We start from the raw sequence: 57,463 nt of genomic DNA on the forward strand, positions 1-57,463 counted from the left end.
CGTGGGCTGCGTCCACAAACCGCTGGTAGGCAGCCGGCCCGCCATACCCCTCGTGAACGGCGTACCACTGGACACCGTCGTAGCCCCAGTTGTGCGTGCCGTTGAAGCCGTTGACCGGCAGCAACTCCACGAAGTCGACGCCCAGGTCCGCCAGGTAGCCCAGCTTTCCGGCGGCAGCCTCGAGAGTCCCTTCCGGGGTGAACGTGCCCACGTGCAGTTCGTAGATGACCGAGCCCTGCAGGTCCTTACCCTTCCAGCCCGCGTCCTGCCAGCGGTGGGCGGCCGGGTCAAAGGTCCTCGACAGCTCGTGGACACCGGCGGGCAGCCGCCGCGACCGCGGATCCGGCAGCGGGTGGCCGTCCCCGTCCAGCAGGTAGCCGTAGTCCACCTCGCCGTCGCCCGGAGCATCCGGCGCGGTCCACCACCCCTCCGTCCCGGGCGCCGTTTCCTTCTTCAGCATGGGATACTGCCGGCCGTTCGCCTGCAGGATCACCGATTGCGCGTCCGGGGCCCAGACGTCGAAACGCCCGGGCCCGCTGTTGACGAGGGTCATGCCTGTTCTCCATCCACCGGTACCAGCAAAGCCACCGGGTAGGTACCCAGGACCTCCGCCGCCGAAACCGTCCCCGGACCGTAGGCGGTGCCCGTGAGCTGGTCACGCATGGCCGTGGAAAGTTCGACGGCGGTGTCCCGCCACCCGCCGTCGGCCGCCAGTCCGGCGGGCAGCCGGGTGGCCAGCGTCAGGGCCCCGGGAACACCTTCCGTGCCGCGGTGGAACGCGATCAGGTGCCCTGCAGCAGCACCGGACGCGGTCACCGGGGTGTAGCCCTGGAAGAGTTCCGGCCGGTCGCGGCGAAGCCGGAGTGCGCGCGAGGTGACCAGAAGCTTGCTGGCTTCCGTTCCCGCCGCAGGCAACGTCCCGCCGTCGAGCTTTGCCAGCTCCTCCTGGCGCGCCGCGAAATCCACCGGCCGCCGGTTGTCCGGGTCGGTCAGTGACCGTTCCCAGAACTCGCTGCCCTGGTACACGTCCGGGACGCCGGGCATGGTCAGCTGGACCAACTTGGCGGACACGGAGTTGGAAGCCGCATAGGAGTCGATCCGCGCAACGAAGTCCTCCACCACCGTGGTGACCCGGCCGTCGTCGAACACCGCGTCAACAGCGGCCTTGATCTGGGACTCGAACTCCTCGTTGGGGTCCGTCCACTTGGTGGAGTTGCCGGCTTCCCGGGCCGCCTTTTCGGCATAGCCCTGCAGCCGTTCCCTGCTCGCCGGCCAGGCTCCGACGATGGCCTGCCACAGCAGGTTTTCGTACGGGCCGTCCGGAATCGGGGCCAGCTCGCGGAGCGTGTTCAGGGTAGCCGCCCACTCCTGGGGCAGTTCGGCGATGACCGAGATCCGGGCCCTGGCGTCCTCGCTGCGCTTGGTGTCGTGCGTGGACAACGTGGTCATCGACAGGGGAAGCCGCTCCTGCCGGCGCAGCATCCGCTGGTGGAACTCGTCAGGAGAAACCGCAAATTCGGTAGGTTCAGCCCCCACCTCCGTCAGCGTGCCTAGCCGGGTGTAGCGGTAAAAAGCGGTGTCCTCCACGCCTTTCGCCATCACCATGCCGGAGGTTTGCTGGAACCGGACCGCAATCGGATTGGCCGGGTCCAGGAGCAGCGGCAGCAGTGTCCCCACCGCAACCTGCAGCTCAGGCCGGTAGGCAGCGGCGGACTCGCAAGCTTCCTTGAGGACGTCGGCGCCGGTGGGCAGGTACGACCGGTATACCGGGAAAGCGGCGATGATTTCCGCCAGGGCATCGGCAGCCTGTTCTACCGACAGCCCGTGGGAGTCCGGAACCAGGCGGGCCAGGCGAAGCACCTCGGACCGGAGGATGCCGTCCGCAATCATCCGCTTGGTGCCCCGGATCATTTCGGCGTAGTCCGCCGGCGCCGCAGAGTCACGGAGCTTGGCATCAAGATCATTCAACGGCTGCTCGCCGGCCGGATCAACAAACACCCGGTCCACGTCAGCCAGTGCGTCGTACCCGGTGGTCCCTTCGGTGGCAAAATCCCCGGGCAGGGTTTCGCCCGGCTCCAGGATCTTTTCCACCAGGATGTAGGCCCCGCCGCTGATGTCTTTCAGCCAGCGCAGGTACCCGGCGGGATCGGCCAGGCCGTCCGGGTGGTCCACGCGCAGCCCGTCCACCAGCCCCTCGCGGGACCAGCGGCCCACCTCGGCATGGGCTTCCTCGAACACGCGAGGATTCTCCACCCGGATGCCGGCCAGCGTGGTCACGGCGAAGAAGCGCCGGTAGTTCAGCTCGGCGTCCGCCCGGCGCCAGCCGATCAGCTCGTAGTGCTGGCGGCTGTGGACCTCCTGCGGCGAATCACCGTCCGAATACGTACCTTCGGCGATCGGAAAGCGGTGGTCGTAGTAGCGGAGTTCACCATCCTTGATCTCCAGCTTGTCCAGGTCCCCGTCCGAACCCAGCATGGGCAGCCGGATCTTCCCGCCGGCCAGGTCCCACTCGACGTCGAAAGCGTCAGCGTAGGGTGAGCCCTGCCCTTCCTTCAGCAGGGACCACCACCAGGGGTTCTGTGCCGGAGTGGCAACACCCACGTGGTTGGGCACGATGTCCACCAGGACACCCATGCCGTGCTCGCGCGCAGCCCTGGAAAGGGCCAGCAGCCCTTCCGGACCGCCCCGTTCCGGGTCCACGGCGGAGGGGTCGGTCACGTCGTAACCGTGGTCCGAGCCCTGCTCTGCGGTGAGGATGGGCGAGAGGTAGACCCAATCGGCTCCAAGCGATTTCAGGTACGGAACCTGTTCGGCGGCATCAAACAGGGTGAAGCTGCGCCGGATCTGGAGCCGGTAGGTGGAGGCGGGCACCTTCATTTCTTCAGATCCTTCCGCGAGCCCACCTTCGTCGTCTTGCCGGGTTCAGCGACCGGGGGCGTGCTGATGGACTCGGCCTCGCTGCTCGCGGTCTGGGTCAGCGCCGCAAGGGATGCCGCCACGGAGTGGTCCGGCTCAACTTCCGGAACGCTGTGGGCGCGCAGGACCACCAGGGACTTGGCCTCCACCGGCAGCAGCTGCCCCGCGTTGACGGGCTCGGTGTCCGCGTTATGCCCCGCGGTGTCGATCATGACGTCCCAGGCTGGCGCGTACTCGTCTGACGGCAGGGTGAACTTGACCGTATCGTCGTGCGCGTTGAAGTACAGCAGGAAGTTCACGTCGGTGATCCGCCGGCCCCGGCTGTCCTTGCCCTGGATGCCGTCGCCGTTCAGGAACACACCCACCGACCGGCCAAACCCGGCTTCCCAGGCCTCCGGTTTCATGTTTTCGCCCTCAGGGTCCAGCCATACGATGTCCGGCAGCCGCTCGCCCTCGCCCCGCAGGACGGGCCGGCCGTCGAAGAACCGGCTGCGGCGGAACGTCGGGTGCTTGGCGCGCAGCGCGTTCACCGCGGAGGTGAACTCCACCAGCGGCTGGTCGATGGATTCCCAGTTGATCCAGGTCAGCTCGGAGTCCTGGCAGTACCCGTTGTTGTTGCCCTGCTGGGTGCGGCCCATCTCGTCGCCGTGCAGGAGCATGGGCACGCCCTGGGACAGCAGCAGCGAGGCGATGAAGTTCCGCTGCTGGCGGGCCCGCAGCCCCAGGACTTCGGGATCGTCCGTAGGGCCCTCCACGCCGCAGTTCCAGGAGCGGTTGTGGGATTCGCCGTCGTTGTTGTCCTCGCCGTTGGCGTCGTTGTGCTTCTCGTTATAGGACACCAGGTCCGAAAGGGTGAAGCCGTCGTGCGCGGTGACGAAGTTGATGGAGGCCACGGGGCGGCGGCCGGAGTGCTCGTAGAGGTCCGCAGAGCCGGTGATGCGGGACGCGAACTCGCCCAGGGTGGCGGGCTCGCCGCGCCAGAAGTCGCGGACGGTGTCGCGGTACTTGCCGTTCCATTCGGTCCACTGCGGCGGGAAGTTGCCCACCTGGTAGCCGCCGGGCCCAACGTCCCAGGGCTCGGCGATGAGCTTGACCTGGGAGACTACGGGGTCCTGCTGGATGAGTTCGAAGAAGGTGGAGAGCTTGTCCACGTCGTAGAACTCACGGGCCAGCGTGGAGGCGAGGTCAAAGCGGAAGCCGTCCACGTGCATCTCTGAAACCCAGTAGCGCAGCGAGTCCATCAGCAGCTGCAGGGAGTGCGGCTGGCGGACGTTCAGCGAGTTGCCGGTGCCGGTGTAGTCCATGTAGTGCTTCTCGTCGCCCTCCATCAACCGGTAGTAGGCGGCGTTGTCGATGCCCTTGAAGGACAGGGTGGGGCCCAGGTGGTTGCCTTCGGCGGTGTGGTTGTACACCACATCCAGGATGACCTCGATGCCGGCCTTGTGCAGTGAACGGACCATGGCTTTGAAGTCCTGGACCTGCTGTCCGGTGTCGCCGGTGGAGCTGTAGGTGTTCTGCGGGGCGAAGAAGCCAATGGTGTTGTAGCCCCAGTAGTTGTTCAGGCCCTTGTCCTGCAGGGTGCCGTCATTGACGAACTGGTGCACGGGCATGAGCTCGATGGCGGTGACGCCGAGTTTCTGCAGGTGCGAGATGACGGCCGGGTGCGCCACGCCGGCATACGTGCCGCGCTGTTCCTCGGGGATCTCCGGGTGCAGCTGGGTGAGGCCCTTGACGTGGGCTTCGTAGATCACCGACTGGTGGTAGGGAATCCGCAGGTTCTGGTCACCGTCCCAGTCGAAGAACGGGTTGATCACCACGCCCATCATCATGTGGCTGGCCGAGTCGTCGTTGTTGATGGACTCCGGCTCGCCCAGGTTGTACGTGAACAGCGACGGGTCCCAGTCCACCTGGCCGTGGATGGCCTTGGCGTAAGGGTCCAGCAGAAGTTTGTTGGGGTTGAAGCGGTTGCCGGAAGCAGGATCGTAGGGGCCGTGGACCCGGTAGCCGTACTTCTGGCCGGGCTGGATCTGCGGGATGTAGCAGTGCCAGACGTACCCGTCCACTTCGTCCAGCGTGATGCGGGTTTCCTTGCCGTCGTCGTCGAAGAGGCACAGTTCCACTTTTTCTGCTCGTTCGCTGAACAGGGCAAAGTTGGTGCCGGTCCCGTTGTACGTGGCGCCAAGGGGATAAGCCGATCCAGGCCAGACTTCCATAATGCTCCTCTTTGTGATTCGGCAGCAGAAGGGCAAGTGCCCCCTGCTGCCGGTGCGAACTACTGCCTACCGTAGCGGCTGGCTGTGACTATTACGTTTCCGGATCCCACCGTTACTAAGCGTGCTTACTTTACCCCAGACATGGGGTAGGGAGTCTGCAATTCCGCCAGCAGCGATCGGCCCGCCGAGGCAGGCGTCCGACGCCGCCCTCCCGGCTTTGCCGTGCAGTGCGGCTCCCAGCGCGGCCACCGCTGCCCAGCGCGCGCCTGGTTCCACGCCAGCCTTACCGAAGTGTTCGACGTCGGAACCCAGCTGTGCGAGCAGCGCGCCAATGATGCCGGCCAGGACATCGCCGCTGCCGGCGGTGGCGAGCCACGGGGTGCCGTCTGACTGGCCGAACACGCCCCCGGCGGGCGCGGCCACCAGCGTAGTGGCCCCCTTGAGCAGGACGGTGGCGCCGGTCAGTGCGGCTGCCCGGCGGACGGCGGCCAGCGTGCCCGCTTCCACAGCGGCCCGGTCCTCGTCGCCGCCCAGCCTCTGCAGGAGTGCGGCGAGCTCGCCGGCGTGCGGGGTCAGGACCACATGCGGAGCCAGAGCGTCGGGAAGGGCGGGCAGCGCACCGGCGTCGGCTACCACGGGCAGGCCGGACTCGACGGCGTCGCGGGCGCGCTGCAGCTGCTCGTGGTCACCGGGCCCCATTCCCGAACCCACCAGCCAGGCCTGCACCCGGTTGTCGGCCGCGGCGCCGGTACTGCACACAACTTCGGGGCAGGACTCCCGCACCAGGTCAGCGACCTCCGGCGGTCCCAGGTAGCGGACCATGCCGACCCCCGCGGCCAGGGCGCCCCGGCACGCGAGGACGGCCGCGCCGGGATAGTCGGCGGATCCGGCCACCACACCCAGGACTCCACGCGAGTACTTGTGCGCCCGCCGCTCGGGGCGCGGCAGGAGGGCCGCGATGTCGCCGTCGTCCAGCCGGCGCAGGGCGGGACGCTCGAAGTTTTCCTCAATGCCGATGGGCACTACTTCCACCCGGCCGGAGAAGTCGGCGCCGGGATCGGCCAGCAGCCCGGCCTTGGCTGCGCCGAACGTCACCGTCAGGTCGGCAGCAAGTACCGGCTGGGCCACCTCACCCGTATCGGCGTCAACGCCGCTCGGCAGGTCGCATGCCACAACAAATCCCGGGGCGGCGCTCCCGGTCCTGGCCTCAGCAATGGCGGCGATCAACGCGGCGGCACTCCCCCGCAGCCCGCCTTTCGCGCCCGTTCCCAGCACGGCATCAATGACGACGTCGGCGCGCGCCGTATCTGCCGCAAGCCCGCCGGGTGCCGCGTCGCTAAGGTGCCGGACGCGGCCGCCGGCCCGCTCAAAAGCAGCCAAAGCCTGGGGATGGGCGGAGTCTGCGGTGAGTATCGCCGTCGTGCGCATGCCCCGGGCGGCGAGGAAGGCGGCGGCGTAAAGGCCGTCCCCGCCGTTGTTGCCTTTGCCGGTGAGCACCGCAACGGAGGAGCCGTAGACCCGCAGCCCGCGGGCCTTTAGTTCGCGGATGACCGCGACGGCCAGCCCGTGTGCCGCGCGCTGCATGAGGACATCGCCGAGCCCGGCAGCGAGGAGTGGTTCCTCGGCATGCCGGACCTGCGTTCCGGTGTAGGCGCTGATCACGGTGTCAGTGGCGGAGGACGCCGGCTCAGCCTTCGGCCAGGACCGTGGCGGTGGCGATGCCGCCGTCGTGGCTGATGGAGAGGTGCCAGCGTTTGACGCCCTTGGCCTCGGCGACGGCCAGCACAGTGCCCTTGACCTGGACGGTAGGGCCGTTATGGTCCAGCCCGATCCAGCAGTCCTGCCAGTTCATGCCGGCCGGGGCGCCGAGGACCTTGGCCACAGCTTCCTTCGCGGCGAACCGTGCGGCGAGGGAGCGGATGTTCAGCTCGCGCTCGGCGGGAACGAACAAACGGTCCCGGAGGCCGGGGGTGCGCTCAAGCTGGCGGCCGAACCGCTCGATGTCTACAACGTCTACGCCAATGCCAACAATCATGCGGCTTATTCTACGGTGACGCATGTTACTGGCCGGACCACAAAGCAAGCGCAGGAGAGGTTAAATGCTGAAACCCCGGGCGGTTAAACCCGGGGTTTCAGCTGTCGGAGGACAAACCGCTTACTCGACCGTGACGCTCTTGGCGAGGTTGCGGGGCTGGTCCACGTCGTAGCCCTTGGCCGCGGCGAGTTCCGCGGCGAAGATCTGCAGCGGGACGGTGGTCAGCAGCGGCATCAGCAGCACCGGTGTTTCGGGGACGTAGAAGACGTGCTCGGCGTAGGCCTTGACGGCTTCGTCGCCTTCCTCGGCGATGACCAGGGTGCGGGCGCCGCGGGCGCGGACTTCCTGGATGTTGCTGATCACCTTGGCATGCAGCGATTCGCGGCCGCGGGGGGACGGGACCACCACGAACACCGGCTGGCCTTCATCGATCAGGGCGATCGGGCCGTGCTTGAGCTCGCCGGCGGCGAAGCCTTCCGCATGGATGTACGCGATTTCCTTCAGCTTCAACGCACCCTCAAGGGCCACCGGGTAGCCGACGTGGCGGCCCAGGAACAGCACCGACTTCTCGTTGGCCATGCTCCGGGCAAGCTCGCGCAGCGGACCCGCATTGTCCAGGACGGTCTGGATCTTCGCGGGGATCTTGTTCAGGTCCGCGAGGACGTCCTTGATCTGGCCGGAGAAGATGTTTCCGCGCAGCTGGGCCAGGTAGAGGCCCAGCAGGTATGCGGCGGTGATCTGGGCCAGGAACGCCTTGGTGGACGCCACCGCGATTTCCGGACCGGCGTGCGTGTACAGCACGGCGTCGGATTCGCGCGGAATGGTGGAGCCGTTGGTGTTGCAGATGGAGATGGTCTTCGCGCCCTGTTCCCGGGCGTAGCGGACGGCCATCAGGGTGTCCATGGTTTCGCCGGACTGGCTGATGGACACCACCAGGGTGTTCGCGTCCAGGATCGGGTCCCGGTAGCGGAACTCGTGGGCGAGTTCCACCTCGGTGGGGATCCGGCACCAGTTTTCGATGGCGTACTTGGCCACGGTGCCGGCGTAGGCTGCGGTGCCGCAGGCCAGGACGATGATTTTGTTGACCTGCTTCAGCAGTTCGGGGTCGATCCGGACCTCGTCCAGGGTCAGTTTGCCGTTGATGTCCGAACGGCCCAGCAGGGTCTGCGCCACGGCGTCGGGCTGGTCATGGATTTCCTTCTCCATGAACGAGCTGAACCCGCCCTTCTCCGCGGAGGCAGGGTCCCAGTCCACGTGGTATTCCTTGCCCTCAGCCGGCTTGCCGTAGAAGTCGGTGATCTCCACGGTGTCCGCGGTGATGGTGACGATCTGGTCCTGGCCCAGCTCCACGGCCCGGCGGGTGTAGTCGATGAACCCGGACACGTCCGAGCCCAGGAAGTTCTCCCCCTCGCCCAGGCCCACCACCAGGGGTGAGTTGCGGCGGGCGGCGACGACGACGTCGGGCTGGTCAGCGTGGACAGCGAGTAGGGTGAAGGCGCCCTCCAGGCGCTGGCAGGCCAGCTCCATGGCACGGGTCAGGCCACCGTTGGAGACATCACCGCCGAGCTTGTTGCGGAAAATGTCACCCAGCAGCGCAGCGGCCACTTCGGTGTCCGTCTCGGACAGGAACTTCACGCCCTTGTCCAGCAGCTCCAGCTTGAGCTCGGCGAAGTTTTCGATGATCCCGTTGTGGATCACGGCGAGCCTGCCCTCATCGGCCAGGTGCGGGTGGGCGTTCCGGTCCGTCGGCCCGCCATGGGTGGCCCAGCGCGTGTGGCCGATCCCGGTGACGGTCTCCGGCAGCGGGTGTTCTTCCAGCTCGGCAATCAGGTTGCTCAGCTTGCCTGATTTTTTCCGCGATTCAATTAAGCCCTGGGACACAACAGCGACCCCTGCGGAGTCATAGCCCCGGTACTCGAGGCGGCGCAGTCCTTCCAGGACCACGTCCAGCGCACTGTGACTTCCGCCGTTACCAGAACGGCCCACGTATCCTACGATTCCACACATAGGCTCAAGACTATCGGCAGGGGTGCTTGAGATCTAAACCGGGACGTTGTGCACGGGGCCGCTTTTGTTGCATTCCTCCAGCGTGTTCCAGCGCACATGCATTTCGCTCTCAGCCGGGCTAAGGGCAGAATCTCTAGGGTGACTGTGCAACGCAATGACGCGAACGGCGAAGGTGTCTCCCCGTTCGTTGAGCTGGACCGGCAGACCTGGTCCCGGCTCGCAGATGAGATGGAACAGCCTCTTAACGAAGAGGATATCTTCCGTCTCCGCGGCCTTGGCGACCCCCTGGATTTGAAGGAAGTCCGGGAGGTCTACCTTCCGCTTTCCAGGCTCCTGCACCTGTATGTTGAGGCCGCGGGCCAGCTGCATGCCGCCACCACCACGTTCCTGGGCGAACAGACCCAGCGCACCCCGTTTGTGATTGGCGTGGCAGGGTCCGTCGCCGTGGGCAAGTCCACCATTGCCCGTGTGCTCCGCGAAATGCTCCGGCGCTGGCCCGGCACCCCGAATGTGGAACTCATCACCACGGACGGTTTCCTGTATCCGCTCGCGGAGTTGAAGCGCCGGCAGCTGCTGGAGCGCAAGGGCTTCCCGGAGTCCTACGACCGGCGCGCGCTGCTGCGTTTTGTGAGCGAAATCAAGAGCGGCGCCGAGGAAGTGCGGGCGCCCTGGTACTCGCACGTCACGTACGACATCGTTCCGGGGAAGGAAGTGGTGGTCCGCCGCCCTGACGTGCTGATCGTGGAAGGGCTCAACGTCCTGGCCCCGGCCCGGCCCCGGCATGACGGCAAGCAGGGGCTGGCCCTGAGCGATTTCTTCGACTTCTCCATCTATGTGGACGCCAAGACCTCCTTTATTGAAGAGTGGTACGTGGACAGGTTCCGCAAGCTGCGCAGCACGGCCTTCGCCCAGCCGGAGTCCTACTTCCACCGGTATGCGAGCCTGTCCGATGACGAGGCGGAGAGCACCGCGCGCGACATCTGGAAGCGCATCAACGAGCCCAACCTGGAGGAGAACGTCCTCCCCACGCGCGGCCGGGCCCAGCTGGTGCTCACCAAAGACATGGACCATTCCATCCGCCGCATGCTGCTTCGGAAGGTCTAGCACAGGTGTGCTACGACTGCGCTCCTGCCGCCGAACCTGCACTCACGACGACCAGCCGGCGCAGCTTTGCCCGCTTCCTCGCAGCGGGAGCAGGGCTCACTGTCCTGGCTGCCTGCACGCCGGCGGCACCCGAGGCGGCGGCGCCGTCGTCGGCCTCCCCTGCTGCCTCACCGTCGCCTTCCGTCCCGCCGGCAACCACGACGGCGGAGGGCACCACGGCGGCTCCCCCACCTCCTGAGCCGTCCCCCACGCCGTCGCCCTCCTCGGCGCTGCCACGGCAGTTCTCCCTCACTGATCCAGTGAGCCCCTGGCTGGTAGTGAACAAGCACCGGCCACTGGTTCCGGCGGACTATGTGCCGGCTGACCTGGTGCAGCCCGCCGTCACGGCGACTGCGTCCGGCGAGTCCGCGCTGCTGAACAGCACGACGGCGGCAGCGGCCGAGGCGATGTTCGCGGCCGCCGCGCAGGAAGGGGTGGCTATGGTCCTGGCGAGCGGGTACCGTTCCTACGGGACGCAGGTGACGACCTACGGCGGTTATGTTGCCTCGCGCGGCCAGGCCGACGCGGACACGGCCAGCGCGCGTCCCGGCTACTCGGAGCACCAGACGGGCTGGGCGTTCGATATCGCCGACGGCGGGGGCGCGTGCAGCTTCCAGCCGTGCTTCGAGGACCAGCCAGCGGCCGTGTGGGCCAAGGCTAACGGGCACCGGTTCGGGTTCGTGGTGCGGTATCCGTTGATGTTCCATCCCATCACCGGGTACTACTACGAGCCGTGGCACCTGCGATACATCGGGGTGGAGGCAGCCACGGACATGGTGAACCGCGGCATCAACACGCTCGAGGAGTACTTCGCCGTGGAGGCGGCGCCGGGGTATGCGTGAGGCGATGCCGAAGGGCAGGCTCTCCGTCTACCGGGCTCATGACTGAGCACAACGGTGAAGGCATACTGACAGAGCGTGCAGACCGAGCCCCGCGCGACTTCCAGTTGCGCATTGACGACTTCGACCGCGAATAGGCGGAGCGGACAGCGGCCATCCCAGAAGATGACACCGCAGCCATGCAAGACCATGTACTTCGTCTCAAGCCTGGGCGAAGCGCCAGCTCTCAGGGCCTACCTCCCTGCTGGCGTAGCAGATGACGATGGCAGGCAGGGCCGTCGCATCGGAAAACACGAAGAGCGAGGGGCGAGCCCCTTAGTCATCCCGCCCCATAACGCACCACGTGATGGCGGCGCGCGAGGTTCGGTCGTCGCAGCTATCGCTGGTGCGGATCGGCGGCGCCAAGGGTTTCAGTCGATGGCTGCCAGGATCGTATTCAACGCATCCTCTGGCCTGGATCCCGGAACGTTCAGCAACGCGGCGCTGAATCGGTGACCGTCTGTACAAAGCATTGCTTGCTGAGCCCCGTCCTTAGTGGCGGTCCATCCGGACCATCCGCGGGCCAGGACCCATTCCGCCTTGATTGTGACCCCGCCTGGCACGAGCTCGGGGTCGTTGGCGCAGATTCGCTTGACCATGGGCAGCTCATCTCCGTCACCCGCGAGGTCCCCTCCGGCGAGAGTGGCGGCCGGGGCAGCAGATATGTCACCGGTTACCGCGGTGTATACGCACATGCTGGTTGCCGACTCTGAAGTTGAACCGGCTGGCGGCTGTACTCGCGGCAGGGCCGGAAACTTCACGAGGTACTTCTCGCCGGCGTCGCAGAACTGCGCAGACGGCAGCCCCGTTGTTGGTACTCGACTTGTTTCTTCGGAAGAAGGGCTTGCTGCGGCCGTAAGGGGCGACGACGGAGATGTCACTGCTGTGGATTCGGCACTGGGTTCGCTGGGAACAAGGGCGGCAGGTTGTTCGCTTCCGCATCCGTTCAAGGCAAGTGCTGTCAGTACGGCGGTAAGTACCGTGGCGAAGCTTTTGCGCATTGTGTCCCCCAAGTCATTCGCAATGATCCACAGTAACAGCACGGCTTGACCTGAAGCGCTGATTCGGTTATCTCAGGACAGTCTCCGCCAGGGATAACAGCTTCACGTCTTCACTGAGCCCTCCGACCAGTCCTAAGCGCATTTCAAATGGGTTACTTTGGTTCCTATGCTGACTGGATTCAAGAACTTCATCATGAAGGGCAACGTTGTTGACCTTGCCGTCGCCGTCGTCATTGGCACCGCCTTCGGCGCGGTGGTCACCGCGCTGGTGAACAAGGTGCTGATGCCCTTCGTTGCCGCGATTGTGGGCTCCCCTAACTTCGACAGTTTCGCGAAGATTGAGCTAAACGGCAACGCCATCGAGTTCGGCGTCCTCCTGACAGCGATCGTGAATTTCCTCTTGATTTCGGCGGCCATCTACTTTGTAGTGGTGATGCCGATGAACCTTATGATCGAGCGTCGCAACCGCCGCCTCGGCATCAACCAGGACGTGAAGAAGGACTCGGCGGAGGACCCGCAGATCGCGCTGCTAACCGAAATCCGGGATTCATTGCAGAGCCGGAGCCGTTAATCTTTGCCCCTTGCATCCAAAAAGCTGTGGCCCGTCTCCGTTGAAGGCGGGCCACAGTTGCGTTCACTATGTGGTTGGGCGGGCATTCATTGACACACTTACCCAGGACATACAGTGATTGCGCTATGGGGATGCAACGACAGCTCATGTCGTATCAACAGTACGATCCCTCACCGGCCTCGCCATTGCCATTTCCATTGATATAACGGTGATTGCCCGTCTTGCGAATGCTTCGCCTCCTCAGCGGAGGCCGCCACATATTTCTGGTGCTGGGTGTTAATGCAACAGTCGCCCGAATTTCGGCTGCACATTCTGACAACCCCTAATTTCCGTCTGCTCGTATGCCGTTGCTTCCTCAAGTCTTGCGAAGGATTTGCGCACCTACATCGTTATTGATAGCTGCGTCTCATAGATTGACGGCATGGTTATGGATGCCGGAGCCCTTTGGCTCGACCTCGTTGATGACGTTCGCTGGTATCCCTCACCCCATAACTCCCAGCCGATCAAGCTGAGGGCCATCAGTGAGACGGTGGCAGTTGTTTACTACGACCTTGATCTTGGGCTACCTGCCGAATCGTTTGGTATCCCCTTTGGCCATGTCTGCGCAGGTGTCTTCCTGGAGTCCTTATCTGTGGTCGCGGCAGCCCGCGGCTACAGGACAATAGAATTCCTCGAACATTCGGAAATGGATTTCGCTGCCGCAGCCCGCTTGCATCGTATCGGGACAGTGCGATTGGAACCCATCCCCGAGGACGACGACGAGTTACAGTCCGCGGCTCACCGTCGATTGGCTGCATTCCGATCGAGACGAACTTCCCGGCGGCCCTATGACAGCAGGCTTGTTGGCACAGAGTTACTGGCGTCAGCTTCTTCAATCGCCGCCGCGCAAGGATACGAATTCCGCTCGACCACCGACGGCCGCATTGTTTCTTTACTTGTGCAAATCAATCAGAAGACCTTGTTTTCCGACTTGCGCAATGACGCCGTTTACGCCGAGATTATGCATTGGCTGCGGTTTTCGAAGGATGAAGCGGCCGCACTTGCCGATGGTCTTAGCGCAGAAACCATGATCATGCCGGGTCCTGTCCTTCGTTTCGCCATGCGGCACCGCGGCTTGTGGTCCTTCCCCGTAATCGGCGGCTTAATCAGAGCCATCTATTTGCGCACGATGCGTGGGGTACGCCAGCTCGGGTGGCTCGAAGGCCCGTTCGACGAACCCGCGGATTACTTGGAAGCCGGGCGTACCTTCATGCGGGTCTGGCTATTCTTCTCTGAAAAAGGCGTTTGCCTTCATCCCTTCGGCACTGTCATCACCAACCCGGTCTCTCACGCCGAATTCGTTCGGGCGGCGGGAATTAATGAAACCGCGGGCAGAATGGCCTGGATGCTCTTCAGGTTCGGATACAGCGCCACCCCTCCAGCAGCGCACCGCCGCCCGGCCAGCTCGACCCTGCTTAGTCCATTGCCTGAGGACACACCACTACAGGAGCCCCTCCGTGAATAAAGCGTTCGTATTCGCATTCGTTTTTCTGATGGACAGGTTCGTTGGCCTGTTCACCCCAAGGATTTCCACGCACCGGATACTGCTCATGCCTGGGATCGAACCTTTCCGGTGGACCGCCGGGCGGTGGAGGGCGTGGCGGACCTTTGAAATGGCGGCCAAACGAGTGCCTGCCTATCGCGAGTTCCTCGCCGAACATGGGGTACCTGTAAAGCTCTCCCTCAGAGGCAATACCCTTACGCAGGCGTTCGCAGGGCTCCCGGAAATGGATAAGGACAGCTATATCAAGCGCTGGACCATTCCTGCCCGCAGCGTGGGTGGCGTTCTTCCCCGCCACGGTGTCGTAGTGGATGAATCGTCCGGAAGCTCTGGTGTTCCCACCAGCTGGGTGCGTGGCCTGGAGGAACGCCTCGCCACTCGGCAGTTGCTCCAGGTTGGTTTTTCGCGGACTGCTGAGACGCTCAAGAAGCAACCGTTCGTGCTCAACTGCTTCTCCCTTGGCGCATGGGCAACGGGGATGAACGTCAGCACTTCTCTCACGGACGTCACAATGATCAAATCCATCGGGCCGGACCGTGACAAGGTCATCGCCACGATGCTCGAATTCGGGACGGACTACACCTACATCATCCTCAGTTACCCGCCCTTCCTGAAGGCTTTGTTCGAAGATGAACGCATCGATTGGGAAGACTACGACATCGTCGCGGCGTTCGGTGGCGAGGGCATCAGCGAGAACATGCGCGGGCACATCACAAAGTACGCCCACAGCGCTTTCGGCTCCTACGGGGCCTCCGACCTGGAAATCAACATTGCAATAGAGACTGACTACACAGTGGCGCTCCGTCAGGCCATCGCCGCGGATCCGGCGCTGTCGGCGCGGCTCACCAAGCAGGACGAGTACGGTGTGCTCCCGATGATCTTCCAGTTCAACCCCTACGACTACCTCCTTGAAACAAATGCGGATGGCGAACTGATCGTCACGATCGTACGGAAAGAGAACGTCAACCCGCGCATCCGCTACAACATCCATGACCGCGGGCACGTGCTGCGCGTCCGCGACCTCAACGCCGTACTCAAGGAATTCGGACTCGACCACATCATTCGCCAACAGTTCCTCGATTTGCCCTTGCTGTTCCATTACGGCAGGAGCGACCTGTCCGTCGACTTCAACGGCGCGGTTGTTGCACCGGATGCCCTCCGGGACGTCCTCAGCAGCGACCGCAGGCTTCTCGCAGCCGTAGAAAACCACCGACTTGTTAGTTTCGAGGACGAGCAAGGAAACCGGCAGCTGCACATCGCGCTGCAGCTCACCGCAAAAGCCACCCAAGAGCGCACCTTGGACCGGGTCGCGTACAGGAACTACATCCTTGCGCAACTGAGAGAGATGAACGGCGATTTCAACAACGCGATCCTCACATCACCCGAGACAAGCTTGCCCACGGTTGCGTTCTATCCGCTGCGAACCGGCCCGTTCAAGTCTGACGGCGCAAAACTCAAAAACGAGTACGTTTGGCAACTCGGCCCCTCAGCTCCCCAAGACTGGGCCCTGGACCTAACCTTCCGAGCCCAGAAGAATTCCGCAACCGCTCCCTGAAACGTGGGATGACGTTTTGCAACGCCCCCTGCCAGCGTCTGCACCACCAGGCATCAGGCTGTTGGCTTGCCGCTCTTCGGTTACTTAAACCAGCGGGCCGTCTCCTGATGGAGACGGCCCGCTTTGCGTTGGTACTGGTTACTCGCTGACGAGCTCCAGGGCGAGTTCGGAACGGACCACCTGGGCCAAGTGTTCCGCAATGGACTGAGCCGTCTCTTCGTCTGCAGCTTCCACCATAACCCGGACCACGGGTTCGGTGCCGGAGGGGCGGAGGAGAACGCGGCCGGTGTCACCCAGCGCAGCTTCCGCCGCGGCCACGGCCTGGGCCAGGACTTCGTTGCTGCCTGCCTTGGTGCGGTCCACACCTTTGACGTTGATGAGAACCTGGGGAAGCTTGGTCATCACGGTGGCGAGTTCCTTGAGCGGTTTCCCGGTCAGGGCTATCTGGGCAGCAAGCTGCAGGCCGGTGAGGACGCCGTCGCCGGTGGTGGCATGGTCGGCGAAGATCACGTGGCCGGACTGTTCGCCGCCCAGGTTGAAGCCGCCGTCGCGCATTTCCTCGAGAACGTACCGGTCCCCCACGGCGGTTTCGCGGATGCTGATGCCGGCTTCCCGGAGGGCGATCTTCAGGCCGAGGTTGCTCATCACGGTGGCCACGAGGACATCGTCCCTCAGCTTGCCTGATGCTTTGAGGGCGACCGCGAGGATGGCCATAATCTGGTCACCGTCCACCTCAGTCCCCTCATGGTCCACTGCGAGGCAGCGGTCGGCATCGCCGTCGTGGGCGATGCCAAGGTCTGCGCTGTACTTCAAGACCGCTTCCTTGAGGGGCCCCAGGTGGGTTGAGCCGACGCCGTCGTTGATGTTGTGGCCGTCCGGGTCAGCACCGATGACAATGACGTTCGCGCCAGCGTCCTTGAAGACCTGGGGTGAGCAGCCACTGGCGGCACCGTGGGCGCAGTCGAGGACGACGGTGAGGCCGTCCAGGTTGTGCGGCAGCGTCTGGAGGAGGTGGACGATGTAGCGGTCCTCGGCGTCCGAGAAGCGCTGGATGCGGCCTACGTCCGCGCCGACCGGCCGCACTGCTTCCTTGGACATCTGGGCCTCGATGGCGTCCTCCACCTCGTCGGGCAGCTTCTGGCCGCCTCGAGCGAAGAACTTGATGCCGTTGTCCGGTGCGGGGTTGTGCGAGGCGGAGATCATCACCCCAAAATCCGCGTCCAGGTCGGCCACGAGGTAGGCGGCTGCGGGAGTGGGGAGGACGCCGGCGTCGTACACGTCAACGCCCGAGCTGGAGAGCCCGGCCTCCACGGCGGCGGCGATGAACTCGCCGCTGGCGCGCGGGTCGCGGGCCACCACGGCGCGCGGCCGGGAGCCGTTGGAGTTGCGGTCGTGGCCGAGCACGACGGCGGCCGCCTGGGCCAGCTGCATCGCCAGCTCCGCGGTCAACAGACCGTTCGCCAGCCCCCGGACACCATCAGTTCCAAATAATCTAGACACCGGTCAAGTGTATGGGATGCGGCTCTTCTACCCGCGGCCGGGATCAAAAGGTGCCCAAGAATTCGGGCCGACACGAGGACGGTTCATATGTCATTGCGTGAGGATCTCCGGCAACGACTCATTTCGGCACGGCTAGCGTCGTGCCACTGCGGCGGCCTTCGCGGAGCGCATGCGATCCGTGATGATTTGGCCAGCGCCGCCCGCCAACCGCTGGCTCGGCCTTTCCACCAGACGGAAGAAGATCTCGGCTGCCAGCAGCGACAAGGGGAAGGCGATGAGTGCGACGTACAAGGGGTTTGTCGCGTGAAGAAGGAAGGCGACGGACACAACGATCGGTTCATGGACCAAGTAGAGGCTGAATGACCGTATTCCTAGCCAGTGAATCACGGAATTATTGCCTATTGCGATTGTTGGCGACCACGCGATGAATGCAAAGATCAGCAGTGCGCCGCCAATGGAAGCCGTGGCGATGAAAACCGGCAGCTGAGGGAAAAGCCACTGCGAACACAGCAGAACTATGGATGCGACAAGCAGGCCGGCCCATCCGAAGGCTCCTACTTTCCCTCCCCACCGCTCCAAGACATCGCGCCTTGCGGCCATGAGAACACCGACTCCGAACATCGGAAGGTATACCGGAAGCGCCACGTACAGCAGGTTCCCGACCGCGATAAAGAGAAAAAGGCCCACAATGCCGGGAACCCACGTGCGCCGCACGCGAATGGCGACCACGACGTAAAGGGGCAAAAGTAGAGAAAAAAGCATCTCCCACTGGAGCGACCAGAGCGGCGAGTTGAGCGAACCGGCACCTCGTAGCAAGAAGGCATCAACGAGTACATTAGACGCCTCATCATGCAGGTTCACCCACGAGCTGAGTTCTGGGCTCGCCACCCGCGGAACTGTCCAGGCCATCAGTAGCGCGAGAATCAGGGAAGCCCAGACGGGTAAATAGATCCTGACCATACGCTTCGGGAAGTAGGCCCGCCATCGTGGTCGAGAGGCGCCAGTAAAGGGAATAGTCAGGACGAATCCTGACAGGATGAAGAAAACGTAAACTGCTTCTTTGCCGGCCCAGAGCAGGTGAAGCGGTGTGAAAGTTGCCCACCAGACCCACCAGTCCATCGGTGCCACGCCGCCGCTTTCGATAGCTCCAACAAGCTGCGGCGATACGAGGAGGCAGTGGTGTATGAGCACTACCAGCGCGGCAAGGCCCCTCAACCCATTCAAGCGCAGTGTAGCGCGAGTGTACGCGGATGTTTTCGGACTCCCCCATGCGCCAACATTAGGGTCCGGGCGAATTCGTGCACCTCAGTAGTGACTACGTGTATCCCAGCACACCCATAAACGTGGACTACTTGGTTTTTTGAGCGGGTACTTGTCTTTCGTGAAAAGCCTCGCCACCGGTCATGAACCACCCCTACCATTCGATGCATGACACCTAGCTATGGGGGCTTGGCGCTCGAAATTGTGGTACCGGTTTTCAATGAGGAAGCCGTACTCAAAAACAGCATCTCAAGGCTCGCCGAATATCTGACGCTCGAAATGCCGTCGACGTGGAAAATCACTATTGCGGACAATGCAAGCACCGACCGAACCCCGGAGATTGCTGCTCGACTCAGCGAGCAATTGCCCAACGTCGAGTACCGCCGTCTGGAAGTAAAGGGACGAGGGTACGCTCTCCGGGATGCCTGGGGAGCTTCTGAGGCAAAAGTTCTTGCCTACTTGGATGTAGACCTATCGACTGACCTCGCTGCGCTTCCGCCTTTGGTGGCGCCCCTCCTGTCAGGGCACTCCGATATTTCTATAGGCACCCGATTGGGACAGAGCTCTCGGGTCAGCCGCGGTGCTAAGCGGGAATTCATTTCGCGTTCGTACAATTTCCTGCTGCGTCGGACCATGCAGGTGCGCTTTTCGGATGCGCAGTGTGGCTTTAAGGCAATTCGGGCGGATGTGGCAAAACGCTTGCTTCCACATGTTGAGGACAATGGCTGGTTCTTTGATACTGAGCTGCTCATCATTGCGGAACGTTCTGGACTCCGTATCCACGAAATTCCGGTGGACTGGATCGACGATCCCGACAGCCGGGTAGATATCAAGCAGACAGCTTACGACGACCTCCGAGGAATGGTCCGGGTGGCCAGCTCGCTAATAAAAGGGTTAATTCCAGTTCAGGCGATTTACGCCGAGCTCGGCCGGCGCCCCATCGTGCCGCCTGGCCGTCCCAGCTTCTTCGGGCAAGTTATCCGGTTTGGCCTCGTTGGTGTTGTCTCCACGCTCGCTTTCGCACTGCTCTATCTGGTGCTCCAAGGTCCGTTCGGCGCCCAGCAGGCCAACTTTCTAGCCCTGCTCATGACAGCTGTCGGTAACACGGCCGCCAACCGACGATTCACATTTGGCATCAGCGGACCGGCCAAATTGATTACCCAGCAATTCCAGGGTTTGGTCGTATTTTTGATGGCTTGGGGAATTAGTTCATCGTCGCTTCTTGTACTCCATGCAGTCAACGGCGACGCCTCACCTAGCTCGGAGCTGCTAACCCTGACGGCCGCCAACATCTTCGCAACGCTGATGCGGTTCGTTCTACTCCGGATCTGGGTCTTCCGAGTACGACTCAGTGCAGGCCGGTCCGCGGTGCTTGCGCTCCGCCCAGCAGGACAGTCCGTTCGTTGAGCGTCACCGAGGCGAGCCGCACAGCCGCTGCGCTTGCCGTGCGCGCTGCCCACAGGCCACTGCGGTGGGAGCAGTTTGGACTTGCAGTTCTCCTGGTGGCGACGTCCGTGACGTTCCTGTGGGGGTTGGACCGCAATGGCTGGGCGAACCCGTACTACTCCGCGGCGGCCCAAGCAGGTTCCCAGGACTGGAAAGCATTCTTCTTCGGATCCCTCGATGCCGGCAACCTCATTACCATCGACAAACCGCCGCTCAGCATCTGGATCATGTCGCTCTCCGTCCGGCTCTTCGGACTCAACTCCTGGGCTCTTCTAGTCCCCCAAGCCCTCATGGGTATCGCCACAACGTGGCTGATCTACAAAATCATTCGCCGCAGCCACCCCACCGCCCCAGCGTTACTGGGCGGCCTGATCTACGCAAGCACCCCCGTGGTGTTTCTAATGTCACGGTTCAACAACCCTGAGCCATTGATGGGACTCCTGACAGCTGCCGCGGTCTATTTCACACTCAGGGCCATGGATGATAACCACTGGGTCTGGTACCTGCTGGCAGGCGCCGCTCTGGGCCTCGGGTTCATGGCAAAGCAGATCCAGGCATTCCTCGTTATTCCCGCACTAGTACTTACTGTGCTTCTGTTCGGAGCGGGCACCTTGGGCTCCCGATTTGTCCGGCTGTTGGCCGCGCTCACAACATTGATTATCGCCGGCGGTTGGTGGATGGCCGTGGTGGATCTGACTCCGGCCGGGAACCGGCCTTACGTTGGCGGCTCTGCAACGAACAGCATGCTGGAATTGACTCTCGATTACAACGGGCTGGCACGCTTTCTCCGGTTTGGCGCAGACCCTCAGTCCGGAAGACCAGTCCCGCTAGCCTTATCGGAAGCCATTTACGACGGCGGCCCCGGTCGCCTCTTCAATGCGAATTTTGCACCCGAAGGTGCGTGGCTGCTTTTCACTGCGCTGATTTCCGCTCTGGCCCTGATTCTGCTCTGGCGGCAGTCCGGCAACGGCGGTCCAGCAACACGTCTAATGACCGTTGGTGTCGTTTGGCTGGTCTCCGTCTACGTTGTCGTGAGCTACATGGGCACGATGACTCACTCTTACTACATATTTTCAGTCGCGGCTCCGGTGGCGATCGTAGTCCCTCTGGGGCTCAATCTGCTATGGAATCAACGGCAGAGGTTAGTCCCCCGGATGATTGGCGCCGTTCTTGTTGCCGGGACCGGATACATAGGATTCCGGATTTTCCAGTACAGCAACGAGTGGGGGTTCTGGCCGCTCGTTGTAGTTTGTACAACCTGCCTTGCGTCTGCCGCGTGGCTAGCCCCCAAAAAAACGATCCCTCGTACGATGACTTTAGCGCTAGTAACGGTAGCAATAGTAATGTCGCCAGTTTCAACCGACATGATCACGTTGTCGAAACCCCAGTCGGGGACAAATCCCCTATCAGGGCCAACGAGCAACAACGCTAATGCACTTTCTGCTCATCTTGATGCTGCCCGCCTCGGGAATCCACCCTTGGCACGCCACATGGGATTCGGCGTTCAGCCTTCAACGAATGTAACGACGCTACTCAAGGAAGCAGGCAATTCGAAATGGGCGGCCGCAACTTATACGGCGCAAAATGCCGCTCAGTATCAGCTCGCATCGCAAAGACCCGTAGTTGCGCTGGGTGGGTGGCTTGGTCATGATCCAGCACCTACATTTGAACGGTTCAAGATGCTTGTTGAGGAAAGAGAGATCGGTTACTTCATCTGGCAGCAACCGATCGTGGATGGAGTACCGCTTGGAAGGGATGCCGCCGCCATTACTGATTGGGTCCAGGCCAATTTCAAGGCGAAGGATGTTGACGGTGTCAGAATCTACGATCTTAGAAAATAAAGGCCCGGTTAGCGTAGGCGAAGATCCCGGGGGGCTTCGCCGAACTATTTGGGAGGCCGGCACCCTGGTCGTCATCCTGCTCGCAGCCGCCGTCCTTTATGTCTGGGGATTGGCTGGGAACGGCTGGGCTAACGCATATTACTCCGCTGCCGTCCAAGCTGGGCTTCATGACCCCGTCTCGTACTTCTTCGGATCCGCGGACTGGGGAAACTCCGTATCAGTCGATAAGCCGCCTCTGAGTCTGTGGATCGTGGGACTGTCCGTCCGCATCTTTGGGCTGAACACGTGGGCCCTGCTGCTCCCTCAAGCCGCGATGACGATGGGGAGTACCTTTTTGATCTACCGTTTGGCCCGGAGATATTTGCCCGCCCACGCCGCACTCCTTTCTGGCGCCGTTTTTGCCACCACGCCCATCACCGTTCTGCTGGCACGATACAACAACCCCGATCCATTGATGGTGTTGATGATGCTCTCGGCGCTTTATGCAGGGATGCGGGCCACAGAATCGGGACGAGTCCGATGGCTATACGTGGCGGCGGGATTCCTTACCCTCGGATTCCTTACGAAACAACTTCAGGCATTCATGGTGTTGCCAGCTATCGTATTGGTCTACTGCCTCTACATCCGAAAGTCCTGGAAGCAGCGGACCGTCGCACTTGCCATGGCTGGTCTCCTTCTGGCTGCAGGCTCCATGTCTTTGCCGATCGCCGTGGACCTCTCACCTCCTGGCTCGCGCCCATATGTGGGGGGTTCAATGACCAACAGCATGCTTGAACTGACGCTCGGTTACAACGGAATTGACCGCATCATGCAAAAGGATGACGGTCGGTCTGCGGCGCTGACACCTCAAGAATTCCAGGGCGATGCTTCGGACGCGGGCCCGTTTCGCCTATTCAACTCAAACTACGGCCAAGAGTCCGGCTGGCTGTTGCTGCCTGCATTCATGGTCTGCGTCGTTATCGTTGCCCAAGCGCTTCGGCGGCGCAGCACCGTCACCCCGGTCTTCGCCTTGGGCGTAGCGGTCTGGATGCTCACGACATACTTCGTGCTCAGTTTCATGGGTAACAGCATCCATTCGTATTACACGGCTGCGATTGCGGCGCCTCTGGCTCTTTGTATCGGCATAGGCAGCCACATGCTCATTTCATCATCCAGGTCGATGCGGTGGCGCATCGGAAGCGCCGCGGTGGTGGTGTTGAGCGCCATTTTCTCAAACGCAATGTGGCAACTGAGTGATTCCTATCCAGAAGCCGCAGGAAGGGCATTGTTGATGGCCGGTCTGGCCGCCGGTGCAGTGCTCTCCGTTCCAGCCCCTTTCACGTGGGCGAAGCCCGCTGCGGCGTCGCTGGGCATCGCTAGCCTGCTTGTTGGACCCCTCGTGTGTTCATTCCTTACCCTGTCCAATCCGCAGCAGGGCTCGAACCCCCTTTCCGGAGGGCTCACGCGAAGCCCAACCAGCCTCAGCCGCTTCCTAGACGAGGTGAAGAAGAATAATCCCCCGGCTGTTACCGGACTGGCCATCGGCGTTACCCCAAGCGCGGCAGTGGCCGAATATCTCAGGAACGCTCCGCCAGGCTGCACGTGGGTCGCGGCTACATATCCAGGACAGACTGCTGCACGCTTCCAACTGGACTTGGGGCGGCCAGTCATGCCACTCAGCGGATTTGCGGCGATGGACCCCAGCCCAACAATCGGCCAATTCAAGGAGCTGGTCGAAGCCAACCGCCTTTGCTATCTGGTTGTGCAACCCGAGCAGCTCAGGGTGCCTGGGACCAGCGGCGAGCTCTTGGCGATCCATAAGTGGGTCACTGAGAACTTCAAGGCCGAACAGATTGACGGCGTGACCATCTACGACCTCCATGGATAGAAACATCCTATAAACCTGAAGCAGCAGCACCGCCGTGCGCCGGCTCGACGGCCGTTTTCCAAGGTCCATAACAAAAGCCCGCCCCGCCGAATGGCGGGACGGGCTTCTGTGCAAGCGGATTTAGCGCTTGGAGTACTGCTGAGCCTTACGGGCCTTCTTAAGACCGGCCTTCTTACGCTCGATGACGCGGGCGTCACGGGAGAGGTAACCGGCCTTCTTCAGGGTGGCGCGGTTGTTCTCGACGTCGATCTCGTTCAGCGAACGGGCGATGCCGAGGCGCAGGGCACCGGCCTGGCCCGAGATGCCGCCACCGTGGATACGGGCGATGACGTCGTAGGCGCCTTCGAGATCAAGGATCTTGAAGGGCTCGTTGACGTCCTGCTGGTGCAGCTTGTTCGGGAAGTAGTTGTCCAACGCGCGGCCGTTGATGGTCCACTTGCCGGAGCCGGGGACAACGCGGACGCGTGCAACGGCTTCCTTGCGGCGGCCAACAGCTGCGCCGGCAACGGTCAGGGCCGGACGCTCCTTCTTCGGCGCAGCGGCGTCAGCAGCTGAGCTTTCAGAGGTGTAGCTGGTCAGGGTTTCCTCGGCCTCGACGGCCTCGGTGGTCTCTTCGTTCTGAGCCACGGTTCTCCTTGTATAGATAAGTTGTTTGGTGGCCAGGACTACTGGGCGACCTGGGTGATTTCGAAAGTCTTGGGCTGCTGGGCGGCGTGCGGGTGCTCAGCACCGCGGTACACCTTCAGCTTGCCCAGCTGCTGTGCAGCGAGGGAGTTCTTGGGAAGCATGCCCTTGATGGCCTTCTCAACGGCGCGGACCGGGTTGGATTCCAGGAGTTCCGCGTAGTTGACGGAGGTCAGGCCGCCCGGGTAGCCGGAGTGGCGGTATGCGCGCTTCTGCTCCAGCTTGGCGCCGGTGAGGGCTACCTTTTCAGCGTTGATGATGATGACGAAGTCGCCCATGTCCATGTGGGATGCATAGGTGGCCTTGTGCTTGCCGCGCAGCAGGATTGCGGTCTGGCTTGCAAGACGACCAAGGACAACGTCTGTGGCGTCAATGACGTGCCACTGGCGGTTGATATCGCCGGGCTTCGGGGTGTACGTACGCACGGTGTTTGCCTCGTTCTTGTTCTGGCGTTCTTGTTTAGGTGTCACTAGCTCGTGCACCTACTGTCTGCGCGCTACCGGAACAGAGGTGAGGGCTCTATGTAACCAGTCATCCTGAGGTTCCGAATGTGCACGTTGAGTAGTCATCCTGCAACCGGATTCTCAAGCGGGCACGCACCATCGGAATAGGACACGCACAACGACTACCAAGATTAGCGCGTAAGGGGGTTCGGGGTCAAAATGGGGTAGCCGGAGGCGACTCAGCGCCTGCCGGCCTGGCGGACGCAGGGGGTCTCGGTGTTGGGAATGGGAAATGATGGTTCGCCCGAGTGGCTCTGGGTCCTTGGCGCCGGCGTCGCGGGGTTCATCCTCTCCCCCATTACCGAGATCCTTATCGCCAGGTGCATGCCCAGACTGGGCGAACTGCCCATTGTCCCCGTCAGAATCACGACGGCGGCACTTACCGCCCTCGTGTGCGCGGCCTTTGGTATGCGATTTGGAATGAGCTTTGCCCTGCCGGCTTTCATATTCCTGGGCGTGCTAAGCATACAACTCGCCAGGATTGACATTTCACTGCATTTGTTGCCCAATCCCCTTGTATTAGCCCTCCTCGCGGGGGGCTTCGTTTTGTTTCTGATACCGGGGGTATTTGGCAAGCAGGCTGATAACCTGCTGCGCGCGGCGCTCGGAGCCGTCATTTTGTTTCTTGGCTACCTTATTCTGGGACTAATCTCCCCCAGGGGCATCGGAATGGGCGACGTGAAGCTCGCTGCGCCCGTCGGCCTCTTTCTGGGATACCTAGGTTGGAGCCAAGTGCTCTATGGGGGACTCCTCGGATTCGTTCTGAATGGCCTAACTACAGTCGTGATCCTTAGCCGAAGAAGCCAGAATAGAGCGACAGAGGTGGCCCATGGCCCCTCGATGCTGAGCGCTACTGTGGCAACCGCCATCTTCCTCCTATAGCTAGGTCTGGCGGCCTTTCCGGCCTGCCCTTGGTCAGCTACGCCCCTCGATCCAAGTAGTCCGGCTAGTACCCATCTCCCTTTCTGAGTACTGACCCAACCCTTCGAGTACGTACTTCTGGTGCTTCTTGAAAAAGTCGAGTACCACTACGCATTGTTGCCCCTACCCCCCGAATGACAATCTCTTCTTAGCGAAATCCAGCCGCTAAAGATTTATGGGGGCAGCTGGAAATTCGTTGAAATCAATTCAATCCATTTCACCGAATTAAAGGAAAATACAATGACTTCTCTCATGGTCTCAATGACTGCTTTCATCGCCGGCATTAAGGATCGTTTTGAATCCGAAAAGGGTGCGACTGCAACTGAATACTCCCTGCTAATCGCATTCATCGCTTTCCTCATCATCGCCGGCGTCACCCTGTTCGGTAACGCCCTCAGCGACTGGTTCTCAACCCTCGGTTCGACCGTCACGGCTTGGACAGTCTGACCCATTCCAAGGCGTTGTACCGTGGGGGCCGCTTTTCGCCGGTGGCGGAGGCGGCCCCCACCCTCTTACAAGGCAGTACCTAATTCAGGGGGCACGTTGAGGAAGCGCGGAAAACGCAAAACAGAGCATTCGCTCGGCGCGGTCGCTGTCGAGTTTGCACTCGTAGCACCTGTTCTTCTCTTGTTGATCGCCGGCATTGTGGAGTTTGCCCACGGGTACAACATACAGATTTCTGTAACCCAAGCAGCGCGCGAAGCGGCGCGAAACTTTGCCATCACCAGCGATCTGACCGAGGCATCCAAGGCCGGAAGGGATGGTGCACCGGGCCTCACGCCGGCCAAATTTGCCTTCACCCCAAGTCTTTCAGCATGTGAAACAGGAAAGAACGTAACTATGACGGTCACGTACGCAGCAAACTCCATCACGGGATTTGCACTTGTAATGCAGGGTAAGTCCGTGGCGGTTGCGAAGAACTTCACGGTGACCGGAGTAGGAGCAATGGCATGCGGCGGTTAATTCCAGCGCGAAGAGTTGCGACCGGAAGTGACAACGAGCGGGGAGTAGCCGGCGTCCTGGTCGCGCTGATGATGCTCGTTCTTATTGGGGCCGGCGCCATGGCCGTCGACGTAGGACAGATTTACGCCGAAAGGGCGCAATTGCAAAACGGGGCAGACGCCGCTGCCTTGGCAGTTGCGTACAAATGCCATAAGTCCGGTTGTGACCAAGACAGCGCCAACACCATTGCAAAAGAACTTTCGAACGCAAACGCAAACGACGGCGGATCTAAGGTGCTTATCCCTGTTGAACTAGACGTAGAACATCAGGTGACCGTCCGAACATCAACGGCTCAAGGCAAAGACGGACCTGGCTTTCTCAGCAAAATGTTTGCCAGCGCCCTGCCTGCTCCAGCCGTAAACGTTGGAGCACACGCAACGGCGATCGTTGATTTCCCCTCCAGCGGCTCAGGGTTTCCGCTGGCATTGTCGGACAAGTGCTTCAACCTGTCCAAAGGCAGCCAAACCGCTCAAGTGCAAAAGATCTCCTACGCACCCGGTGGAACATGCACTGGCCCTTCTGGGACCCAGATTCCGGGCGGTTGGGGTTGGCTAGATCAAGACTCACCGTGCGTTGCCGATACGACTCTTGGCAGCAACCTCCTCGGCTCGGATCCAGGCAAAGACCCACCATTCGGATGCGCGGCAATTCTTCTGGAATGGAAGGCCACCATCCTTGCGGGCGGGGAAGTCAAGGTCGCCTTCCCTGTCTTCAGCGATGCCAGCAATAAAGGACAAAACGGATATTTCACGATTATTGGTTATGCAACTTTCAAAATATGGGGATGGAAGTTCGGACAGAACAAAGAATTTGAATTTCGGAATACAAAAGATGACCCGGATATGACCAACAGCCTTGCCTGTGACATACCGGCAAATCAGCGATGCATTATCGGCCAATTCGTCAAGTTCGATTCAATCAAATCCAGCGGCGGTGGCGGTAAAGACTTCGGCACCTCCGAGATCCGTCTGATCCACTAGAAGACAAAAGGGGATAAAGTGAAAACTCGCCTACTGGGAGGCATCGCGGCGCTGCTTGTGGCCATAATTGGGACCGTCTTATTGGTCACATATGTCCAGGGTGCAGACAAGCGGGCACTCGCCAACACAGAAACCGAAGACGTTTATGTTGTTCAGAAACCGATCGCGGCGGGAACGCCGGCCACTGAGCTGGGTGATGCAGTTCGCCGGCAGTCCGTCCCAAAGGCGGCGCTTGCGTCCGGAATCGTGACTGACATCGCTAACCTCGGCTCCAGGGTAACGGCCCTCACGCTGGTACCTGGTGAACAGTTATTGGACAGCCGCATGGTTGATCCGGGCTCATTTATGGGACCTGCCCGAGTAGCGGTACCTGACGGTATGCAGGAATTCACCCTTCGCCTACCGATCGAACGTGTCGCCGGTGGCAAGATCACCGCCGGCGATACGGCGGGTATCTTCATATCCCTGGACGAATCCTCCACCGATCCGGCGAACGGCGCAGTGACCACCAAATCCAGTGGGACGCAACTTACGTTCCACAAGGTTCTTGTGACGGCGGCCCAATTCAGCGACGGAGCCGCAGCGCAGCCCGAGTCCACAAACCAGTCCACGGCTTCCGATGGAGCCCTCACCAAAGCATCTGAGACTAAGAGTGACGGGACCTATCTCATTACGCTCGCCAGGAACTCCGTGGACGCTGAGAAGATCATTTACGCCGTCGAATACGGCAAGGTCTATCTCTCCAAGGAGCCCGCTGATGCGGCGGAAGGCAATGCCGGTGTTGTTGACAAGACGAAGGTGTTCCGATGAGCCGTTTTGTAGCCATCACGTCAGATGCTGACTTCGAGAGGCGAGTACGTCTAGCTGCTGCTGGCATGCGCGGGTCACTCCACCACTTCAACGCCGACTATCTTCCGGAGAGCCCCGACGAAGTGCTCCGTCAGTTGGTAGGCGAGCCCCCCGAAATCTTCGTTCTAGGACCCGGCCTTCCAATTGCTGACTCCCTAAAGTTCGCAGCCGTCCTGGACCTCCAGTACCCGGAGATCAGCGTCGTTCTGGTCGCCGACGAGGATCCGGAGGTGGTAATCCAAGCCTTGCGCGCCGGCGTCAGGGACGTGGTGCGCCCGGACTCGGACGTGGACACGCTACGCATCATCATGGAGCGCGCCAGTCTCGCAGCCGCCGGACGCCGTCGAGGTCTCATGCCGAGCAGCTCCGAACATCAGGAACACGATCGCGGCGGCCGCATCGTCGCAGTCATGTCCCCGAAAGGTGGTGTGGGCAAAACAACGATCGCCACAAACCTCGCCGTGGGGCTCGGCAAGACGTACCCGATGGGCGTGGTTATCGTCGATCTGGATCTGCAGTTCGGCGATGTGGCCAGCGGCCTCCTAGTGGAGCCTGAACACACCATTACCGAAGCGGTGGTGGGCGCCGCTAGCCAAGATTCGATGGTCCTCAAAACATACCTGAGCGTTCACCCTGCCGGCATCTATGCTTTGTGCGGACCCCGGAATCCGATTGAGATGGATAAGATCTCAGGCGAGCATGTGTCTCATCTTCTGACGCAACTCCAACAGGAATTTCAGTTCGTCATTGTAGACACCGCGCCGGGACTGGGAGAGCACGTGCTTGCCACCCTCGAGCTGGCCACCGATGCCGTCTGGGTCTGCGGTATGGACATTCCGAGCATTCGTGGATTGAGGACCGGAATCAAGATCCTGTCCGAACTCGATCTGTTGCCTGAACGCAGGCATGTTGTCCTCAACATGGCCGACCGCAGAGCGGGCCTCTCGCTCCAGGATGTGGAGGCCACGATCGGCGCTCCCGTCGACGTTGTCCTGCCCCGGTCACGTAGCCTTCCCTTCTCAACAAACAAGGGGGTCCCCCTTCTCCAGGATGGCACTCGCGACCCCGCCACTAAGGGCTTGCGGCAATTGGTGGATCGGTTCAAACCGGATTGGGAAGCCAGACCACACAAAAAGCTCCACAGAAGGGCGGTAGTACAGTGAACCTCGCACGCCGGCTCGAACAGCTGAGGGGCAGCAACATAGATGCTGCCAATACCGCAATTGCCGAAACGCATTCTGCTGAGAGTGTCTATGCTGCACCGGCCACGTTGGGCAAGATCCATGAAGCTATGGCAGCGGAGACGGCGAGCTCCGTGCAAGTTCTGGAGCTGCCCCAAACTGCGGCCAATGCCAGTGAAGCACTTGGAGCGCTGAAGGAGCGCGCCAGCCAGGCACTTTTCGAACGCCTGGGCTCGCGCATCACCGACTCGTCTTTGGAAGACACGGAACTTCACCAGTACGTGAAAGACGAGCTCAAGATCGTCGTCGACGAGGAGCAGGTCCCCCTCTCGAGCAGTGAGCGGCAGCGGCTCATCCGCGAAATTACGGATGATGTCCTGGGCCATGGACCAATCCAGCGCTTCCTTGACGACCCCTCAGTCACCGAAGTGATGGTGAACCGCTTTGATCAGGTTTACATCGAGCGCGGTGGACAGCTCCATAAGACGGATGTGAAGTTCACTTCAGACGAGGCTCTGCGTCGTGTCATCGAACGCATCGTCTCCAGGATCGGACGGCGCATTGATGAATCCTCGCCGCTAGTCGACGCACGCCTGGCTGACGGCTCTCGTGTCAATGCGATCATTCCGCCGTTGGCCGTCAACGGGCCCGCCCTGACGATTCGAAAATTTGGCGGGGATGCCCTGACTGTTCAAAAGCTGATCTCCTATGGCAGCCTCTCGCCAGAAATGGCTGAACTATTGCAGGCGTGCGTGCTTGCACGGATGAACATTATTGTGTCCGGCGGTACGGGCACCGGCAAGACGACGTTGCTGAATGCACTGTCATCCTTCATTCCGGCTTCGGATCGAATCGTCACCATCGAAGATGCTGTTGAGCTCCAGTTGCAGCAAGACCACGTCATTCGACTTGAAAGCCGGCCTCCGAATATTGAAGGCAAGGGTGAAATCGCTATCCGTGACCTGGTGCGAAACTCCCTTCGGATGAGGCCCGACCGTATTGTGGTGGGCGAAGTCCGGGGTGGTGAGTGCCTGGACATGCTGCAGGCGATGAACACCGGTCACGATGGCTCGCTCTCCACTGTCCACGCTAACTCGCCTCGTGACGCCATCTCCCGCCTCGAGACTCTCGTACTGATGGCCGGAATGGACATCCCGCTTCGCGCCGTGCGGGAGCAGGTATCTTCAGCCGTGAACTTGATTGTTCACATTTCGCGTCTCCGCGACGGGTCGCGTCGAATTACCCATATCACCGAGGTTCAGGGCATGGAAGGAGAGATCGTAACTCTCCAGGACGCCTTCGTCTTCGACTACTCGGCTGGGGTCGACGCGAACGGCAAGTTCCTCGGCAAACCAGTTCCCACCGGCGTTCGGCCACGGTTCACCGATAGGTTCATAGAACTTGGCATTCACATCTCACCGAACGTTTTCGGTGCGGCTGCAGCCAGGGGGCGGTAGCGGTGCTGCCTGAATTACCTTCAGGAATCCTAGTCACTGGACTAGTCCTCGTTTACGTTGCGGCCGGACTCGTATTCACCGTCGTCCTTAAGCCGAAGCAGGGCGTGCCTCTTTCAAGGCGCAGGCCAGACGCCGAGGATAGGCCGTCCGGTCTGACAAGGCTTACGGCTCAGGCAGTGGGCCGCCTGAACAAGCGACTCAGACGGCGTGGAACAGGACGTCTCTCAGTTGAGCGGTTCGAGCAGGCCGGTCTGAAGCGGCAACCTGGCGACTACCTCCTGCTGGCCGGAGCGATCACTTTCACCACCACCGTCATTGGTTTCCTCATGGGCGGACTCTTCATGGCACTGATGTTTTGCTTGGCCACGCCAGCCGGCCTTTACGCGCTATTGAACCTGCTTCGCTCGCGTCGGCGGCGTAAATTCGACGATCAGGTGCCGGACACACTGCAAATGTTCACGGGCGGTCTTCGCGCGGGCCACAGCTTGCTCCGTTCCATCGATGCCGCCGCGCAGGAGAATCAGGCACCGATGTCCGAGGAACTCAGCAGGATAGTGAACGAAACAAGAATCGGTCGAGACCTCGGAGAATCAATTACAGATGTTGCCGAGCGGACTCAGAGCGAAGACTTCCACTGGATCGCCCAAGCTATTGATATCCATCGCGAAGTAGGCGGCGACCTCGCTGAAGTTCTTGATCACCTGGGTGAAACCATTCGTGACCGCAACCAACTTCGGGGGCAAGTTCGAGCACTTAGTGCTGAAGGCCGAATGTCGGCCATAGTCCTCATGGCTCTCCCCATCGTCATGTTTTTTGGACTCCTATTCACGAATGAGCTATTTGCCCATACCTTCACGGCCACCGTGCCGGGATACATCATGATCGCAGCAGTCATCGTCTTGTTGAGCGCTGGCGGGTTCTGGCTCAACCGGCTCATTCAGCCGAAGTTCTAGGAGGAAAAGATGCAGCCGATTGCATATGCGGCGATTCTTGCCATTATCGTCCCTATTTCCCTGATGATGTGGCTAGCCGTCACGGCCGACCGTGCCGGGATTCGAAACATCCAGACCAATCTGGGTCTTGGGCGAAAGATGAATACAGCACGCACTGCTAATGAGCAGTATTCGACGGTGGCCCGCAAGCTCACACCGAAGAGTTATGAGGCTTGGCTGGACCAGCAGCTCGCCGGTGCAGGAAGGCCCAAAGATTGGCCGTTGGCGAGAATTATCATGGTCAAGCCCCTGCTGGCCTTCGCGGGCATGGTCCTTGGATACCTTACCTTCATCGCAGACCCTTCAACTGGTCGGTTCGTTCTTGGCATAGCCATCACGGCGCTTTGCTATTTCCTCCCAGACATATTGATCCGAAATAGAGCGACGAAACGGCGGGCGGCCATTCGGTTAGAGCTCCCGAACGCTCTGGACCAGATGCTGATCTCTGTTCAGGCTGGCCTGGGATTTGAAACCGCAATGGGGCGGGCAGCGGAAAACAGCACCGGCCCGTTTTCAGAGGAGCTGGTAAGGACTCTCCAGGACATCCAGGTGGGGCGTTCCCGAAAGGAAGCCTATTTGGCAATGTCCGATCGAGTTGATGTACCCGACGTACGCAGTTTTGTGCGTGCCGTGGTACAGGCTGACACCTACGGCATTGGAATAGCGGGGGTCCTTAAGGCCCAGGCGAAGGACATGCGGATCAAGCGCAAACAACGTGCCGAAGAGCACGCGATGAAGATGCCCGTCAAGATGCTCTTCCCGTTGATCTTCTTCATCCTCCCCGCACTGTTCATCGTCGTGCTTGGACCGGCTGTACTAAGCATCCTGTCCATGTTCAGCAACCAGTAGCAGCTGGTACGAGCTAGCGATTCTAGGGGGACCAAATGATCGAATTGTTGTCAGGACTGGGCCTGCGTCTCCGCCAGAGGGCACTACGACTCCTTCCTGACGAAGTGGGAGCGACTGCGACAGAGTATGGCATCTTGATGGCTTTCATTGTGGTCATAGCGTTCGCTGGAGTGTCACTCTTTGGGCTTGCATTGAGCGGCTGGTATGACGAGTTAACCGCACACTTGAAAGTTGTTCTAGGTATCCCCTAATTCGGCTCGCTATGCGGCCCTGAAGGCCTCACCCATGGTGCCAGTTGGCGCCCCAAAGACCGGACCCCCTCGGCACCCAGAACCGAGGGGGTCCGTTTGTGTGCCCGAACGTTTCGGATTCCAAGGTCCAGCGCAGTGCTAGCGAAGGAAAAGCGCAGGAACAGGGCTCATTGGGAAGGCTTAGCACAGGATGCTGCAAATTCCGGTCAATGTGCCATCAAGCGTTGCTATGTTTTTTTCAGAGCTGGTGCAGGGCCAGCTTCCCCCACTCGCTCAGGAGTCTCAAATGCTTTCTCTCTACACGAACCTCATGATCCGCCTCCAGACCAACGAAAAGGGCGCCACAGCCGTCGAATACGGCATCATGGTCGCCCTCATCGCCGTGGTCATCATCGTCGCCGTCACTTTTCTCGGCGATACTTTGACCACCCTGTTTGGCCAAGTTTCTTGTGATGTTCAGGGCAAGGGCGCCTACATTCCACCTGCTGGTACAGCAGGGAGCAGCTGCGCCCCCTAGCCATCGCGGGCAGGAAGGGACGGGGTGGTGGTGGGCTCGAAGCCTCCACCACCCCATCTTTTGGGCCATCCATTTTCATGTCCCCAACGCAGTAGGAAAGGTGCCACCATGCCCAGGACATCCGAGCGTGGAGCCGTCGCGGTCGAGTTCGCGATTGTGGCACCCGTTCTCGTCATGCTGCTCCTAGGCATCATGGAGTTCAGCCGCGCCTACAACGCGCAGGCAACGCTATCGGCAGCCGCCCGCGAAGCGGTCCGGGTGATGGCCATCTCCAACAGCCCAACAGATGCTAAAAACGCCGCCAAGGCGGCAGCGGCATCGCTGCGGCCAGGGCTGGAGGACGCAAAGATTGTCTTCACGAATCTCAGCGTCCCCACCTCGGCTACTTGTGCAGCGGGCACTCAGATTGGCGTCACCATCACGTACACCCAGTCCACATTGACAGGGATAGCCGGCGCATTCCCCATGACGGGCAAAGGGGCCATGCTGTGCGGCGGATGACAACAGGACCGCGTAAACACGACAGCGAACGCGGCGCCGTGAGCGTGATCGTAGCCCTGATGCTGGTCGCGCTGCTCGGGTTCGGCGCCATGGCTGTGGACGTCGGCATGATGTACGCCGAACGGACCCAGCTCCGAAACGGGGCCGACGCAGCCGCTTTGGCGATAGCGCAGAAGTGCGCCAGGAGCGCGGCCGATCCGGACTGCATAAAAGCTAAACCACTTGCGACAACATTTGCCAATCAGAATGCCAACGACAGTCTCAGCAACATCAAGTCGTTTGTGCTCGACACGGACAACCGCTCAGTTGCTTTGACGGTGGGAGCTCAGGAGGGCGTCCACACGCCTAACCAGGTTTCGCTCTTCTTCGCCCGTGCCCTGGGAATAAATGCTACGGAAGTCACGGCACCCTCGTCTGCCCGCTGGGGCAGCCCGCTAGAAGGCCCGACCCTTTTCCCCCTTACGTTTTCGCTCTGCCAAGTCAATGGGATGGTTGGGGCGGGCCAACAGCTTCTGGAAAGCCGGGGTTCAACGCTGACGTCAAAGAAGACTAGTAGCTGCGTCGTGGACGGCAAGACCGTACCAGGTGGTTTTGGGTGGCTCAAGCAGATTGACGGTCAATGCGGTGGCTACATCAACCTCAGTCTCGGTGCCAGCGGCAGTGAGACAGGCAACGACGCACCCTCTAATTGTGAACAAACGCTGACGAAGTGGGCCACGACGCTCACGTCTGGCGGCAAGATAACTCTTCTTCTCCCGGTCTACACGTCAGTCACGGGCACCGGAACGTCGGCGGTCTACAGCCTGTCCGCATTCGCTGCATTTGACGTTGTGGGCTGGCGGTTTGCGTCAGGAGATAACGGCACCAACGCCGCCCTGATATTTCACAACAAAGTCGCCGATGTGGGTGCTGGCCTTGCCTGTACCGGCGACTGCCGAGGCATCATTGGGGGCTTCGTCAAGTACGTCTCCCTAGCAGAGGGTTACAAACTTGGGCCGGTTAATTCCTACGGTGCCACCGTCGTCGAACTCACAAGTTAGTCCTTCCTTGGAAATCGTTGATCTGAAATACAACAGGAGCAGTCAGTGAAGTCACGTTTGTTGGCCGGTGTGGTGGCAGTGCTGCTGGCCATCGTCGGGGCGGTCATCGTTGTTTCGTACGCTCAGGGCGCAGACCAGCGGGCCGTCAGTGGCCTGGATCCCGTCGGGGTCCTCGTAGTCAGCACGGCAGTGCCCGCGGGATCGTCCCTTGAAACTTTGAAGGCAGCCGTGGCCCTTAAACAACTGCCTGGCACCGCCGTCGCAAAAACAGCACTAAATACGCTGGACGGAGTTGTTGGAAAAGTAACCGCCGCGGACCTTGTCCCCGGTGAGCAACTTCTGGCCGAACGCCTCGTCTCCCCCGAAGAACTGAAGACCTCAGGCTCTGTGCCCGTGCCTGCAGGCCTGCAGGAAGTCACTTTCCAGCTTGAACCTCAGCGCGTCGTGGGCGGCCGGCTGGCACCCGGAGACACGGTGGGCATCTTCATCTCCCTGCTAAACGGCGGCCTGGAGGCGAAGCCGGACAAGGAAACGGTCCAGCTCTCGATCCACAAAGCCCTGGTCACGGCAGTTCAGCGGGCGCCCGAAGCAACAGCCGCAAACCCCTCCGCCACGGCAACCGACCCCGCCCAGCCCAACCCGCAGGACGTGAACCTACCCACTGGGATGCTCATGGTCACGGTAGCCGTAAACGATGTGAACTCGAACAAGATCGTTTTCGCGGCAGAATACGCTTCCCTCTGGCTCAGCCGTGAACCAGTCGACGCCCAGGACAGCGGACCCCGAGTAATGACCCGGCAGGACCTCTATAAATGAGCCGCTTCGTCCTTATCACCCCCGACACAGGATTCGACTCCCGCCTCCGAGAGGCGGTGGCTGGCGGCCTGCACGGCGGCGTGCAAACCTTCGCCACGAGTTTGCTCCCTGCTGACCCGCACCAGCTCTTCGCGAGCCTGGACCAGGAGCAGCCGGAGGTCCTGCTCCTGGGACCCGAGGTTCCTTTGGACGAGGCACTACGTTTCGCCACAGTTCTGAAGGTCAGCTTCCCGGAGCTCGCCGTGATTGTTGTCGCCGAACCCGAACCCGAATTCCTTCTGCAGGCAATGCGGGCAGGCATCACCGACATCGCCGCCCCCGGTTCGGACGCCGCCCAACTGCGGGTCCTCCTGGAGCGCGCCAGCCAGTCCTACGCCAGCCGCCACCGCACACTTGCGCCCCAGCAGGTCGTCGAGAGCAACAAGGGCCTGGTCATCGGCGTATTCTCGCCCAAGGGCGGCGTAGGCAAAACCACCATCGCCACCAACATCGCCATCGGGCTGGGCAAGATCGCTCCCATGAGCGTGGTGATTGTTGACCTGGATCTCCAGTTCGGGGACGTTGCCTCAGGGCTGTATCTGGACCCCGAGCACACCGTGACGGATGCGGTGTCTCCGGCCGCGAGCCAGGATTCCCTGGTCCTCAAAGCCTTCCTCACCGTCCATCCGGGCAGCATCTATGCGCTTTGCGCTCCCACAACCCCCGTGGACGCAGACGAGATAACACCGGACCAGATCGGGCGGCTGATCGAACAGCTGGCAGAGCAGTTCCAGTACGTTGTGGTGGACACCGCGCCAGGACTGCCGGAAATAGGGCTCGCAGCCATGGAAAAGTGCACCGACGTGGTGTGGGTCAGCGGCATGGACATTCCGAGCGTCCGCGGATTGCGTTCGGGGCTGGATGTCCTGCGCCAGCTGGATATCCTCCCAGAGACGCGGCACGTGGTGCTGAACATGGCCGACTCCAAGACAGGACTCACCGTCCAGGACCTCGAATCCACCATCGGTGCGCCCGTTGACGTGAGTATCCCGCGTTCGCGCGCCGTGGCCCTGTCCACCAACCGCGGGGTCCCTGTGCTCCAGGCGACTGTGAAGGATCCGGCAACCAAAGGCCTCAACCAGCTCGTAGAACGCTTCAACCCGGCGTGGCGGGCAAAATCGCAGCGCAAGCTGCACCGAAGGGTAGTGGTCTAAGTGAAACTTTCAGAGCGCATCAGCGCCGCCCAAGCCAAAACCCAGCCTGCATCCGCTAAGGCGTCGGCGCCTGCGCTCCCTCAGCCTCGCCCCGAAATCCCCACCCAGCGCGTGCAGTGGTTGGAACAGCCCCCCGGACAAGCGACGACGACGGCGGTACCGCCTGCCGCCGCCGTCGTTCCTGCCCACGCACATCCGGAAGAGACGCGGTCAAAACCTCTACAGCCCGTGGACGTTTTCGCCGCGCTCAAGGAAAGGGCCGCCACCGCGCTGTTCGTGCGCCTGGGTGCGCGATTCAACGACTCCGGGATCACCGAGCACGAGCTGAAAACCTCGGCGCGGGAAGAACTGACCCGCATCATCGATGCCGAGCAGGTTCCGCTGTCCGCGGAGGAGCGGACGCGCCTTGTCCAGGACGTCGCCGACGACGTCCTCGGCTACGGTCCGCTGCAGCGGCTGCTGGATGACCCCGCCGTTACGGAAATCATGGTCAACCGCATGGACCAGATCTACGTCGAACGGAAAGGCCACCTCACACTCGCGGACTCGCGCTTCAGCTCCGAGGAGCACCTACGCAAGGTCATTGAACGCATTGTGTCCAAGGTGGGCCGCCGCATTGACGAGTCCTCCCCCTTGGTGGATGCGCGCCTCGAAGACGGTTCGCGTGTCAACGCCGTCATTCCGCCGCTCGCGGTGGGCGGCTCATCGCTGACCATCCGAAAGTTCAGCAAGACTCCGCTGACGGTGCGGAACCTGATCGATTTCGGAACCTTGACGCCGGAGATGGCCGAGCTGCTTAATGCCTGCGTCAAAGCCAAACTCAACATCATCGTGTCCGGCGGTACGGGCACCGGCAAGACCACACTCCTCAATGTGCTGTCCTCCTTCCTGCCCTCGGACGAACGAATCGTCACCATCGAGGACGCAGTGGAACTCCAAATCCAGCAGGACCACGTGGTCCGGCTGGAAAGCCGTCCCCCTAACACCGAGGGCAAAGGTGAGGTCACCATCCGCGAACTCCTTAGGAACTCACTGCGTATGCGCCCCGACCGCATTGTTGTCGGCGAAGTCCGTGGCGGCGAATCCCTGGACATGCTCCAAGCCATGAACACCGGCCACGACGGTTCCCTCTCCACGGTCCACTCCAACTCTCCGCGAGACGCTGTTGCCCGCCTGGAGACGCTGGTACTCATGGCTGGGATGGACTTGCCGCTGCGTGCCATCCGGGAGCAGATCGCCTCCGCAGTGAACCTGATTGTCCAGATCTCGCGCCTGCGTGACGGTTCCCGGCGGATCACACACGTCACTGAGGTCCAAGGCATGGAAGGGGACATTGTCACCCTCCAGGACGCCTTCGTCTTCGACTACTCCGCGGGCGTTGACCAACACGGGCGCTTCCTCGGCAAGCCAGTGGCCACCGGCATCCGCCCACGATTCATCGACCGGTTCGAGGACCTCGGGATTCATGTGTCGCCAGCCGTTTTCGCCACCTCGGCCGGCCCGGGTACGGCTGCGACGAGCACAACTCGCACCGGAAAGGCCTAGGACAGTGCTGATCATTCTTGGAGCCGCGTTACTGTTCCTCGCCCCCATCATGCTGGGCGTGGCGCTGGTACTGCCACGCACTCCCGAAATTGCCCTGGACCGGCGCCGCCCCTACGAGGCGGACCCGCCGTCGCGCCTTACCCGTCTCGCAGATGCCACGGTGGGTGGCCTGGGACGATTCCTGGGCAGCAGGAACGTCCGTCTCTACAACCGCGAAGCTTTGGAAAATGCAGGACTCCGGCTGAGCCAGACTGAATACATGGTGCTGGTCATCGCCGGCGCCACCGTGGGCGCATTGGTGGGGCTGGTGATCGGAATTCCTGCGATCTCCGTCCTGCTGGTTGTCCTGGCGCCGTTCGTGGGCCACCTGGTGCTCGGATTCCTGGCAAGCAAGCGGCGCTCAAAGTTCGATGAACAACTGGGCGACACCCTCCAGCTGCTCTCCGGCGGCCTGCGGGCAGGCCACAGCATCCTTCGGGCCATCGATGCGGCGGCCGCTGAATCCCAGAGCCCCACGTCGGAGGAGATGCGACGCGTCATCACCGAGACGAGCCTTGGCCGTGACTTGCTCGCCTCATTGACTGACACCTCTGAGCGCATGCGGAACGAAGACTTCGTTTGGATAGCCCAGGCCATCCAGATCAACCGTGAAGTGGGCGGCAACCTGGCGGAGGTGCTGGACCAAGTGAACGAGACCATCCGTGAGCGTTCCGAAATCAAGGGGCACATCAAGTCCCTTGCCGCAGAGGGGAAATTCTCGGCGTACATCCTCATCGCCATGCCCTTCGGCATCGTGCTGATGCTGATGACTGTGAATCCCGGGTACATGAATTCGATGTTCACGCACCCGCTCGGTTGGGGCATGATTGGTGCGTCGGTTGTGCTGATGACGATTGGCAGCCTGTGGATGCGCAAAATCATTGATCTGAAGTTCTGAGCCCGTCATGAGCCCTCTGATAATTTCCTCGCTCCTGCTGGTTTCGGTTCCCGTTGGCGTCCTTGCCTGGTCCATCCTGTCCGTCGACCGGAAGGCGAGGACTGCCACCGTCGCCATCCTCACCCGAGGGCGCCAAACTGCCGAAGCACCAGAGAAACAATCCCGGGGCTTCCTGGCAAGGCTCGGTCACCGCCTGACTCCCCCTGCCTATGTCCGCAAGCTCGATCGCTTGCTGTCCCTCGCCGGCAGGCCGCTGTCCATGCCCCTCGAAAAGGTTCTCGGCGCCAAGATAGCCCTCGGCGTGGCCGGCGCGTCCCTCGGCCTCTACCTGAGTGCCGTCGGCGGTACGCCCATCATGAAACTGGCCGGGCTGTTCCTGCTGTTCCTGGGATACTTCATCCCGGACCTCCTGCTGTACAGCAAAGGCAAGGAGCGCCAGAAGGCCATGCAGCTGGAACTGGCCAATACCTTGGACCAGATGCTGATTTCCGTGGAGGCCGGCCTTGGCTTCGAGGGCGCCATGGCCCGTGCCGGGGAAAACGGCAAGGGACCACTCGCAGAGGAACTGGTCCGTACCCTGCAGGACATGCAGGTGGGCCGAAGCCGCCGGGAATCGTACCAGGCTCTCGCCGAGCGGACCAGCATCCCGGAGCTGAGGAGCTTTGTCCAGGCGGTGATCCAAGCAGACACCTACGGTATTGCCATCAGCCGGGTACTGCGGATCCAGGCAAAGGTCATGAGGGTAAAACGCCGCCAGCGCGCCGAGGAAAAAGCCATGAAACTTCCGGTGATGATCCTGTTTCCGCTGCTCTTCTTCATTTTCCCGGTCCTCTTCATCGCCATTCTCGGTCCCGCTGTTATCAACACCGTTGTCACGTTCAGCGGGCAGTAATTCACAACGACGCGGGTTCCTCAAGCACCCGCAAGGTTTCCACAGGATCGGCTTAATTCAGTCCCTCGACGAAAATCAGGAAGTAGCCTTAAAGCATGGACATCGCAGATCCGCAGCCCAGCGGCAAGGGCACACCCCCAGCCGCCGTGTCGGCGGAATCAGCGGTGACTGAAGCCACTGGGATGACGCCTGATTATGAGGTGCTGCTCCCCCTCGTCGACACCGACATTCTTGAGGAGCTCGAAGAGCAGCTGGACGGGCCCGCACTGGCGGTACGCTTCGCGCGCGACTACGCAGCCATGTGGGACCAGCGGTGCGCGAAGCTGGCAGCGGCCGTGCACAACCAGGACATGGACGCCGCGCTGGACGCCGTCATCAGTCTGAAGATCACCTCGGCCATGGTGGGCGGACTGCGGTTGTCACGCCTGGCGGAACTCCTGGAAAGCGTCATTCGCCAAGGCAACTTTGGCCAGGGCCAGATCCTGATGAAGCGCGTTGCCGAAGACGGCAACCAGACGGTTTCGGAACTCCAGGCCAGTTACATCCTCAAAAACGATTGACGGCCCCACGTCCAGCGTCCGTCAGCTCTGTTGGTCCGCCCGTTTCGGCGCCAGCCGGTAACCTACGCCGCGCACAGTTTGTAGCCATCGCGGAGATTGTGGATCCTCCTGGAGTTTACGGCGGAGGTTTCCGATGTGCACTTCCACGGCCCGTTCGTCGGCCTCACTGATATAGGCATCTGCCTCGTAGAGGTCCCCCCGGACCGCGCGCACGAGGTGGGATCTGGTACAAACGGCCCCCGCCCCTTTCAAGAGTGTGTGGAGCAGGTCAAATTCGCTGCGGGTGAGACCGAGGTTTTCACCGTCCATGGTTACGGTTCGGGTCCGAGGATTCAGGGCGAGTCCGTTGTGGCGCAGCACGCCTGTATCCGCCAGTTGCGCCGGTGCAGCAGGCGGCGCTGCCCACGCGGCCGGCGCAAGGGCCTGCTGGCCTTGGATCTCGTGCCGAGGCCTGCGCAGCATGGCCGCGACCCTTGCCCGGAGCTCACGCGGCCGGAAGGGTTTGGCGATGTAATCATCCGCCCCGGCGTTCAAAGCGGACAGCAGGTCCGGCTCTTCAGTCCGGCCGGTCAGCATCACCACGTAAGCGTCACTGAAACCGCGGATCCGCCTGAGCACTTCAAACCCGTCAATATCCGGAAGGCCGATGTCCAGCGTGACCACGCTGGCCTGCCGGTGGCGCACTACTTCGACGCCCTCCCTTCCATCCGCAGCGGTGTGGACCTCGAAACCAGCCTGGGTCAGGACCCCTTCTAAAAGATTCCTGATGTCAACGTCATCTTCGATTACTACTGCTACGCCAAGATCATCCATTCGCCATCCCCAACGCCAGGCAGATATGGCCCCCCATCAGCCCAGCGCCAATGCCATACCCGCTCCAACTCTTTATACGCTACAAGTAAGCAGGGCCGATGACACCTGTTTCAACATTGCATTTGAAAAGTCAATTATTATGACAGAACATGTGGATTACCAACCGGAGAGGATGTGTGCCAGGTTGCCCCATAGGAATTCGGACGCATCTGCGCCGGAAATTCGACTCATGGCCCCCTATGGCCAGGGCAGGATTCATGGCTGAGCGCCTATTTCCCCGCGGATCCGCAAGGGTCTTCCAGCGGCTCGGGCCGCGTTCGCAGGTGGCCCTGTGCCAGCTGCCCCTCACCCTGATCGTGGCTGCGCTCGCCGTTGCCACCCCCTTTGCATGGCCCACGCTGCTGCACAGCCCCCTGTATCTGGCCGGAATTATCCTTTCCGGTGCGCTCTTCCTCGGTTGTCTGTTGGTCCCGTGGGAACGGCTTGCGCACCGCCCCTACCTGCTGATTCCCATCCTGGACTTTGTCTCCATCGGGCTGCTTCGGAACGGCGCCGCTCCCCTGCTCCCGGGCCTGGCCGTCCTCGCCGTATTCCCGGTCATCTGGCTTTCCGCCTCCGGGATGCTCACCCGCAGCAGCCTTGTGCTCAGCTTCTTCGGCCCCATGTTCATCATGGTTCCCACGCTCGCCGGCCGCTTCCCCAACCTCACGGCCGCGGACATCACCAGCACGTTCCTCTTTCCCCTCATGACGCTCGCGGTGTCCCTCGCCATCAGGTTCGCGAGTGCGCACGTCCGGCTGCAGCAGCGTGAGCTGGCGGAGAAGGACAGGGAACTCCGCGAGCTGCTGCGCGAGAGCAGGGAGCGGGAAAAGCTGCTGGAGACGGTTCTGGACGCCACCGACGTCGGAATAGCCGCCGTCGACAGGTCCGGCCACTTCCTGGTGTCCAACAGCCGGCAGCGGAACTTCCGCCAGGCCACTCACGCCGACGACGCGGTCCCCGGGCAGGGGCACCAGCTGATCTTCGGCCAGGACAGGCGGACCCTGCTGCCTCCGGAAAAGCGGCCTATCAGCCGGGCCATCGCCGGGGAGTCCTTCGCGGACTATCTGGTGTGGGCCGGGGAGGGAGCTGACCAGCGGGCGGTGACTACCGCCGCCCGTCCACTGGTGGGTGAGGACGGCCAGCTGACAGGCGCCGTGGTTGTTTACAGCGACGTGACCGGCTGGGTGGAGGCGCTGGCGGCCAACCAGGAGCTGGTTTCCAACGTGACCCACGAGTTCAAGACGCCGTTGAACTCCATCATCGGCAATGTGGACCTGGTGCTCGACGAGGTTGCCGCCTTACCGCCGCAGATAGCCCAGCGCCTCCTGGTAGTCGAGCGGAATGCCGAGCGGCTGCTGGCCCTGGTAGCCGACCTGTCGGCTTCGGCGTCGGCAGCGCTCAACGTCCATCCCAAGCGGACGGACCTGGCGAGTCTGGTGGAAACCAGCATCGGCTCCGCCCAGGCACAGGCCGAGCTGGCGAATATCCACCTTTCAGCGGACGTTCCCTCGCCTCTGTGGGCTTACGCGGACCCGCTCCGGATCGGCCAGGCGCTGGACAACCTGGTATCAAACGCCATCAAGTATTCGCCCGACGGCGGCAACGTCAGCATCAGCGCCCGCAGCACCGATAAGTGGGTGCAGCTCACCGTCAGCGACACCGGAATGGGCATCAGCAGTGAGGACAGGGACAGGATCTTCAAGCGCTTCTTCCGGACCGACGCCGCCCGGGACGCGGCCATCACCGGCGCCGGCCTGGGCCTGTCCATCACCAAGATGATTGTGGAACGGCACGGCGGGCAAATATCCTGCGTGAGCAATCAAGGGGAAGGCAGCACATTCACTGTGACACTGCCCGCGGAAGGTCCTCCCCCAGCGTTCTAAACGCGTTTGCTTGGACTGCACTGCGGAAAAACTGTGGTTCATCTCCCAACCCTTGGCCAAGGCTGGCCGAAACCCGCCGCTTTTCCTGTGGAAGGGATGACAGGATTCTTTTGGCGGCAAACGAGCCGCAACAATCACTTATGGTCTCAGGGGGACTCCATCATGAACAAAGCTACTAAAGGCGCCATCGCAGCAGGCGCAGCCGGCATCCTTCTCGCAGGCGGAGCAGGCACTTTCGCTCTCTGGTCAGACAGCCAGAACGTCAACGCCGGCACGGTTTCGACGGGTAAACTTGACCTCGCTGTAAACCCGAACGGCGTTTGGTCCGAGGACCTGGCGACGATCGTTCCCGGCGACAGCCTCACCTACACGACAGCGGTAACCGTTAGCGCGACGGGCGACAATCTCACTGGGGAACTTGTAATCAGCAAGGCTTCTTTCGATACCGCTTTCGCAGGGCTGGGAAGCGATTACGTTAGTGCTACGGTCGCACACAGTGCAGTTGACGGACCAGATCTCGTCGTGGACGACGTCAACACGAATCTCATGACGTTCACCGACAAAGGCGAAGAGCACACGTTCAACGTGACCATCACAATTGAGTTTGATGCAGAGACTCCGCTGCAGGAAGACCAGAACCTGAACCTTCTTCTGCCGGCACTGGCCGTGACCCTGGACCAGAAGAGCCCAGCTGTAGTCTGATCTGAGCTATCACCATGAAAAATAGACTGTGGCTGACTCTTGCTGGGGGGGTGGTGCTCGTCATGCTGAGCTCGATGAGCACCACCGGAGCCCTCTGGCATGACGAGGCCACAGTCGACGCTGGGACCGTTACCACCGGCAGCCTCGTGCTGCTGGTGGGCGGCCAGCCTGAAGTTTATTCGTTTGATGCCCTTAGTACCGGTAATCTCACCCCCGGCAGAACCGTCAGGGCTCCGCTGACTATCACCAACGGTGGAAGCACGGACATGACGTACGGTCTGAGGTCAGTTGTTGCGAGCGCAGTCAATCCTGCCGATCAGGTATTGGTCAGCGCATTACGGCTGGCCGTGACTGCAGACACTGTATGCGGGGAACTGCCGGCCGAAGATCCTTTCCTCGGTCCGGTTCCGCTTGATGAAACGGCGTCCTTCGCTGGCCGGAAGCTGGAGCCGTTGCAGGCCGAGACGCTTTGCATGGAAATCACTCTCGCCGCCGACGCTCCAATCGCCGCAGCCGCTGGCACCACCGCCGTGACCTTCACCTTCAGAGGGGACCAGACATCATGACCCGCGGGAAGCGCCGCTCCACCCCTGACGACACCAACTTGGGCTGGTGGGTCCGGCAGACCGCCTCATGGGTGCTTCTCCTGTCAGTGTTCGCACTGCTGACGGCGACCATCATTGTTCCCAAGGTTGCCGGCGCCACACCGTACACAGTGCTCACGGGTTCCATGCGGCCAGGGATGCCTCCCGGGAGCTTAGTGGTCACGCTCCCAGTGGAGCCCGGGCAGCTAAAGACGGGCGAGGCCATTACGTACCAACTCCGTTCGGGGGAACCGGGGGTGGTTACGCACCGCATCACCTCCGTCTCCACCACCTTCAAAGGCGAGCGGCTGTTCACCACCCAAGGGGACGCCAACCCGAGCCCGGACGACAAGCCGGTTAAGGCCGGCCAGATCCGCGGCGTCGTCTGGTACAGCCTGCCTCTGCTCGGCTACGTCAACGGCTGGCTAACTGGCGAACAGCACATCTGGGCGGTCGGCATCACGGTGGTTGGTTTACTCGGATATGCGGCATTCATGTACACCTCTGCGCTGATCGAGGCGCGGCGCCGCCGACGTCCGCATCCTGCCAACACCCTTACGGAGGCGTCGTGAAAAGCCGCCAGCCAGGGCTGATCGTCACGGGATCTGTTTCCGCTTTGCTCCTCATGGCTTCGCCCGCCGCGGCAGCCGATGAGTTGCTGTTCAGTGCCGACGGCGAAACGTGGGGCCCGGCACTGAATCAACCAATGTTTGAAGATACTGTCTTGGTTCCCGGTGACCAGGTCAGCCGGAGTTTCTGGGTCCGCAACGGCAGCGGCTACAACGCTGACCTCGCTGTGGGCATCGACGGTGAGGTTCTTTCTCCAGCGGCCTCACCGGCATCCCTATGGGTCATTGCATCTGTTGGGGAGAGCTCCGCACGGGTGCCGGGCGCGAGCGGGGAAGACCGGCTGATCCTGGCGATGCCGGCCATGGGCGCGGCAGAAAGTCAAAAGATCACAATCACGGTCGGGCTCGGTGACCAGGCCGCGAACGTAATGCAGGAGCAGGCCATACCTGTGCAGTTTCGGGTCAACATGACTGAATCATCCTTGCAGGCCTCTCCTACCGGACCCGATGGTTCCGTTCGCCACACTGGCGGGGAGGGCCCCCAGCCTGGGGCACCTCTCGCAAACACCGGGCTTATCGGGTTATGGATTGCAACCCTCGGCGCCTCGCTCGTTGCAGGCGGCTGGCTTGCAGTGACGCGAAGCCGTTCACAAAAGATTATTAGCGAAGGAGTTCCGAATGGGACGGCGTAGCGCAGCCTCACGGAAGGACACCTCCACCGAAAGGAGCGTGCGTCTTCGGGCGCTCCTGTCCGCCGGAATGGTCCTCGGGCTCGGAGCCGTGGGGACGCTGGCAGCGTGGACCGACGAATCGAAAGCAACTGCGACCTTCAGCGCGGGCACCCTTGACCTGAAGCTCAAGGAGTTGCCCGGTGGCACTTACGCGGACTCCGCAACCATCACCTCACTGAACATGACAGACATGTACCCAGGAGTGAGCAAGGCCGCCATGCTCCAAGTCTCCAATTCGGGCACGGTCCCGCTTTCCTACACGCTAACGGGCTCAGCCATGGCCGGACTTGTCGGCCAGGGCGGGGATCTCGGCGGAGCCCTGCTGGTCGGCGTCTATTCCGGCGGCTCTGCCAGCAACAACTCAGCGACGACAGGTTCATGCACTGGCACGCGAATCGGGACTGCAGACGTTCCTCTCAACACTTCATTGATTGCCACTGCCCGAGCCCTTGCGCCCGCCGGAACCGAAGACCTCTGCCTGCTCGTCTCGTTGCCATTGAACGCCGCCACAAACCTCCAGGGCACAAGCACGACGGCGACGTTCACATTCAACGCCAGCATGGGAAGCTGATCAATGATGCGCAGGCTCTCACGCCTTCAGAACAATGTGCTGACACTCGGCGCCGTTCTCGGCGCCCTCTGTCTGGTCGTCGCCATCGCAGCGGTCCTCACCGGCGCAAAGCCGCTGGTCTTCCGTTCAGGGTCCATGGCCCCGTCCATCCCGACAGGCGCATTAGGCATCAGTATCCCGGTAGAGGCCAAAAGCATCAGCATCGGTGATGTCATCAGCGTCGAGAACGCCGCCGGGGTCCGGATCACCCACAGGGTTGTCCAGGCCGACATCGCCGGGGAAACGGCAACGGTGAAGCTGAAAGGTGACGCAAATTCGGTCGCCGACGCAGCACCCTACGTTCTCCACGAGACCGACCGGGTAGTGGCGCACTTTCCATTCCTGGGTTACGCCGTAGCCTGGCTCAGCAGTTCCGCGGCGGTATTTGCCGGCGGCCTTTTGACCGCCTACCTGCTCTACGTCGCTTTTGGCTCTTCACGACGCCGGGGTTGCAGTTCCCGTACGTCCCAGGTTGGGGTTAGTCCTTTGATCGGACATCGTGTCGCTGAGCGCCGATCATTGAGGACCCGTCGTGCACAACGTCACGGCCGCCGTGCCACTAGGCTAACTGCCATGGCGCTGGCGTGCGTTGGCGTCCTCACGGGCGGGGCGATTCACACCGCCGCTCCCAGCCAGGCCGCATTCACTGATAATGCGACCGGAGCTGTCCAGTACAACGCGCGGTCGCTGGCCGCACCAACGTTTGCGTGCAAGCAAGCCATTGACGCTTTTCTTTTCGTGAATCTTGGCAAAATAGACCTGTCCTGGAACGACAACAACGGATCCCTTGAAGCAACGGGCTACAGGCTCTCCACGCAAATCGGAAACAGTACTGCAACCGAAGAAAGCGTCACAGCCGCTACCCGGACACGTACGGTAGCGGCCAGCGACATTAATTCGTCGGTTGCGACGACAGTCACCTTTACTCTTCATTCCTACTATCAGAACTGGGAGTCGGCGGCAACCGTTGCGGCAGACTACCGGCCGGCCGGGTTCCTGACTGCCGCCACTTTGCAGTGCTCAGCCGGGTAATCCAACGGCCAACCTCGGGTCAGTATTGCCGCACCGCCCGCGTCAGCTCGGCGCGGGCCAGCAGCTCGTCGTCGGACGGGTAGGCCACTTCCTCCAGCACCAGCGGGTGCGGCGCAGCCAGCACGGACTTTGCGTCGCGCTTCCGGGCCAGCAGCCGCTCGTACAGCCAGCCCGGCTCCTCCACGCCCTCCCCCACGTACAGGGCAGAGCCGATCAGGGCGCGCACCATGTTGTGGCAGAAGGCGTCAGCCTGGACGGTGGCCACGATGACGCCGTCTTCCGCGCGCCCGAACTCGAAGCGCTGCAGCTCGCGGATTGTGGTGGCACCTTCCCGGGGTTTACAGAAGGACAGGAAGTTCTGTAGCCCCAGCAGCTTGGAGGCACCCTCGTTCAGCAGCGAAACATCCAGCGGGTTTTTGTGCCACAGCGTTGAGTACCGGCCCAGCGGATCCCAGAGCGCGGCTCCGTCCGCGATGCGGTAGCTGTAGCGCCGCCAGAGGGCCGAGAACCGGGCATCGAAGCCTGCCGGCGCCAGCGAGATCCGGTGCACCTCGACTGCCCCGGTAAGATCCCCGAGAATTCGGCTGAGGGCGCCGCGGAGACGGCGCTGCAAGGCGACGGCGGGATCCAGTTCGTGCCCGCGCGGGAGTCCCTGCCACTCGGCGTCTGTCAGGTCCAGGTGCACCACCTGGCCGCGCGCGTGCACCCCGGCGTCCGTTCGGCCGGCGACGGTCACGCGGACCGGGCGCCGGATCAACATGTGCAGGGCTTCCTCCAGGACTCCCTGGACGGTCCGCCTGCCTGGCTGCAATGCCCAGCCGCTGAAGGGGCCGCCGTCGTACGACAAATCCAGCCGGACACGCAAAAACCCGCCGCCCCCAATTACGGGGGCCGCGGGTTTTTGGTCGTTCATAGACTCAAGTCTATGCGAAGAAAATCAGCGAATTACTTCGCGTCCTTCTCTTCGGCAGCCGGAGCTTCAGCTTCCTCAGCGGCCGGAGCCTCTTCGGTTGCAGCCTCTTCGGTTGCGGCCTCTTCGGCGGCGGGAGCCTCGGCAGCTTCGGTCTCAACGACCTCAGCTTCGGGAGCTTCCTCGGCAGCCGGAGCAGCCTTGTCTGCATCGCGCTTGGCAGCAGCAGTAGCCTCGGCTACAACAGCCTGCTTGGCGGAAACGGGCTCAAGGACGAGCTCGATGACAGCCATGGGAGCGTTGTCGCCCTTGCGGTTGCCGATCTTGGTGATGCGGGTGTAGCCGCCGTCGCGGTTCTCCACTGCCTGGGCAATGTCGGTGAACAGCTCGTGGACGACGCCCTTGTTGCTGATCAGGCCGAGCACGCGGCGGCGGGAAGCGAGGTCGCCGCGCTTGGCGAAGGTCACCAGGCGCTCTGCGTACGGCTTCAGGCGCTTGGCCTTGGTCACCGTGGTGGTGATCCGCTTGTGCTCGAACAGGGATGCTGCCAGGTTCGCGAGCATGAGGCGCTCGTGAGCCGGGCCGCCTCCGAGGCGCGGACCCTTAGTGGGGGTAGGCATAATTGTTTCTCCTCATGTGGAAGCCGTGGGCGGCACACCATGGTGCTGCCCGCCGGCCAAGGTCTGGTTTAGAGTTCGTCGTCGCCGAAGGCGGCGTCGTCCTCTTCGATTGCTGCGGCGCGTGCTGCGAGGTCAAAACCGGGAGGCGAGTCCTTGAGGGACAGGCCCAGTTCAACCAGCTTTGCCTTGACCTCGTCAATGGACTTGGCACCGAAGTTGCGGATGTCCATCAGGTCAGCCTCGGAGCGGGCAACGAGTTCACCCACGGTGTGGATGCCCTCACGCTTGAGGCAGTTGTAGGAACGGACGGTGAGGTCCAGATCCTCGATCGGCAGTGCCATGTCGGCTGCCAGGGCAGCGTCGGTGGGCGACGGGCCGATCTCGATACCTTCAGCTGCGGTGTTCAGCTCACGTGCCAGACCGAAGAGCTCCACCAGGGTGGTGCCTGCGGAAGCAACAGCATCGCGCGGGGCGATAGCCTGCTTGGTCTCGACGTCGACAATCAGCTTGTCGAAGTCAGTGCGCTGCTCAACACGGGTTGCTTCCACGCGGAAAGTAACCTTCAGTACCGGCGAGTAGATGGAGTCGACCGGGATACGGCCGATCTCTGCATCGCCGGACTTGTTCTGAGCTGCCGAAACGTAGCCGCGGCCGCGCTCGATGGTCAGTTCGAGTTCGAACTTGCCCTTCGAGTTCAGCGTGGCGATGTGCAGATCCGGGTTGTGGAATTCGACGCCGGCCGGCGGAGCAATGTCCGCGGCGGTGACGACTCCGGGGCCCTGCTTGCGCAGGTAGGCAACAACCGGCTCATCGTGCTCAGAGGAGACCGACAGGCTCTTGATGTTCAGGATGATCTCAGTGACATCTTCCTTGACACCCGGAACCGTGGTGAACTCGTGCAGCACGCCATCGATCCGGATGCTGGTTACAGCAGCACCGGGGATGGAGGAGAGCAGGGTACGGCGGAGGGAGTTTCCGAGGGTGTAGCCGAAGCCCGGTTCCAGCGGTTCAATGATGAAACGCGAACGGTTTTCGGAGACTACCTCTTCGGAGAGGGTGGGGCGCTGTGCAATGAGCACTTAGGTTTCCTTTCGGCGAGCATCCGCTATATGACGCAACACAGGTGGTGGAAATTCGGTCTGAAGACTTAACGCGCTGGGCTTGCCCGGACCATCGATGGTCCGGGCAAGCTCAAGCGGCGCTGGAAGCCTTAGACGCGGCGGCGCTTCGGCGGACGGCAGCCGTTGTGGGCAGCGGGGGTGACGTCCTGGATGGAGCCAACCTCGAGGCCGGCGGCCTGCAGCGAACGGATCGCGGTTTCGCGTCCTGAGCCCGGGCCCTTCACGAAAACGTCAACCTTGCGCATGCCGTGCTCCTGGGCGCGCTTTGCAGCAGCCTCGGCAGCCATCTGGGCAGCGAACGGAGTGGACTTACGCGAGCCCTTGAAGCCAACCTCACCTGAGGAAGCCCAAGAGATAACAGCGCCGTTCGGATCCGTGATGGAAACGATGGTGTTGTTAAAAGTACTCTTGATGTGCGCCTGGCCAAGCGCGATATTCTTCTTGTCCTTCTTACGCGGCTTGCGAACCGCGCCACGAGTCTTCGGGGGCATTATTTCTCCTACAGAAAGTTATTGGGGAAAAGTCCGTTAATCCCGGCGGGGATTTTAACGGGCCTTCTTCTTGCCGGCGACGGTACGCTTCGGGCCCTTGCGGGTACGTGCGTTGGTCTTCGTACGCTGCCCGTGTACGGGCAGGCCTTTGCGGTGGCGAATACCTTCGTAGCTGCCGATTTCAACCTTGCGGCGGATATCAGCTGCCACTTCGCGGCGAAGGTCACCCTCAACCTTGTAGTTGCCTTCAATGTAGTCACGCAGCTCAACCAGCTGGGTATCAGTGAGGTCCTTGACGCGGACGTCAGCGCTGATGCCAGTGGCAGCCAGGGTTTCGTGTGCACGGGTCTTACCCACGCCGTAGATGTAAGTAAGCGCAATTTCCAGCCGCTTTTCGCGGGGAATGTCTACGCCAGCGAGACGAGCCATAGTGGCAGTACTCCTTGATAAACCGGAGGTCGTAGGCAGTACACCCGCACGTTCTGTGCGGCCCCAGCCTCCGACCGGGGGTCAGCTGTCCGGGCTCCATTCGTCCCAGATCAGCTTGTGCTGCCTTTATTTACTTGCGTGGGTTAGCAACCCAGGATTTCCTTCAGGAAAGGAAATTAGCCCTGGCGCTGCTTGTGGCGCGGGTTCTCGCAGATCACCATGACCCGGCCATTACGGCGGATCACTTTGCACTTTTCGCAGATCTGCTTGACGCTCGGCTTGACCTTCATGGCATTCCTTTGCGTGTAACAGTTGGTCAACTGGAGCGGCGTTCAGTTCGCACTGAGGCCGCCCAGCAATTTACTTGTAGCGGTAGACGATACGACCACGGGTGAGGTCGTACGGGCTGAGCTCCACCACTACGCGGTCCTCAGGGAGAATCCTGATGTAGTGCTGACGCATCTTTCCAGAGATGTGTGCCAGTACGATGTGCTTGTTGGTGAGCTCAACGCGAAACATCGCGTTAGGCAGCGCCTCGGTCACAACGCCTTCGATCTCAATGACCCCGTCCTTCTTGGCCATACCCTCCGCTAACTGTTGTTGCCGCAGTCCTGCCGGATTGCACCGGGCATGACCACGAACGTTTTTGTTGGATCGATTGCCAGTTCCAGGCCCCAAAAGGGCGTGGCAGTCCAGACAACCAACAAACAACACTACTCTGTATCGCTGTAAAAGTTAAATCGGCAATAGTAACCTACGCGGCACCGTACGCACCATAATCCCCTGCCGGAGTGCTCACGGCCTCAGCGCTGGCCACGCCATCGAGGATGGCCAGGCGTACGACGTCGGCTGCCGCGCTCTGCAGCGTAATAAGGCTGATCTGCCGGGCAGCTTCGTCCGAGCGGTCAAGTGGGACAGCGCCAGTTGCAAGGCAAAAGACGGTGTCCCCATCAGCCAACGTATGACTCGGATTCAGAGCCCTCGCAATACCGGCGTGGGAAGCAGCAGCAGTCCGCTTACACTCGGCCACATCCAGGAGAGCGTTCGTAGCAACGACGACAAGGGTGGTGTTGAGCGGTGGACCGTGGTGGGCTTCCGCCCCACCAGCCGAAGCCCTCGGCGTGCTCGCTCGTTCCTCGCTTAGACGCACGCTGCCGGGCTCCGCCCGCTGGGTCGTTGTGCCGAACGGGAGTCCCAGGGCATTCACCACCGCCAGTGCTCCAACAACAACGCCGTTCTCGAAAATGACCGAGGCCGTCCCTACCCCGCCTTTGTACGTTCTGGCGATGACCGCTCCGGTGCCGGCCCCTACGTTGCCGCGTCCGACGTCATGCCCGTCCTCCGCGGCAGCAGCGGCGGCAGTTGCCGCGTATCCCATGTCCGCGGTCGGACGCGCTGAAAAGTCGCCGCCCCGGCCCAGGTCGAAGATTGCGGCCGCCGGGACAATCGGTACTACTCCCCCGGGAACGGCGAAACCCCGGTTGTTCTCCTCGCACCAGCGCTGGGCGCCGGACGCCGATGCCAGGCCGTAAGCACTTCCGCCGGTAAGAACCACGGCGTCCACGGCACTGACAAGCGTGGTGGGGTCGAGCGCGTCGGTCTCGTGGGTGGCGGGTCCCCCGCCCTGGACGTCCACCGATCCGACGGTGCCCGGCGGCGGCAGGACCACCGTTACCCCGCTCAGCCAGCCGTCGTCGTTCTTCTGTACGTGGCCAACCCGAATCCCGGGCACATCGGTGATTGCTCCCATGGCACCCATTGTTCCCCCTCCCCCAACTAAGTAGCGCCAAGTGTCGTTTTGAAGGGTCAAAACGACACTTGGCGCTACCTGGTTGGCTGGGCGAGCGGAAACTACGGGATCGGGACCGGGGTGACGCCCAGGGGCACCAGGTGCTCCGCACCGCCGTCGGGCGCTGACAGAACCCAGATGCCCTTCTCGTGAACGGCAACGGAGTGCTCCCACTGACAGGAGCGGGCGCCGTCGGTGGTGATCACGGTCCAGTCGTCCTCCAGGACCGCTGTCTCGATGCCGCCGCGGACCAGCATGGGTTCGATCGCCAGGCAGAGGCCCGGCCGGATCTTGGGGCCGCGGTGGCTGGTGCGGTAGTTGAGGACGTCCGGAGCCATGTGCATTTCGGAGCCGATGCCGTGGCCCACGTAGTCCTCGAGGATGCCCAGCGGCTTGCCGGGCACGGAGGAAACGTAGTCGTCAATGGCGGCACCGATGTCACCCACGTGCCTGCCGCTGTCCAGTGCCGCGATCCCCCGCCACAGGGCTGCGTGCGTCACGTCGGAGAGGCGCTGGTCCTCGGGATCAGCGGTGCCCACGATGACTGTCCGCGCCGAGTCAGAGTGCCAGCCGTTGACAATGGCGCCGCCGTCGATCGAGATGATGTCGCCGTCGTTCAGGACGCGGCTGCCGGGGATGCCGTGGACCACTTCCTCGTTGACGGAGGTGCAGATGGTGGCGGGGAACCCGTGATAGCCCAGGAAGTTGGACTTGGCGCCGGCCTCGTTCAGGACGGCGGCGAAGACGTCATCCAGGTGCTTGGTGGTGACGCCGGGAACGGCGGCTGCCACAGCGGCGTCCAGGGCACGGCTGAGGACCAGGCCTGCTTCGTGCATGGTGCGCATCTGGGCGTTGGTCTTGTATTCGATACGGGGCTGGCCGAAGGCCATGGTGCTTCCTTTCAAATGGCTGAGGCTCCTCCCGTGTACCGGGAGGAGCCTCGGAAAAACTTGCCTGGATCAGGCAGCCTGTGCGGCCTTGATGGCCTGCATCACGCGGTCCGTCACTTCGTCGATGGCGCCGATGCCGTCCACCTGGGTGAGGATGCCGCGCTCGGCATACTTGGCCACCACTGCTTCGGTCTGCTCGTGGTAGAGGTCAAGGCGGTGGCGGATGACGGCTTCGTTGTCGTCGCTCCGGCCCGTCTCCTTGGCCCGGCCGAGGAGCCGGTGGACCAGTTCCTCGTCGTCGGCAGTCAGCTGCAGGACGACGTCGAGCTTTTCCTGGCCCTTGGCAAGGATCTCGTCGAGGTAATCAACCTGCGCGGTGGTGCGGGGGTACCCGTCCAGCAGGAAGCCGTTTTCGACGTCGGACTCACTCAGGCGGTCACGCACCATCTTGTTGGTGACGCTGTCCGGAACGAAGTCGCCGTTGTCCATGTACTTCTTGGCCTCAATGCCAAGCGGCGTCTCGCCCTTCACGTTCGCACGGAAGATATCGCCGGTGGAGATGGCCACAACGCCAAGGCGCTCTGAAATCCGCTCCGCCTGCGTTCCTTTTCCGGAACCGGGAGGTCCAATAATCAGCATTCTCGTCATCGCAAAAGCCCTTCGTAGTGACGTTGTTGTAGCTGCGCATCAATCTGCTTGACGGTCTCCAGGCCAACGCCCACCATGATCAGGATCGAGGTGCCACCGAACGGGAAGTTCTGGTTTGCGTTGATCAGTACCAGTGCCACCAGCGGAATCAGCGCAACGAAGCCCAGGTACAGGGCACCGGGCAGCGTGATCCGGGACAGCACATACTGCAGGTAGTCAGCGGTCGGTTTACCGGCGCGGATACCTGGAATGAAGCCGCCGTACTTCTTCATGTTGTCCGAGACCTCTTCAGGGTTGAAGGTGATCGCGACGTAGAAGTAGGTAAAGAAGACGATCAAGATGAAGTAGATCGCCATGTAGATCGGGTGGTCGCCGCGGGTCAGGTTGTTGTTGATCCATTCGACCCACGGCTGGAGCTGCTCGCCCGCCTTCGGCTGGTTGAACTGTGAGATCAGTCCAGGCAGGTAGAGCATCGAGGAAGCAAAAATCACGGGGATCACGCCGGCCATGTTGACCTTGATGGGGATGTACGTGCTGGTACCCCCCACGGTGCGGCGGCCGATCATCCGCTTGGCGTACTGCACCGGGATACGGCGCTGCGACTGCTCAACGAAGACCACCAGGGCCACCGTCAGCAGGCCCACCAGCAGGACAATGAAGAAGGTTCCCGGGCCCTGGGACGTCCAGATGGCGCCCAGCGAGGTGGGGAACTGTGCTGCGATCGAGGTAAAGATGAGCAGGGACATACCGTTGCCCACGCCCTTCTCGGTGACGAGCTCGCCCATCCACATGATCAGGCCGGTGCCGGCCGTCAGGGTGATGATGATCAGGATGGTGGTGATCACGCTGTTGTCAGGAATGATCGGCAGGTTGCAGCCGGGAAGGAGCTGGCCGGACCGCGCCAGGGATACCAGCGTGGTGGCGTTAAGCAGGCCCAGGGCAATGGTGAGGTACCGGGTGTACTGGGTCAGCTTCGACTGCCCGGCCGCCCCCTCTTCGTAGAGCTCCTGGAAACGGGGAATGACCACCCGGAGCAGCTGCACGATGATGCTGGCCGTAATGTACGGCATGATGCCCAGCGCGAAGATGGATACCTGGAGCAACGCGCCGCCGCTGAACAGGTTAACGAGCTGGTACAGGCCGCCTGCGGTCTGACCGTTCTGCAAGCATTGCTGGACATTCTGGTAGTTCACACCAGGCGAGGGAATGAAGGCACCCAAGCGGAAGATGGTGATGATTCCCAGCGTGAACAACAACTTGCGTCGCAGATCAGGCGTGCGAAAGGCCCGGCCAAATGCGCTAAGCAAGCGTCCTCCTGGTGGTGTGGATATAAGTGTGTGATCGGGATCTAAGAATCCCAACAACCGAGTCTAACGGTTGGATGCGCCATGCGAACAATCCGGGGACACCGGCGTGCGCCCGATGGCGGGAAAAACACGACCGACGGATGTGAAAAACTCCCGGCACCGGGGCCTGGGGCCCCGGTACCGGGAGTTCAACAACGGGCTTTCACCCACCGACTCTAGAGAGCGGTGGTGCTTCCGCCTGCTGCAGCGATCTTTTCAGCGGCGCTGGCCGAGAATGCGTGGACGGTGACGTCTACCTTGACGGTGATGTCGCCGGTGCCCAGCACCTTGACGGGCTGGTTCTTGCGAACGGCACCCTTTTCGACCAGGTTCTCGACGGTGACAGTGCCACCTTCCGGGAACAGCTCGTTGAGCTTGTCCAGGTTAACAACCTGGAACTCAACGCGGAACGGGTTCTTGAAGCCGCGCAGCTTGGGCAGGCGCATGTGCAGCGGCAGCTGGCCGCCGGCAAAGCCAGCCTTTACCTGGTAGCGGGCTGCAGTACCCTTCGTACCGCGGCCTGCGGTCTTACCCTTGGAACCCTCACCACGACCAACACGGGTCTTGGCGGTCTTGGCACCCGGGGCGGGACGCAGGTGGTGAACCTTCAGTGCGCTCTGCTTTTCAGCAGCGGCGCTCTGTGCCTTTTCAGGAGTGTTCTCTGCCATTTACTTCGCCTCCTCTACCTTTACCAGGTGCGGAACCGTGTTGATCATGCCAACGGTTACGGCGTCGGCGGTGCGGACAACGGTGTGTCCGATCCGCTTCAGGCCGAGGGACCGCAGGGTGTCGCGCTGGTTCTGCTTGCCG

General features: G+C 61.8%; 57 protein-coding genes (2 of these 57 cut by a window edge). 33 read left to right on the plus strand and 24 right to left on the minus strand.

Going from position 1 to position 57,463, the window contains the following annotated elements:
• The 6 genes from treZ to glmS form a co-directional block, all read right to left on the minus strand.
• On the minus strand, positions 1–553 hold the beginning of the coding sequence (treZ, locus tag QFZ36_RS06115; protein ID WP_306634743.1) for a malto-oligosyltrehalose trehalohydrolase. It extends 1,226 nt beyond the left edge of the window; the window shows 553 of its 1,779 coding nt (coding positions 1–553); its start codon is at positions 551–553; its stop codon lies beyond the left edge, outside the window.
• The gene (gene treY, locus QFZ36_RS06120; RefSeq protein ID WP_306634745.1) at positions 550–2,877 is read right to left on the minus strand and encodes a malto-oligosyltrehalose synthase; all 2,328 of its coding nucleotides are present in this window, start codon (positions 2,875–2,877) and stop codon (positions 550–552) included. Before treY ends, treZ begins: the two co-directional genes overlap by 4 nt.
• A complete protein-coding gene (gene glgX, locus QFZ36_RS06125; RefSeq protein WP_306634747.1) occupies positions 2,874–5,129 on the minus strand; it encodes a glycogen debranching protein GlgX in 2,256 nt (751 codons plus the stop codon). The genes treY and glgX overlap by 4 nt, the downstream gene beginning before the upstream one ends.
• A gap of 66 nt (positions 5,130–5,195) precedes the next feature.
• Positions 5,196–6,791, minus strand: coding sequence for an NAD(P)H-hydrate epimerase (locus QFZ36_RS06130; protein ID WP_306634748.1), 1,596 nt, complete (start codon positions 6,789–6,791; stop codon positions 5,196–5,198).
• Between the two features lie 25 nt (positions 6,792–6,816).
• A complete protein-coding gene (locus QFZ36_RS06135) occupies positions 6,817–7,164 on the minus strand; it encodes a holo-ACP synthase (RefSeq protein WP_050054357.1) in 348 nt (115 codons plus the stop codon).
• A 120-nt stretch (positions 7,165–7,284) separates the two neighbouring features.
• A complete protein-coding gene (gene glmS / locus QFZ36_RS06140; protein ID WP_306634749.1) occupies positions 7,285–9,171 on the minus strand; it encodes a glutamine--fructose-6-phosphate transaminase (isomerizing) in 1,887 nt (628 codons plus the stop codon).
• Between the two features lie 96 nt (positions 9,172–9,267).
• Here glmS and coaA point away from each other — a divergent pair, with 96 nt between their 5' ends.
• The 5 genes from coaA (at position 9,268) to QFZ36_RS06165 (ending at position 15,859) form a co-directional block, all read left to right on the plus strand.
• On the plus strand, positions 9,268–10,275 hold the full coding sequence (gene coaA, locus QFZ36_RS06145) for a type I pantothenate kinase (RefSeq protein WP_306634750.1): 1,008 nt from the start codon (positions 9,268–9,270) through the stop codon (positions 10,273–10,275).
• 5 nt (positions 10,276–10,280) lie between these two features.
• Positions 10,281–11,156: a M15 family metallopeptidase gene (locus QFZ36_RS06150; RefSeq protein WP_306634752.1), complete on the plus strand. Its 876-nt coding sequence runs from the start codon at positions 10,281–10,283 to the stop codon at positions 11,154–11,156.
• Positions 11,157–12,359: 1,203 nt separating this feature from the next.
• Positions 12,360–12,764, plus strand: coding sequence for a large conductance mechanosensitive channel protein MscL (mscL, locus tag QFZ36_RS06155; RefSeq protein WP_306634754.1), 405 nt, complete (start codon positions 12,360–12,362; stop codon positions 12,762–12,764).
• Positions 12,765–13,185: 421 nt separating this feature from the next.
• Positions 13,186–14,268 (plus strand): hypothetical protein, encoded by a 1,083-nt coding sequence (locus QFZ36_RS06160; RefSeq protein WP_306634756.1) that lies wholly within the window; start codon positions 13,186–13,188, stop codon positions 14,266–14,268.
• Between the two features lie 148 nt (positions 14,269–14,416).
• Positions 14,417–15,859, plus strand: coding sequence for a phenylacetate--CoA ligase family protein (locus QFZ36_RS06165; RefSeq protein WP_306634757.1), 1,443 nt, complete (start codon positions 14,417–14,419; stop codon positions 15,857–15,859).
• Positions 15,860–15,997: 138 nt separating this feature from the next.
• On the opposite strand, the gene glmM is transcribed toward QFZ36_RS06165, so the two are convergent.
• Together glmM and QFZ36_RS06175 are read right to left on the minus strand one after the other, a co-directional pair.
• Positions 15,998–17,359 (minus strand): phosphoglucosamine mutase, encoded by a 1,362-nt coding sequence (glmM, locus tag QFZ36_RS06170; protein ID WP_306634759.1) that lies wholly within the window; start codon positions 17,357–17,359, stop codon positions 15,998–16,000.
• Between the two features lie 132 nt (positions 17,360–17,491).
• Positions 17,492–18,583 (minus strand): acyltransferase family protein, encoded by a 1,092-nt coding sequence (locus QFZ36_RS06175; protein WP_306634761.1) that lies wholly within the window; start codon positions 18,581–18,583, stop codon positions 17,492–17,494.
• Positions 18,584–18,787: 204 nt separating this feature from the next.
• Here QFZ36_RS06175 and QFZ36_RS06180 point away from each other — a divergent pair, with 204 nt between their 5' ends.
• The 3 genes from QFZ36_RS06180 to QFZ36_RS06190 are packed head-to-tail and all read left to right on the plus strand — an operon-like array spanning position 18,788 to position 23,773.
• Positions 18,788–20,026 (plus strand): bifunctional glycosyltransferase family 2/GtrA family protein, encoded by a 1,239-nt coding sequence (locus tag QFZ36_RS06180; protein WP_306634763.1) that lies wholly within the window; start codon positions 18,788–18,790, stop codon positions 20,024–20,026.
• A complete protein-coding gene (locus QFZ36_RS06185) occupies positions 20,023–21,906 on the plus strand; it encodes an ArnT family glycosyltransferase (protein ID WP_306634765.1) in 1,884 nt (627 codons plus the stop codon). Before QFZ36_RS06180 ends, QFZ36_RS06185 begins: the two co-directional genes overlap by 4 nt.
• Positions 21,869–23,773 (plus strand): ArnT family glycosyltransferase, encoded by a 1,905-nt coding sequence (locus QFZ36_RS06190; protein ID WP_306634766.1) that lies wholly within the window; start codon positions 21,869–21,871, stop codon positions 23,771–23,773. The genes QFZ36_RS06185 and QFZ36_RS06190 overlap by 38 nt, the downstream gene beginning before the upstream one ends.
• A 120-nt stretch (positions 23,774–23,893) precedes the next feature.
• Here QFZ36_RS06190 and rpsI read toward each other — a convergent pair whose 3' ends face one another.
• Entirely contained in the window at positions 23,894–24,400 is a 507-nt protein-coding gene (gene rpsI / locus QFZ36_RS06195) for a 30S ribosomal protein S9 (protein ID WP_050684362.1), read from the minus strand.
• A gap of 38 nt (positions 24,401–24,438) precedes the next feature.
• On the minus strand, positions 24,439–24,882 hold the full coding sequence (gene rplM / locus QFZ36_RS06200; RefSeq protein ID WP_009358699.1) for a 50S ribosomal protein L13: 444 nt from the start codon (positions 24,880–24,882) through the stop codon (positions 24,439–24,441).
• A 303-nt stretch (positions 24,883–25,185) separates the two neighbouring features.
• On the opposite strand from rplM, the gene QFZ36_RS06205 reads away from it, so the two are divergent.
• The 18 genes from QFZ36_RS06205 to QFZ36_RS06290 all read left to right on the plus strand — a co-directional run bounded on the left by QFZ36_RS06205 (position 25,186) and on the right by QFZ36_RS06290 (position 41,443).
• Positions 25,186–25,842, plus strand: coding sequence for a prepilin peptidase (locus tag QFZ36_RS06205; protein WP_306634768.1), 657 nt, complete (start codon positions 25,186–25,188; stop codon positions 25,840–25,842).
• Positions 25,843–26,121: 279 nt separating this feature from the next.
• Positions 26,122–26,328, plus strand: coding sequence for a Flp family type IVb pilin (locus QFZ36_RS06210; protein WP_306634770.1), 207 nt, complete (start codon positions 26,122–26,124; stop codon positions 26,326–26,328).
• A 96-nt stretch (positions 26,329–26,424) separates the two neighbouring features.
• Positions 26,425–26,844, plus strand: coding sequence for a TadE family protein (locus QFZ36_RS06215; protein WP_306634772.1), 420 nt, complete (start codon positions 26,425–26,427; stop codon positions 26,842–26,844).
• Positions 26,832–27,863 (plus strand): TadE/TadG family type IV pilus assembly protein, encoded by a 1,032-nt coding sequence (locus QFZ36_RS06220; RefSeq protein ID WP_306634774.1) that lies wholly within the window; start codon positions 26,832–26,834, stop codon positions 27,861–27,863. Before QFZ36_RS06215 ends, QFZ36_RS06220 begins: the two co-directional genes overlap by 13 nt.
• A gap of 18 nt (positions 27,864–27,881) precedes the next feature.
• Positions 27,882–28,673: a Flp pilus assembly protein CpaB gene (gene cpaB / locus QFZ36_RS06225; protein WP_306634776.1), complete on the plus strand. Its 792-nt coding sequence runs from the start codon at positions 27,882–27,884 to the stop codon at positions 28,671–28,673.
• On the plus strand, positions 28,670–29,875 hold the full coding sequence (locus QFZ36_RS06230; RefSeq protein WP_306634777.1) for an AAA family ATPase: 1,206 nt from the start codon (positions 28,670–28,672) through the stop codon (positions 29,873–29,875). Before cpaB (QFZ36_RS06225) ends, QFZ36_RS06230 begins: the two co-directional genes overlap by 4 nt.
• A gap of 128 nt (positions 29,876–30,003) precedes the next feature.
• Positions 30,004–31,350, plus strand: a complete 1,347-nt coding sequence (locus tag QFZ36_RS06235) for a CpaF family protein (protein ID WP_373427074.1) — start codon at positions 30,004–30,006, stop codon at positions 31,348–31,350.
• 176 nt (positions 31,351–31,526) lie between these two features.
• The gene (locus QFZ36_RS06240; protein ID WP_306634781.1) at positions 31,527–32,303 is read left to right on the plus strand and encodes a type II secretion system F family protein; all 777 of its coding nucleotides are present in this window, start codon (positions 31,527–31,529) and stop codon (positions 32,301–32,303) included.
• A gap of 9 nt (positions 32,304–32,312) precedes the next feature.
• The gene (locus tag QFZ36_RS06245; protein WP_306634783.1) at positions 32,313–33,191 is read left to right on the plus strand and encodes a type II secretion system F family protein; all 879 of its coding nucleotides are present in this window, start codon (positions 32,313–32,315) and stop codon (positions 33,189–33,191) included.
• A 441-nt stretch (positions 33,192–33,632) separates the two neighbouring features.
• Complete coding sequence (locus QFZ36_RS06250; RefSeq protein ID WP_306634785.1) at positions 33,633–33,959, plus strand: Flp family type IVb pilin; 327 nt, start codon at positions 33,633–33,635, stop codon at positions 33,957–33,959.
• A 108-nt stretch (positions 33,960–34,067) separates the two neighbouring features.
• Positions 34,068–34,460 (plus strand): TadE/TadG family type IV pilus assembly protein, encoded by a 393-nt coding sequence (locus QFZ36_RS06255; protein WP_306634787.1) that lies wholly within the window; start codon positions 34,068–34,070, stop codon positions 34,458–34,460.
• Positions 34,461–34,498: 38 nt separating this feature from the next.
• Entirely contained in the window at positions 34,499–35,500 is a 1,002-nt protein-coding gene (locus QFZ36_RS06260; RefSeq protein ID WP_306634789.1) for a pilus assembly protein TadG-related protein, read from the plus strand.
• A gap of 45 nt (positions 35,501–35,545) precedes the next feature.
• Positions 35,546–36,316, plus strand: a complete 771-nt coding sequence (gene cpaB / locus QFZ36_RS06265) for a Flp pilus assembly protein CpaB (protein WP_306634790.1) — start codon at positions 35,546–35,548, stop codon at positions 36,314–36,316.
• Entirely contained in the window at positions 36,313–37,509 is a 1,197-nt protein-coding gene (locus tag QFZ36_RS06270) for an AAA family ATPase (protein WP_306634792.1), read from the plus strand. Before cpaB (QFZ36_RS06265) ends, QFZ36_RS06270 begins: the two co-directional genes overlap by 4 nt.
• Before the next feature lie 120 nt (positions 37,510–37,629).
• Positions 37,630–39,054 carry a CpaF family protein gene (locus QFZ36_RS06275; protein WP_373427075.1) on the plus strand — a complete coding sequence of 475 codons (1,425 nt, stop codon included), beginning with the start codon at positions 37,630–37,632 and terminating at the stop codon, positions 39,052–39,054.
• 4 nt (positions 39,055–39,058) lie between these two features.
• The gene (locus QFZ36_RS06280) at positions 39,059–39,991 is read left to right on the plus strand and encodes a type II secretion system F family protein (protein ID WP_306634796.1); all 933 of its coding nucleotides are present in this window, start codon (positions 39,059–39,061) and stop codon (positions 39,989–39,991) included.
• Between the two features lie 7 nt (positions 39,992–39,998).
• Positions 39,999–40,883: a type II secretion system F family protein gene (locus tag QFZ36_RS06285; RefSeq protein ID WP_306634803.1), complete on the plus strand. Its 885-nt coding sequence runs from the start codon at positions 39,999–40,001 to the stop codon at positions 40,881–40,883.
• A 95-nt stretch (positions 40,884–40,978) separates the two neighbouring features.
• On the plus strand, positions 40,979–41,443 hold the full coding sequence (locus QFZ36_RS06290; RefSeq protein WP_306634806.1) for an Hpt domain-containing protein: 465 nt from the start codon (positions 40,979–40,981) through the stop codon (positions 41,441–41,443).
• 21 nt (positions 41,444–41,464) lie between these two features.
• Here QFZ36_RS06290 and QFZ36_RS06295 read toward each other — a convergent pair whose 3' ends face one another.
• A complete protein-coding gene (locus tag QFZ36_RS06295; protein ID WP_306634808.1) occupies positions 41,465–42,256 on the minus strand; it encodes a response regulator transcription factor in 792 nt (263 codons plus the stop codon).
• A 257-nt stretch (positions 42,257–42,513) separates the two neighbouring features.
• Here QFZ36_RS06295 and QFZ36_RS06300 point away from each other — a divergent pair, with 257 nt between their 5' ends.
• The 7 genes from QFZ36_RS06300 (at position 42,514) to QFZ36_RS06330 (ending at position 48,409) form a co-directional block, all read left to right on the plus strand.
• A complete protein-coding gene (locus QFZ36_RS06300; protein WP_306634810.1) occupies positions 42,514–44,181 on the plus strand; it encodes a sensor histidine kinase in 1,668 nt (555 codons plus the stop codon).
• Positions 44,182–44,343: 162 nt separating this feature from the next.
• Positions 44,344–44,883, plus strand: a complete 540-nt coding sequence (locus tag QFZ36_RS06305) for an alternate-type signal peptide domain-containing protein (protein ID WP_306634812.1) — start codon at positions 44,344–44,346, stop codon at positions 44,881–44,883.
• Between the two features lie 74 nt (positions 44,884–44,957).
• Complete coding sequence (locus QFZ36_RS06310; protein ID WP_306634814.1) at positions 44,958–45,449, plus strand: hypothetical protein; 492 nt, start codon at positions 44,958–44,960, stop codon at positions 45,447–45,449.
• Positions 45,446–46,039: a signal peptidase I gene (locus QFZ36_RS06315; RefSeq protein WP_306634816.1), complete on the plus strand. Its 594-nt coding sequence runs from the start codon at positions 45,446–45,448 to the stop codon at positions 46,037–46,039. The genes QFZ36_RS06310 and QFZ36_RS06315 overlap by 4 nt, the downstream gene beginning before the upstream one ends.
• Positions 46,036–46,728, plus strand: coding sequence for a hypothetical protein (locus QFZ36_RS06320; RefSeq protein ID WP_306634818.1), 693 nt, complete (start codon positions 46,036–46,038; stop codon positions 46,726–46,728). The genes QFZ36_RS06315 and QFZ36_RS06320 overlap by 4 nt, the downstream gene beginning before the upstream one ends.
• A complete protein-coding gene (locus QFZ36_RS06325; protein WP_306634820.1) occupies positions 46,715–47,338 on the plus strand; it encodes a TasA family protein in 624 nt (207 codons plus the stop codon). The genes QFZ36_RS06320 and QFZ36_RS06325 overlap by 14 nt, the downstream gene beginning before the upstream one ends.
• 3 nt (positions 47,339–47,341) lie before the next feature.
• Entirely contained in the window at positions 47,342–48,409 is a 1,068-nt protein-coding gene (locus tag QFZ36_RS06330; protein WP_306634822.1) for a signal peptidase I, read from the plus strand.
• Positions 48,410–48,428: 19 nt separating this feature from the next.
• Here QFZ36_RS06330 and QFZ36_RS06335 read toward each other — a convergent pair whose 3' ends face one another.
• From QFZ36_RS06335 to rpmD, 13 genes are all read right to left on the minus strand, one after another.
• Positions 48,429–49,322 carry a tRNA pseudouridine synthase A gene (locus QFZ36_RS06335; protein ID WP_306634824.1) on the minus strand — a complete coding sequence of 298 codons (894 nt, stop codon included), beginning with the start codon at positions 49,320–49,322 and terminating at the stop codon, positions 48,429–48,431.
• 32 nt (positions 49,323–49,354) lie between these two features.
• Positions 49,355–49,939, minus strand: coding sequence for a 50S ribosomal protein L17 (gene rplQ, locus QFZ36_RS06340; protein ID WP_306634826.1), 585 nt, complete (start codon positions 49,937–49,939; stop codon positions 49,355–49,357).
• Positions 49,940–50,007: 68 nt separating this feature from the next.
• On the minus strand, positions 50,008–51,018 hold the full coding sequence (locus QFZ36_RS06345) for a DNA-directed RNA polymerase subunit alpha (protein ID WP_013601812.1): 1,011 nt from the start codon (positions 51,016–51,018) through the stop codon (positions 50,008–50,010).
• A 131-nt stretch (positions 51,019–51,149) separates the two neighbouring features.
• Positions 51,150–51,551, minus strand: coding sequence for a 30S ribosomal protein S11 (rpsK, locus tag QFZ36_RS06350; protein ID WP_018769149.1), 402 nt, complete (start codon positions 51,549–51,551; stop codon positions 51,150–51,152).
• A gap of 54 nt (positions 51,552–51,605) precedes the next feature.
• A complete protein-coding gene (gene rpsM, locus QFZ36_RS06355) occupies positions 51,606–51,980 on the minus strand; it encodes a 30S ribosomal protein S13 (protein WP_275212255.1) in 375 nt (124 codons plus the stop codon).
• Positions 51,981–52,156: 176 nt separating this feature from the next.
• Complete coding sequence (rpmJ, locus tag QFZ36_RS06360; protein ID WP_009358722.1) at positions 52,157–52,270, minus strand: 50S ribosomal protein L36; 114 nt, start codon at positions 52,268–52,270, stop codon at positions 52,157–52,159.
• 70 nt (positions 52,271–52,340) lie between these two features.
• Positions 52,341–52,562 carry a translation initiation factor IF-1 gene (gene infA, locus QFZ36_RS06365; RefSeq protein ID WP_009358723.1) on the minus strand — a complete coding sequence of 74 codons (222 nt, stop codon included), beginning with the start codon at positions 52,560–52,562 and terminating at the stop codon, positions 52,341–52,343.
• 172 nt (positions 52,563–52,734) lie between these two features.
• A complete protein-coding gene (locus QFZ36_RS06370) occupies positions 52,735–53,730 on the minus strand; it encodes a P1 family peptidase (RefSeq protein WP_306634829.1) in 996 nt (331 codons plus the stop codon).
• A 101-nt stretch (positions 53,731–53,831) separates the two neighbouring features.
• Positions 53,832–54,659 (minus strand): type I methionyl aminopeptidase, encoded by an 828-nt coding sequence (gene map / locus QFZ36_RS06375; RefSeq protein WP_306634831.1) that lies wholly within the window; start codon positions 54,657–54,659, stop codon positions 53,832–53,834.
• A gap of 69 nt (positions 54,660–54,728) precedes the next feature.
• Entirely contained in the window at positions 54,729–55,298 is a 570-nt protein-coding gene (locus QFZ36_RS06380) for an adenylate kinase (protein ID WP_306639125.1), read from the minus strand.
• A gap of 5 nt (positions 55,299–55,303) precedes the next feature.
• The gene (gene secY / locus QFZ36_RS06385) at positions 55,304–56,614 is read right to left on the minus strand and encodes a preprotein translocase subunit SecY (protein WP_306634832.1); all 1,311 of its coding nucleotides are present in this window, start codon (positions 56,612–56,614) and stop codon (positions 55,304–55,306) included.
• 215 nt (positions 56,615–56,829) lie between these two features.
• A complete protein-coding gene (rplO, locus tag QFZ36_RS06390) occupies positions 56,830–57,321 on the minus strand; it encodes a 50S ribosomal protein L15 (RefSeq protein ID WP_306634834.1) in 492 nt (163 codons plus the stop codon).
• On the minus strand, positions 57,322–57,463 hold the 3' portion of the coding sequence (gene rpmD / locus QFZ36_RS06395) for a 50S ribosomal protein L30 (protein WP_306634836.1). The gene runs 65 nt beyond the window's last position; 142 of the gene's 207 nt are visible here — the last part of the coding sequence; the start codon falls outside the window, past its right edge; it ends in the stop codon at positions 57,322–57,324.

The sequence above is a fragment of the Pseudarthrobacter siccitolerans genome (genome assembly GCF_030823375.1).
In the GTDB taxonomy this organism is placed as follows: domain Bacteria; phylum Actinomycetota; class Actinomycetes; order Actinomycetales; family Micrococcaceae; genus Arthrobacter; species Arthrobacter siccitolerans_A.

Coding starts and splice junctions, on each gene's coding strand:
- QFZ36_RS06160 (WP_306634756.1), top strand. CDS start 13,186: ATGGTTATGGATGCCGGAGCCCTTTGGCTCGACCTCGTTGATGACGTT.
- coaA (WP_306634750.1), top strand. CDS start 9,268: ATGCATTTCGCTCTCAGCCGGGCTAAGGGCAGAATCTCTAGGGTGACT.
- QFZ36_RS06245 (WP_306634783.1), top strand. CDS start 32,313: ATGCAGCCGATTGCATATGCGGCGATTCTTGCCATTATCGTCCCTATT.
- QFZ36_RS06235 (WP_373427074.1), top strand. CDS start 30,004: ATGGCAGCGGAGACGGCGAGCTCCGTGCAAGTTCTGGAGCTGCCCCAA.
- QFZ36_RS06250 (WP_306634785.1), top strand. CDS start 33,633: ATGCTGCAAATTCCGGTCAATGTGCCATCAAGCGTTGCTATGTTTTTT.
- QFZ36_RS06335 (WP_306634824.1), bottom strand. CDS start 49,322: ATGAACGACCAAAAACCCGCGGCCCCCGTAATTGGGGGCGGCGGGTTT.
- rplO (WP_306634834.1), bottom strand. CDS start 57,321: ATGGCAGAGAACACTCCTGAAAAGGCACAGAGCGCCGCTGCTGAAAAG.
- treY (WP_306634745.1), bottom strand. CDS start 2,877: ATGAAGGTGCCCGCCTCCACCTACCGGCTCCAGATCCGGCGCAGCTTC.
- rplQ (WP_306634826.1), bottom strand. CDS start 49,939: ATGCCTACCCCCACTAAGGGTCCGCGCCTCGGAGGCGGCCCGGCTCAC.
- QFZ36_RS06205 (WP_306634768.1), top strand. CDS start 25,186: ATGGGAAATGATGGTTCGCCCGAGTGGCTCTGGGTCCTTGGCGCCGGC.
- QFZ36_RS06135 (WP_050054357.1), bottom strand. CDS start 7,164: ATGATTGTTGGCATTGGCGTAGACGTTGTAGACATCGAGCGGTTCGGC.
- QFZ36_RS06310 (WP_306634814.1), top strand. CDS start 44,958: ATGAGCACCACCGGAGCCCTCTGGCATGACGAGGCCACAGTCGACGCT.
- glgX (WP_306634747.1), bottom strand. CDS start 5,129: ATGGAAGTCTGGCCTGGATCGGCTTATCCCCTTGGCGCCACGTACAAC.
- QFZ36_RS06220 (WP_306634774.1), top strand. CDS start 26,832: ATGCGGCGGTTAATTCCAGCGCGAAGAGTTGCGACCGGAAGTGACAAC.
- rpsM (WP_275212255.1), bottom strand. CDS start 51,980: ATGGCTCGTCTCGCTGGCGTAGACATTCCCCGCGAAAAGCGGCTGGAA.
- mscL (WP_306634754.1), top strand. CDS start 12,360: ATGCTGACTGGATTCAAGAACTTCATCATGAAGGGCAACGTTGTTGAC.
- QFZ36_RS06165 (WP_306634757.1), top strand. CDS start 14,417: ATGGCGGCCAAACGAGTGCCTGCCTATCGCGAGTTCCTCGCCGAACAT.
- QFZ36_RS06325 (WP_306634820.1), top strand. CDS start 46,715: ATGGGACGGCGTAGCGCAGCCTCACGGAAGGACACCTCCACCGAAAGG.
- map (WP_306634831.1), bottom strand. CDS start 54,659: ATGGCCTTCGGCCAGCCCCGTATCGAATACAAGACCAACGCCCAGATG.
- QFZ36_RS06180 (WP_306634763.1), top strand. CDS start 18,788: ATGACACCTAGCTATGGGGGCTTGGCGCTCGAAATTGTGGTACCGGTT.
- rpmJ (WP_009358722.1), bottom strand. CDS start 52,270: ATGAAGGTCAAGCCGAGCGTCAAGCAGATCTGCGAAAAGTGCAAAGTG.
- QFZ36_RS06190 (WP_306634766.1), top strand. CDS start 21,869: ATGTTGACGGTGTCAGAATCTACGATCTTAGAAAATAAAGGCCCGGTT.
- QFZ36_RS06230 (WP_306634777.1), top strand. CDS start 28,670: ATGAGCCGTTTTGTAGCCATCACGTCAGATGCTGACTTCGAGAGGCGA.
- QFZ36_RS06290 (WP_306634806.1), top strand. CDS start 40,979: ATGGACATCGCAGATCCGCAGCCCAGCGGCAAGGGCACACCCCCAGCC.
- rpsK (WP_018769149.1), bottom strand. CDS start 51,551: ATGCCCCCGAAGACTCGTGGCGCGGTTCGCAAGCCGCGTAAGAAGGAC.
- QFZ36_RS06315 (WP_306634816.1), top strand. CDS start 45,446: ATGACCCGCGGGAAGCGCCGCTCCACCCCTGACGACACCAACTTGGGC.
- glmS (WP_306634749.1), bottom strand. CDS start 9,171: ATGTGTGGAATCGTAGGATACGTGGGCCGTTCTGGTAACGGCGGAAGT.
- QFZ36_RS06330 (WP_306634822.1), top strand. CDS start 47,342: ATGATGCGCAGGCTCTCACGCCTTCAGAACAATGTGCTGACACTCGGC.
- QFZ36_RS06285 (WP_306634803.1), top strand. CDS start 39,999: ATGAGCCCTCTGATAATTTCCTCGCTCCTGCTGGTTTCGGTTCCCGTT.
- QFZ36_RS06295 (WP_306634808.1), bottom strand. CDS start 42,256: ATGGATGATCTTGGCGTAGCAGTAGTAATCGAAGATGACGTTGACATC.
- QFZ36_RS06380 (WP_306639125.1), bottom strand. CDS start 55,298: ATGCTGATTATTGGACCTCCCGGTTCCGGAAAAGGAACGCAGGCGGAG.
- infA (WP_009358723.1), bottom strand. CDS start 52,562: ATGGCCAAGAAGGACGGGGTCATTGAGATCGAAGGCGTTGTGACCGAG.
- QFZ36_RS06210 (WP_306634770.1), top strand. CDS start 26,122: ATGACTTCTCTCATGGTCTCAATGACTGCTTTCATCGCCGGCATTAAG.
- QFZ36_RS06270 (WP_306634792.1), top strand. CDS start 36,313: ATGAGCCGCTTCGTCCTTATCACCCCCGACACAGGATTCGACTCCCGC.
- QFZ36_RS06305 (WP_306634812.1), top strand. CDS start 44,344: ATGAACAAAGCTACTAAAGGCGCCATCGCAGCAGGCGCAGCCGGCATC.
- QFZ36_RS06300 (WP_306634810.1), top strand. CDS start 42,514: ATGGCTGAGCGCCTATTTCCCCGCGGATCCGCAAGGGTCTTCCAGCGG.
- QFZ36_RS06370 (WP_306634829.1), bottom strand. CDS start 53,730: ATGGGAGCAATCACCGATGTGCCCGGGATTCGGGTTGGCCACGTACAG.
- QFZ36_RS06255 (WP_306634787.1), top strand. CDS start 34,068: ATGCCCAGGACATCCGAGCGTGGAGCCGTCGCGGTCGAGTTCGCGATT.